This window comes from Achromobacter sp. 46006 (assembly GCF_059761975.1).
The window spans coordinates 1-57440 of record NZ_JCBANN010000010.1; the positions used below are offsets into that span (position 1 = coordinate 1).

Annotated in this window: 45 protein-coding genes and 2 riboswitches (1 of these 47 running past the window's edge); of the genes, 29 read left to right on the forward strand and 16 right to left on the reverse strand. The window is 67.7% G+C overall.

Annotated elements, in window-relative coordinates:
* Together AC6LKG_RS07860 and AC6LKG_RS07865 are read right to left on the reverse strand one after the other, a co-directional pair.
* A partial coding sequence (locus AC6LKG_RS07860) for an AMP-binding protein (RefSeq protein ID WP_498163794.1) occupies positions 1-425 on the reverse strand: 425 nt, incomplete at its 3' end.
* 4 nt (positions 426-429) lie between these two features.
* Complete coding sequence (locus AC6LKG_RS07865; protein ID WP_498163795.1) at positions 430-1611, reverse strand: acetyl-CoA acetyltransferase; 1182 nt, start codon at positions 1609-1611, stop codon at positions 430-432.
* Positions 1612-2089: 478 nt separating this feature from the next.
* Here AC6LKG_RS07865 and AC6LKG_RS07870 point away from each other — a divergent pair, with 478 nt between their 5' ends.
* From AC6LKG_RS07870 to AC6LKG_RS07895, 6 genes are all read left to right on the forward strand, one after another.
* A complete protein-coding gene (locus AC6LKG_RS07870) occupies positions 2090-14221 on the forward strand; it encodes an amino acid adenylation domain-containing protein (protein ID WP_498163796.1) in 12132 nt (4043 codons plus the stop codon).
* A 94-nt stretch (positions 14222-14315) separates the two neighbouring features.
* Positions 14316-15647 (forward strand): hypothetical protein, encoded by a 1332-nt coding sequence (locus AC6LKG_RS07875; RefSeq protein WP_498163797.1) that lies wholly within the window; start codon positions 14316-14318, stop codon positions 15645-15647.
* Positions 15648-15649: 2 nt separating this feature from the next.
* Entirely contained in the window at positions 15650-16456 is an 807-nt protein-coding gene (locus tag AC6LKG_RS07880) for an alpha/beta fold hydrolase (protein WP_498163798.1), read from the forward strand.
* A 74-nt stretch (positions 16457-16530) separates the two neighbouring features.
* Positions 16531-17676: an aromatic ring-hydroxylating oxygenase subunit alpha gene (locus AC6LKG_RS07885; protein WP_498163799.1), complete on the forward strand. Its 1146-nt coding sequence runs from the start codon at positions 16531-16533 to the stop codon at positions 17674-17676.
* Positions 17677-17689: 13 nt separating this feature from the next.
* On the forward strand, positions 17690-18301 hold the full coding sequence (locus AC6LKG_RS07890; protein ID WP_498163800.1) for a LysE family translocator: 612 nt from the start codon (positions 17690-17692) through the stop codon (positions 18299-18301).
* 8 nt (positions 18302-18309) lie between these two features.
* Positions 18310-19206 (forward strand): alpha/beta hydrolase, encoded by an 897-nt coding sequence (locus AC6LKG_RS07895; protein WP_498163801.1) that lies wholly within the window; start codon positions 18310-18312, stop codon positions 19204-19206.
* A gap of 66 nt (positions 19207-19272) precedes the next feature.
* Here AC6LKG_RS07895 and AC6LKG_RS07900 read toward each other — a convergent pair whose 3' ends face one another.
* Complete coding sequence (locus tag AC6LKG_RS07900; protein ID WP_498163802.1) at positions 19273-20088, reverse strand: sulfite exporter TauE/SafE family protein; 816 nt, start codon at positions 20086-20088, stop codon at positions 19273-19275.
* Positions 20089-20189: 101 nt separating this feature from the next.
* Here AC6LKG_RS07900 and AC6LKG_RS07905 point away from each other — a divergent pair, with 101 nt between their 5' ends.
* Positions 20190-20960 carry an AraC family transcriptional regulator gene (locus tag AC6LKG_RS07905; protein ID WP_498163803.1) on the forward strand — a complete coding sequence of 257 codons (771 nt, stop codon included), beginning with the start codon at positions 20190-20192 and terminating at the stop codon, positions 20958-20960.
* 24 nt (positions 20961-20984) lie between these two features.
* Here the strand turns inward: AC6LKG_RS07905 and trhA are convergent, their stop codons facing one another.
* Positions 20985-21638 carry a PAQR family membrane homeostasis protein TrhA gene (gene trhA, locus AC6LKG_RS07910; protein WP_498163804.1) on the reverse strand — a complete coding sequence of 218 codons (654 nt, stop codon included), beginning with the start codon at positions 21636-21638 and terminating at the stop codon, positions 20985-20987.
* A 271-nt stretch (positions 21639-21909) separates the two neighbouring features.
* On the opposite strand from trhA, the gene AC6LKG_RS07915 reads away from it, so the two are divergent.
* The 3 genes from AC6LKG_RS07915 to AC6LKG_RS07925 all read left to right on the forward strand — a co-directional run bounded on the left by AC6LKG_RS07915 (position 21910) and on the right by AC6LKG_RS07925 (position 23957).
* Positions 21910-22092, forward strand: coding sequence for a hypothetical protein (locus AC6LKG_RS07915; RefSeq protein ID WP_498163805.1), 183 nt, complete (start codon positions 21910-21912; stop codon positions 22090-22092).
* Positions 22093-22210: 118 nt separating this feature from the next.
* A complete protein-coding gene (locus AC6LKG_RS07920; protein ID WP_498163806.1) occupies positions 22211-23287 on the forward strand; it encodes an extracellular catalytic domain type 1 short-chain-length polyhydroxyalkanoate depolymerase in 1077 nt (358 codons plus the stop codon).
* Positions 23288-23444: 157 nt separating this feature from the next.
* Entirely contained in the window at positions 23445-23957 is a 513-nt protein-coding gene (locus tag AC6LKG_RS07925) for a DUF1993 domain-containing protein (protein ID WP_498163807.1), read from the forward strand.
* 42 nt (positions 23958-23999) lie between these two features.
* On the opposite strand, the gene AC6LKG_RS07930 is transcribed toward AC6LKG_RS07925, so the two are convergent.
* A complete protein-coding gene (locus AC6LKG_RS07930) occupies positions 24000-24503 on the reverse strand; it encodes a VOC family protein (protein WP_498163808.1) in 504 nt (167 codons plus the stop codon).
* A 127-nt stretch (positions 24504-24630) separates the two neighbouring features.
* Entirely contained in the window at positions 24631-25002 is a 372-nt protein-coding gene (locus AC6LKG_RS07935) for a DUF1428 domain-containing protein (RefSeq protein WP_498163809.1), read from the reverse strand.
* A 169-nt stretch (positions 25003-25171) separates the two neighbouring features.
* On the opposite strand from AC6LKG_RS07935, the gene AC6LKG_RS07940 reads away from it, so the two are divergent.
* Positions 25172-26146, forward strand: a complete 975-nt coding sequence (locus AC6LKG_RS07940) for a GlxA family transcriptional regulator (protein WP_498163810.1) — start codon at positions 25172-25174, stop codon at positions 26144-26146.
* A gap of 75 nt (positions 26147-26221) precedes the next feature.
* Here the strand turns inward: AC6LKG_RS07940 and AC6LKG_RS07945 are convergent, their stop codons facing one another.
* Positions 26222-27601 (reverse strand): MFS transporter, encoded by a 1380-nt coding sequence (locus AC6LKG_RS07945; RefSeq protein ID WP_498163811.1) that lies wholly within the window; start codon positions 27599-27601, stop codon positions 26222-26224.
* A gap of 183 nt (positions 27602-27784) precedes the next feature.
* Between AC6LKG_RS07945 and AC6LKG_RS07950 the strand changes: the two genes are divergently transcribed.
* The 3 genes from AC6LKG_RS07950 to AC6LKG_RS07960 all read left to right on the forward strand — a co-directional run bounded on the left by AC6LKG_RS07950 (position 27785) and on the right by AC6LKG_RS07960 (position 30468).
* Positions 27785-28687, forward strand: coding sequence for a LysR family transcriptional regulator (locus AC6LKG_RS07950; protein ID WP_498163812.1), 903 nt, complete (start codon positions 27785-27787; stop codon positions 28685-28687).
* Between the two features lie 183 nt (positions 28688-28870).
* Positions 28871-29683 (forward strand): AAA family ATPase, encoded by an 813-nt coding sequence (locus AC6LKG_RS07955; protein ID WP_498163813.1) that lies wholly within the window; start codon positions 28871-28873, stop codon positions 29681-29683.
* On the forward strand, positions 29680-30468 hold the full coding sequence (locus AC6LKG_RS07960; protein ID WP_498163814.1) for an SIR2 family NAD-dependent protein deacylase: 789 nt from the start codon (positions 29680-29682) through the stop codon (positions 30466-30468). Before AC6LKG_RS07955 ends, AC6LKG_RS07960 begins: the two co-directional genes overlap by 4 nt.
* 15 nt (positions 30469-30483) lie before the next feature.
* Here the strand turns inward: AC6LKG_RS07960 and AC6LKG_RS07965 are convergent, their stop codons facing one another.
* Complete coding sequence (locus AC6LKG_RS07965; RefSeq protein WP_006384266.1) at positions 30484-31530, reverse strand: helix-turn-helix transcriptional regulator; 1047 nt, start codon at positions 31528-31530, stop codon at positions 30484-30486.
* Positions 31531-31900: 370 nt separating this feature from the next.
* Between AC6LKG_RS07965 and AC6LKG_RS07970 the strand changes: the two genes are divergently transcribed.
* The 9 genes from AC6LKG_RS07970 to AC6LKG_RS08010 all read left to right on the forward strand — a co-directional run bounded on the left by AC6LKG_RS07970 (position 31901) and on the right by AC6LKG_RS08010 (position 42795).
* The gene (locus AC6LKG_RS07970) at positions 31901-32542 is read left to right on the forward strand and encodes a hypothetical protein (protein WP_498163815.1); all 642 of its coding nucleotides are present in this window, start codon (positions 31901-31903) and stop codon (positions 32540-32542) included.
* A 146-nt stretch (positions 32543-32688) separates the two neighbouring features.
* Positions 32689-33612, forward strand: coding sequence for a dynamin family protein (locus AC6LKG_RS07975; protein ID WP_070783398.1), 924 nt, complete (start codon positions 32689-32691; stop codon positions 33610-33612).
* Positions 33609-35864, forward strand: a complete 2256-nt coding sequence (locus tag AC6LKG_RS07980; RefSeq protein WP_498163816.1) for a dynamin family protein — start codon at positions 33609-33611, stop codon at positions 35862-35864. Before AC6LKG_RS07975 ends, AC6LKG_RS07980 begins: the two co-directional genes overlap by 4 nt.
* A 16-nt stretch (positions 35865-35880) precedes the next feature.
* Complete coding sequence (locus AC6LKG_RS07985; RefSeq protein ID WP_127481483.1) at positions 35881-36378, forward strand: hypothetical protein; 498 nt, start codon at positions 35881-35883, stop codon at positions 36376-36378.
* 3 nt (positions 36379-36381) lie between these two features.
* A complete protein-coding gene (locus AC6LKG_RS07990; protein WP_498163817.1) occupies positions 36382-39660 on the forward strand; it encodes an ATP-binding protein in 3279 nt (1092 codons plus the stop codon).
* Positions 39657-40259 carry an HNH/ENDO VII family nuclease gene (locus AC6LKG_RS07995; protein WP_498163818.1) on the forward strand — a complete coding sequence of 201 codons (603 nt, stop codon included), beginning with the start codon at positions 39657-39659 and terminating at the stop codon, positions 40257-40259. Before AC6LKG_RS07990 ends, AC6LKG_RS07995 begins: the two co-directional genes overlap by 4 nt.
* Positions 40256-40663 (forward strand): SMI1/KNR4 family protein, encoded by a 408-nt coding sequence (locus tag AC6LKG_RS08000; RefSeq protein WP_006384258.1) that lies wholly within the window; start codon positions 40256-40258, stop codon positions 40661-40663. The genes AC6LKG_RS07995 and AC6LKG_RS08000 overlap by 4 nt, the downstream gene beginning before the upstream one ends.
* A 266-nt stretch (positions 40664-40929) precedes the next feature.
* The gene (locus tag AC6LKG_RS08005; protein WP_498163819.1) at positions 40930-41739 is read left to right on the forward strand and encodes a DinB family protein; all 810 of its coding nucleotides are present in this window, start codon (positions 40930-40932) and stop codon (positions 41737-41739) included.
* A gap of 108 nt (positions 41740-41847) precedes the next feature.
* A complete protein-coding gene (locus AC6LKG_RS08010; RefSeq protein WP_498163820.1) occupies positions 41848-42795 on the forward strand; it encodes a Dyp-type peroxidase in 948 nt (315 codons plus the stop codon).
* 6 nt (positions 42796-42801) lie between these two features.
* Here the strand turns inward: AC6LKG_RS08010 and AC6LKG_RS08015 are convergent, their stop codons facing one another.
* Both AC6LKG_RS08015 and AC6LKG_RS08020 read right to left on the reverse strand, forming a co-directional pair.
* Entirely contained in the window at positions 42802-43248 is a 447-nt protein-coding gene (locus AC6LKG_RS08015) for an SRPBCC family protein (RefSeq protein WP_498163821.1), read from the reverse strand.
* A gap of 97 nt (positions 43249-43345) precedes the next feature.
* Positions 43346-45061, reverse strand: coding sequence for an NAD(P)H dependent flavin oxidoreductase family protein (locus tag AC6LKG_RS08020; RefSeq protein WP_498163822.1), 1716 nt, complete (start codon positions 45059-45061; stop codon positions 43346-43348).
* Between the two features lie 80 nt (positions 45062-45141).
* Between AC6LKG_RS08020 and pdxR the strand changes: the two genes are divergently transcribed.
* From pdxR to AC6LKG_RS08035, 3 genes are all read left to right on the forward strand, one after another.
* Positions 45142-46644: a MocR-like pyridoxine biosynthesis transcription factor PdxR gene (pdxR, locus tag AC6LKG_RS08025; protein WP_498163823.1), complete on the forward strand. Its 1503-nt coding sequence runs from the start codon at positions 45142-45144 to the stop codon at positions 46642-46644.
* A gap of 54 nt (positions 46645-46698) precedes the next feature.
* A complete protein-coding gene (locus AC6LKG_RS08030) occupies positions 46699-47487 on the forward strand; it encodes a PhzF family phenazine biosynthesis protein (protein WP_498163824.1) in 789 nt (262 codons plus the stop codon).
* A gap of 144 nt (positions 47488-47631) precedes the next feature.
* Entirely contained in the window at positions 47632-48375 is a 744-nt protein-coding gene (locus tag AC6LKG_RS08035; protein ID WP_498163825.1) for a sulfite exporter TauE/SafE family protein, read from the forward strand.
* 51 nt (positions 48376-48426) lie between these two features.
* On the opposite strand, the gene AC6LKG_RS08040 is transcribed toward AC6LKG_RS08035, so the two are convergent.
* A complete protein-coding gene (locus tag AC6LKG_RS08040) occupies positions 48427-49656 on the reverse strand; it encodes a D-amino acid dehydrogenase (protein ID WP_498163826.1) in 1230 nt (409 codons plus the stop codon).
* 44 nt (positions 49657-49700) lie between these two features.
* Positions 49701-49787, reverse strand: a riboswitch (glycine riboswitch).
* A gap of 1 nt (position 49788) precedes the next feature.
* Positions 49789-49879: riboswitch (glycine riboswitch) on the reverse strand.
* 186 nt (positions 49880-50065) lie between these two features.
* Here AC6LKG_RS08040 and ampC point away from each other — a divergent pair.
* Entirely contained in the window at positions 50066-51211 is a 1146-nt protein-coding gene (gene ampC / locus AC6LKG_RS08045; protein ID WP_498163877.1) for a class C beta-lactamase, read from the forward strand.
* Positions 51212-51262: 51 nt separating this feature from the next.
* Here the strand turns inward: ampC and AC6LKG_RS08050 are convergent, their stop codons facing one another.
* The 3 genes from AC6LKG_RS08050 to AC6LKG_RS08060 all read right to left on the reverse strand — a co-directional run bounded on the left by AC6LKG_RS08050 (position 51263) and on the right by AC6LKG_RS08060 (position 54540).
* Positions 51263-52279, reverse strand: a complete 1017-nt coding sequence (locus AC6LKG_RS08050) for a 3-hydroxybutyryl-CoA dehydrogenase (protein WP_498163827.1) — start codon at positions 52277-52279, stop codon at positions 51263-51265.
* Positions 52280-52281: 2 nt separating this feature from the next.
* Complete coding sequence (locus tag AC6LKG_RS08055) at positions 52282-53379, reverse strand: NAD/NADP octopine/nopaline dehydrogenase family protein (RefSeq protein ID WP_498163828.1); 1098 nt, start codon at positions 53377-53379, stop codon at positions 52282-52284.
* A 168-nt stretch (positions 53380-53547) separates the two neighbouring features.
* Entirely contained in the window at positions 53548-54540 is a 993-nt protein-coding gene (locus tag AC6LKG_RS08060) for an AraC-like ligand-binding domain-containing protein (RefSeq protein ID WP_498163829.1), read from the reverse strand.
* A 162-nt stretch (positions 54541-54702) separates the two neighbouring features.
* Between AC6LKG_RS08060 and AC6LKG_RS08065 the strand changes: the two genes are divergently transcribed.
* The gene (locus AC6LKG_RS08065) at positions 54703-56109 is read left to right on the forward strand and encodes a spinster family MFS transporter (protein WP_498163830.1); all 1407 of its coding nucleotides are present in this window, start codon (positions 54703-54705) and stop codon (positions 56107-56109) included.
* Between the two features lie 111 nt (positions 56110-56220).
* Complete coding sequence (locus AC6LKG_RS08070; RefSeq protein ID WP_498163831.1) at positions 56221-56646, forward strand: CopD family protein; 426 nt, start codon at positions 56221-56223, stop codon at positions 56644-56646.
* A gap of 29 nt (positions 56647-56675) precedes the next feature.
* Here the strand turns inward: AC6LKG_RS08070 and AC6LKG_RS08075 are convergent, their stop codons facing one another.
* Complete coding sequence (locus tag AC6LKG_RS08075; protein WP_498163832.1) at positions 56676-57179, reverse strand: hypothetical protein; 504 nt, start codon at positions 57177-57179, stop codon at positions 56676-56678.
* Positions 57155-57440 carry the 3' portion of a hypothetical protein gene (locus AC6LKG_RS08080; RefSeq protein WP_498163833.1) on the reverse strand. It continues 227 nt past the right edge of the window, so only the last 286 of its 513 coding nucleotides appear in the window; the start codon falls outside the window, past its right edge — the gene reads right to left on this strand; it ends in the stop codon at positions 57155-57157. The genes AC6LKG_RS08075 and AC6LKG_RS08080 overlap by 25 nt, the downstream gene beginning before the upstream one ends.

Consider the following 57440-nt stretch of genomic DNA (forward strand, 5'->3'; position numbering starts at 1 on the left):
GCCCACGGGCCGCACGCCTCGCAGGCGCTGGCGTAGTCGGCGCCGTCGATCTCCAGGTGGCGGCAACCGGCCGGCAGGCAATCTGCCGGCAGGTCGTCGCGCCGATCGGTGAAGAGCACGCTGGCGTCGGCATTCGCGGCGATCCAGGCGACCTCTTTGGGATGCAGCTTGGGGTTGATGGGCACGGCTACCGCGCCCAGCCACCAGGCCGCGTACAGCAATTCCAGATACTCGACGCGGTTGCGCGCGAACAGGGCTACGCGGTCGCCGGCGGCCAGGCCATGGTCGCGCCGCAACCAGTCGGCCAGCGCCGCGGCGCGGCGGCCGAAGTCGTGATAGGTGGCGTGCAGCCGCGAGCCGCGATAGAGGGCCGGCCGCGCGCCGTGTTCCAGCGCGGCCGCCTGCAACCAGTTGGCGATGTTCATGCCATCAAGCCCGCACGGCTTCGAGCACCGAGGCGTAGTTCGCCACGGCCATGCCACCCATGTTGAAGACCAGCCCGAGTTCGGCGCCGGGACGCTGCATGTCGCCGGCGCGGCCGGTCAGTTGGCGGTAGGCCAGCGCGTGCATCGAGACGCCGGTGGCGCCCACCGGGTGGCCCTTGGCCTTGAGCCCGCCCGACAGATTGACGGGCAGGTCGCCATCGCGCCGCACCGTGCCCTCGGCCAGCACGCGATGGCCTTCGCCCGGCGCGGCCAGGCCCATGGCTTCGTAGATCAGCAGTTCGGCGATGGTGAAGCAGTCGTGCACCTCGGCGAAATCCAGGTCCTGCAACTGCACGCCGGCATCCGAATAGGCCCGCTGCATGGCGCGGTGCGGCCCTTCGAACGCCAGGAGGTCGCGGCCTTCGAGCGGCAGCAGGTCGTTGACCTGGGTGGCGGCGCGAAAGCGCACCTGGCGCGCATAGCGCGGCGCGCGCCGCTCGCAGGTCAGGACGATGGCGGCGGCGCCGTCGCTGATGGGCGAGCAGTCGGTCATGCGCAGCGGCGCCGCGATCATGGGGTTGCGTTCCGAGATCGTGTTGCAGAAGTCGGCGTCCAGTTCGCGCCGCAGTTGCGCCAGCGGATTGCGCAGCGCGTTGGCGTGATTCTTGGCGGCGATGGCGGCCATGACCGGCAGCGGGTCGTCGTAGCGCTCGGCGTACTTCTCGGCCAGGCGCGCGAACTGCTGCGGAAAGCTCATGCCGCTTTCGCGCGGGTCGTTCTTGTAGCCGGCGCAGGCCAAGGCCTCGGTCACGTCGGGGGTGCTGCGCGAGGTCATCTTCTCGACGCCGATCACCAGCACGGTGCCGGCGGCGCCCGACTGGATCGCGCGCAGGCCGGCATGGATCGCGGCCGAACCCGAGGCACAGGCGTTCTCGCAACGGGTGGCGGGCTTGAAGCGCAAGGCCGGATGGGCCTGGTGCACCAGCGAAGCGGGGAAGGCATCGGGCACCAGCCCCGCGTTGAAATGTCCCAGGTAGATCGCGTCGATCTCGGCGGGGTCGACCCCGGCGTCTTCGATAGCCTCATTGGCCGCCATCACGATGAGCTGCTCGAGATTCAACGCGTCCAGCTTGCCGAACGGCGTATGGCCGCTGCCCACGATCGAAACGCCCGATTGATCGAACATGTCCCTCTCCCCATGCACGGTGATGTGCGGCGGTGGTGTGCTTATGCGAATCAAGTGTAGGACTGCGCCAATACGTATCTCTATACGTGCAGCCACGTATGCGAATACGTAGCGGCGGATGGCGACCATGGGCCCGTACGTACCGCGGCGCCCTCCCATCGCGGCGCGGTACCGGGCCGCGCCGGGACCGCCATATGACGCTTGAAATACGACGTAGAAGGGCGGATTCAGGCGCTTTCGAGCATGTTCACGTGTTTTTGAAATGACGTTTCAAGGAAGATTTCCGGAAAGCGCAGATGCGTGCTTTTGCTCGAAAAAATGGGGGTGTACGTACGTGTGCGACGGCAGTGACGCGTCTGGAATTTTCAAATCATCTGTATAAGAATTCGTCGACGCGAGCATGCGGGCGACAAGCAACGCACCAGAAAAAAAATGCTGTCGCCATGGTCGGAATTGCCTTTCATAGGAAGAACAGATCATGACGAGTTTCGTATCGCTTTTGGTTGGAGACGGCAGTGTTCTGGTTCGTTGCGGCGAACTGCTGATGGCGAAGGGACACCGCGTACAGGCAGTGATTTCCACCGATTTGACCGTGCGCGCGTGGGCCGCCAAGGCCGGCATCCCGCAGTACGCCCTGGAAGATGCGGTCAAGCCTGATTGCCGGTTGTCGGCCGACATCCTTTTCAGCATCGGCAATTACTCAGTGATCCCGGACGCGCTGCTCGAGCGCGTGCGGCGCATGAGCATCAACTATCACTATGGCCCGCTGCCGGAATACTCGGGCCTGCACGTGCCGGCCTGGGCGGTGTACGACCGCGCCACCGACTATGCCATCACCTGGCATCGCATTGGCGAGATCATCGACGGCGGCGGCATCCTCAAGCGCGTCGCCGTGCCGATCGAGTCGGCCGACACGGCCCTGTCGTTGGGCCTGAAGTGCGACGAGACCGCGATCCAGAGCTTTGGCGCGCTGGTCGACGATCTGGCCGCCGGCCGCGAAAGCGAGACGCCGCAGGACCTGTCACGGCGCCGCTACTTTTCGCGCCATTCGCAATTCTCGGCCGAAGGCCTGATCGACTGGAACCAGGACGCCGAGCAGATCGCCGCCATGGTGCGCGCCACCGACCACGGCCCCTTCAGCAGCCCGCTGGTGTGGCCCAAGGCGCTGATCGACGGCCGCGTGCTGGCCGTGCGCAAGGCCAGCATCGAGGCGCGCGCCAACGGCGCCGCTCCCGGCGAGGTGGTGGCGGCCGATGCATTCGGCGCCAGCATCGCCACCGGCAACCGCGTGCTGCGGCTGGAGTCGCTGTGCACGCTGGAAGGCGAGGATGTCGCCATCGCCGATCTGGTCAGCGCCGGCAGCCTGCAGGCGGGCGCGCGCCTGGCCTCGGCCAGCGAGCAGGCCCGCGCCCAGGTCACGACCGCCGGCGCGGCCGCTTCGGGCGCGACGGCCTATTGGCGGGGCCAATGGGCCGCGTGGCAACCCTACCGCCTGCCGTACGCGCGGCCAGCGGCGCCCGAGACCAACACAGCGCCGATTGTGGGCAAGCTGCCCGCCGCGCCGCAGGGCGCGGGCCGTGAGCAGGCCTTCCTGGAACAGGCGGTGGCCGGTCTGTGCGCGTTCCTGGCGCGCGCTTCGGGCGTGGCCGACATCCACCTGGCCGTGGCGGTGCCGCGCGCCGATCTGGCGCCGGATTGCCGCGATGTGTTCTGCGCCTGGGCGCCTGTGCTGGCGCGCCTGGACGCGGCGGCGCCGCTGTCGCGCAATCTGGCGGAGGTCGCCGGCGCCTTGGCGCGGGCGCGCGAACATGGCCTGATCCGGCGCGATCTTATCGGCCGCGACGCCACGCTTGCCGGGCGTCATGCCCGCGGCGAATTGACACCGGACGTGCTGGTGTCCAGCCAGGTGCCGGCCGCCTTTGCGGTGGACGAGGACCGGCCGGCGCTGGAATTCGTGCTGCTGGCGGGCAGCGAAGCCTTTGAATTGCATTTCAACCCGCGCAAGATCGCGCGCCGCACCGCGGCTCAGTTGGCCGCGCAGGTGGCTGACTGGTGCCGTCGCCTGCCTGCCAGCGCGGACCGCGCGCTGGGCGAGGTCGAGGCGCTGTCGGCTGGCGAACGGCAATCGCTGGTGGAGCAGTTCAACGCCACCGGCGACGCCGCCACGTTGGGCGCGGTGGTGCACGAACTGTTCGAGCATGCCGCCGCCCAGCACGAGGGCAGGGTGGCGCTGCGCTGCGCCGACCAGGCCATGTCGTACGGCGAACTGAACGCCGCCGCCAACCGCGTGGCCGGCGTGCTGAGCGGCAAGGGCATTGGCCGCGGCCAGTTGGTGGGCGTATGCCTGGACCGTTCCATCGACATGGTGGTGGCGCTGCTGGCGGTGCTCAAGACTGGCGCCGCGTACGTGCCGGTCGACATGGCGTTCCCGGCCGAACGCATCCGCCAGATGCTGGAGGCCGCCCAGCCGGCGCTGCTGATCGCGCCGCCGGCGGCGCGCGATGGCAGCCTGAGCGCCTGGGCCGAACGCTGCCTGGATCTGGGCGCGGCGCTGGCCCAGGCCGGCGACGACAGCGCCAACGTGCCGGGCGCGGCGCAGGCCGACGATCTGGCCTACGTCATCTTCACCTCTGGTTCCACCGGCAAGCCCAAGGGCGTCGAAGTGACCCACGGCGCGCTCGGCAACTTCCTGCTGTCGATGCGCGCCACGCCGGGCTGCGAGGCCGGCGACAGCCTGCTGGCCGTGACCACGATTTCCTTCGACATCGCGGCGCTGGAACTGTTCCTGCCGCTGATCAGCGGCGCCAGCGTGGTGATCGCGCGCCAGCAGGAAAGCCTGGATGGCCAGACGCTGCTGGACCTGATGCGCCGCCATGCCGTTACCATGATGCAGGCCACGCCCACCACCTGGCAGTTGTTGCTGCAATCGGGCTGGCCGCGCGCCGTGTCGCTCAAGCGCCTGCTGTGCGGCGGCGAAGCGCTGCCGCGCGCTTTGGCCGATGAGCTGCTGGCGCGCGCCGAGTCGGTGTGGAACATGTATGGCCCGACCGAGACCACCGTCTGGTCCAGCGTCTGGCAGGTGCGGCCGGGCGAGGACATCGTCATCGGCCAGCCCATCGCCAACACCCAGTTGTACGTGCTGGACGCCAACCTGGCGCCGGTGCCGGCCGGCTTTGCCGGCGAGCTGTGCATCGGCGGCGCCGGCGTGGCGCGCGGCTATCACAAGGACCCGGCGCAGACGGCGGCGCAGTTCGGCGCCAATCCGTTCGCGCCCGGCGCCCTGTACCGCACTGGCGATCTGGCCTGCTTCAAGGAGCCGGGCAAGCTGGTGGTGCTGGGCCGCAACGACGGCCAGATCAAGCTGCGCGGCTTCCGCATTGAACTGGGCGAGGTCGAGGCCGCCGTGGCCAGCCACGAAGACATCGGCCGCGCCGTGGTGGTGGGCCGCAACGACCAACTGGTGGCCTACTGCCTGCGCAACGGCGCGCCGGCCAGCGCCGCGCAGGATCGCCGCGCCGAGACCACCGCCGTGACCGAATGGCGCGATGTGTGGGACCGGGCCTATGAGCCCGGCGCGGCCGATCCCACCTTCAACACCGCCGGCTGGCACAACAGCTACGACGGCCTGCCGTTCGCCGCCGACGAGATGCGCGACTGGCAGCAACGCACCGTCGACCGCATCCTGGCCACCGGCCCCGAGCGCGTCTTCGAAATCGGCTCGGGCACCGGCCTGGTACTGTTCGGCGTCGCGCCCAAGGTCGCGCAGTACCGCGCCATCGATGCCTCCAGCCAGGCGGTCGAGCAGATCAACCGCCATCTGGGCGGCCTGCCGCAGGCCTCGTGCGAACACCGCCTGGCCAACGATCTGCCGGAGGTGGAGCCGGGCAGCTTCGACACCGTGGTCATCAACTCGGTGGCGCAATACTTCCCCAGCGCCGGCTACCTGCTGTCGGTGCTGGATTGGGCCACCGAGGCCGTGACCGAAGGCCGCATCTTCGTCGGCGACGTGCGCGACCTGGCGCTGCTGGAGGCGTTCCACGCCGACGTGGCGAACTTCCAGGGCCTGTGCAGCCTGGCGGCCGACGAGCTGCGCCGGCGCACGCAACGCGGCCTGCGCGCGGAACGCGAGCTGGTGCTGGCGCCCGAATTCTTCGCCAACCTGCCGGCGCTGTATCCGCGGATCTCGCGCGTCGAGATCCTGTTGCGCGACGGGGCCTATGTCAACGAGATGTCGCGCTTTCGCTTCGACGTCATCCTGCACGTCGGGGCGCCGGCCGCTGGCCGCGCCAGGCCGCAACGCCTGGCCGCGCTCGACTGGCGCGGCGACGGGCTCGACCTGGCGGCGCTGGCCAGCAGCCTGAAGGCGGGCGGCAAGCCGCTGGCCATCGCCAACATTCCCAATGGCCGGCTGGCCGACGTGCACCAGCGCGTCGGCCACGTGCTGGAGGCCAAGGCCACGGCCGAGCCGGGCCAGTGGGTCGACCCGCGCGACCTGGCGCAGGCCGCCGAGGCGGCGGGCTACCGCATGTCCATGCTGCCGAGCCGCTCGCGCGACATCTGGGCCTTCGACGCGGTGTTCTGGCCGGGCGGCGAGCAGCCCGACCTGACCTGGCAGGCGCCGCAGGCCGTCGACCGCGCGGCGCTGTCGCGCTTGGCCAACCTGCCGGCCGCCGGCGCGCCGCCGCGTCCCGCGCTGCAACGCGTGCTGCGGCCGTGGCTGGAGGCGCGCCTGCCGGGCTACATGATTCCGGACTTCTTCGTCGAACTGGATGAATTCCCGCTGACGCCGAACGGCAAGATCGACCGCAAGGCGCTGCCCGAACCCACCGAGGTGATGCTGGAGCCGGCGGTGCAGCCCACCAACGAGCTGGAACAGCAATTGCAGGCGGTGTGGGCCGAGGTGCTGGGCCACGACCGCATCGGCATCCACGACAGCTTCTTCAAGATCGGCGGCAATTCGCTGCGGGTGGTGCGGGTGCAGGCCGAGCTGCAGAAGCTGCTGGGCCGCAACGTGTCCACTTCCACGCTGTACGAGCACTTCACCATCAAGGACCTGGCCGCCCACCTGGCCGGCAACAAGAAGGCGGTGCTGAACACGCCCAAGCGCCGCAATGCACTGGCCGACGAGCCCATCGCCATCGTCTCGATGGCCTGCCGCCTGCCGGGCAACGTCAACAGCCCCGAAGACCTGTGGAACCTGCTGGAGCGAGGCGGCGACGGCATCGTCGAAGTGCCCAGGGAACGCTGGGACGCGGCGGCCATCTATGACGCCGACCCGGACGCGCGCGGCAAGTCGTACTGCATGCGCGGCGGCTTCGTGACGCCGATCGACCTGTTCGATGCGCCGTTCTTCGGCATCTCGCCGCGCGAGGCGCGCGCGCTCGATCCGGCGCAGCGCATGATGCTGGAAGTCACCTCCGAGGCTATCGAGCAGGCCGGCTATTCGATGGACCAGCTTCGCGGCAGCCAGACCGGCGTGTTCGTCGGCATCGGCAAGGGCTACCACGAGTACGGCCTGGCGCTGGCCGGCGGGCTGGCCGACCTGGACGGCTACGTCGGCACCGGTTCGGCCGGCAGCACCATGTCCGGCCGGGTCTCGTACGTGCTGGGCCTGGAGGGACCGAGCATGACGGTGGACACCGCCTGCTCGTCGTCGCTGGTGACCACGCACCTGGCCTGCAATGCCTTGCGCCAGGGCGAGTGCGACCTGGCGGTGGCGGCTGGCGTGACGCTGATGCTGTCGCCCGACCTGCATGTGGAATTCAGCCGCCTGCGCGGCATGTCGCCGGACGGCCGCTGCAAGTCGTTCTCGTCCAGCACCGACGGCACCGGCTGGAGCGAAGGCGCCGCCGTGGTGGTGCTCAAGCGCCTGTCGGACGCTCAGCGCGACGGCGATCCGATCCTGGCCGTCCTGCGCGGCACCGCGGTCAACCACGCCGGCCACAGCGCCAGCCTGACCACGCCCAGCGGCCCGGCGCAGCAGCGCGTGATCCGCCAGGCGCTGGCCATGTCGGGGCTGCAACCGTCGGACATCGATTACCTGGAGGCCCACGGCACCGGCACCAAGCTCGGCGACCCGATCGAGGGCAACGGCCTGGCGGCGGTGTTCGGCGGCAGCCATACGCCCGAGCGGCCGTTGTGGGTCGGCTCGGTCAAGTCCAACCTGGGCCACACCCAGGCCGCGGCCGGCCTGGCGGGCGTCATGAAGGCCGTGCTGGCCATGCACCACGACAAGCTGCCCATCACGCTGCACGTGGTCGAGCCGACCCCGGCGGTGGACTGGGCCGCGGCGCAGATGGCGCTGGTGCAGCAGGAGCAGCCGTGGCCGGCGGGCGAGCGCCCGCGCCGCGCCGGCGTCAGCTCATTCGGCATCGGCGGCACCAATGCCCATGTCATCGTGGAGGAACCGCCCAAGCCGGCCGCGCCGGCCCGCGCCGCCAAGCCGGCGGCCGCGCCGGAGTCGTTGCCGTTCGTGCTGTCGGCCTTCACCGTGCCGGCGTTGCGGGCGCAGGCCGACAAGCTGCACCTGCACATGGGCATGAACATCCAGGACCGCTTCCTGGACGTGGCGTATTCGCTGGCCACCACCCGCACCCACTTCCGCAAGCGGCTGGTGGTGTTCGCCAAGGGCAAGTCCGACCTGCTTGACGCGCTGGCCTCGTACGCCCGCACCGGCGAGGTGCCGGTGGGCGCGGTCAGCATGGTCGATGACCGAGAGCGCGAATGCCGCCTGGCCCTGCTGTTCACCGGCCAGGGCAGCCAGTTGCCACGCATGGGCCACGGCCTGTACCAGTCCAACCCGGTGTTCCGGCAGGCGCTGGACGACATCGCGCAGCGCTTCACCACGCTGGAAAAGCCGCTGCTGGAGGTGATGTTCGCCGAGGCCGGCAGCGCCGAGGCCGCCTTGCTCAACCGCACCGATTTCACCCAGCCGGCCCTGTTCGCGCTGGAAGTGGCGTTGTGGCGGGTGTGGGAAAGCTGGGGCGTGCAGCCCGAGCTGCTGCTGGGCCACAGCATTGGCGAGATCGCCGCGGCCCATGCCGCCGGCGTGTTCGACCTGGACGACGCCTGCCGCCTGGTGGCCGCGCGCGGCCGCCTGATGCAGGCCTTGCCGGCCGGCGGCGGCATGGCGTCGCTGGAGGCCAGCGCCGCCGAGGTCGAAGCCGCCCTGGCTTCGCTCGGCCTGGCCGCGCAGGTGTCGCTGGCGGGCCTGAACGCGCCGCAGCAGACGGTGGTGTCCGGCGACCTGGCCAGCATCGAGCAGGTGGTGGCCCATTTCAAGCAGCAACAGCGCAAGGCCAAGCGGCTGGAGGTCTCGCACGCGTTCCACTCGCATCTGCTGGAGCCGATGCTGGGCGCCTTCCGCCAGGTGGCGCAGTCGCTCGACTACGCCGCGCCGAAGCTGGCCCTGGTCAGCAGCCTGACCGGTGAACTGGCCAAGCGCGGCGAGATGACCCAGCCGGAATACTGGGTGCAGCAGGCGCGCCAGGCGGTGCGCTTCAACGCCGGCATGCGCACGCTCTACCAGCAGGGCATCAATACCTTCCTGGAACTGGGCCCGCAGCCGGTGCTGTCCGGCATGGGCGCGGCCTGCCTGGCCGATGACGGCCCGGTGACCTGGGTGGCCTCGCTCAATCCGGCCAAGGACGAGACCCAGGCCATGCAGAAAGGCCTGGCCGAGCTGCACGTGCTGGGCGCGGCGGTGGACTGGCGCGGCTTCTTCGCCCCGTATGGCGGCGAACGGGTCAAGCTGCCCACCTACGCCTTCCAGCGCGAGCGCTACTGGCTCGAACCCATGCCCACCCGCACGGTCGGCGCCGGCCTGAACGACGCCAATCACCAGTTGCTCGGCGGCGGCGTGCAGATCGCCGGCACCGACATGACGATGTTCACCACGGTGGTGGCGGCCGACGAGCCGGCCTGGGTGCAGGAGCACCAGGTGATGGACGCGGTGCTGATGCCCGGCACGGCCTTCTTCGAGGCCATGCGCGCCGCCGGCCGCCAGGTCAACGGCCAGTGGGACCTGGCCGACGTGATCATCCTGGCGCCGATGGTGCTGGCGCCCGGGGTGTCGCTGCGCATGCAGATCACCGTGGGCGCGGAATCGGGCGGCGCCCGCACGGTGCACGTCTACAGCGCGCCTGAGTCGGACGAGAACGGCGAATGGCAGTTGCATGCCGAAGGCAAGCTGGCGCCGGCCCAGGCCGCGCGCCAGGAGTCGGTCGAGCTGCCGCCGCCCGACGGCGATCCGATCGACGTGACCGCGCTCTACCAGGACCTGCATGAACTGGGCTACGGCTACGGCCCGACGTTCCAGGGCATCAATGCCGCCTGGCACGTGGACGGCGACGTCTGGGCGCGGGTGGCCTTGCCGGAAGCGGCCGCGTCGTCGGCGATCCGCTACGGCCTGCACCCCGCGCTGCTGGACGCCTCGATGCACTCGCTGCTGCTGACCCAGCGCCTGAAGGCGCAGGTGGGCGACGACGTGTTCGTGCCGTTCGAGGCCGAACGCCTGTCGGTCTGGAAGGACGGGCTGGCCGAGGTCTGGGTCAAGGTGGCGGATTTCGAACTGGGCGAGGGCGAGTTCTGGGCCTCGCTGGACCTGTACGACTCGAACGGCGAGCACGTGGGCCGGCTGCAGCGCCTGCATGCGCGCCGCATCGACCGCGCGGCGCTGCGGCGCCTGGCGGCGGCCGGCATCGACCGCTTCCTGTTCCGCACCGAATGGCTGCCGGTCGAGGCGCCCGAAGCCGTGTTCGGCGGCACCTGGGGCCTGCTGGGAGGCAACGGCACGCCGTGGGCCGACGAGGTGCGCAAGCGCCTGGCGCAGGCCGGCGCGCAGGTGGTCGACATCGCCCAGTTGAACGAAGCCGAGGCTTGCGATGGCGTGATCCAGCTCTGGGCCGGCGATGGCCAGGTGGTCGAGCCGTCGCACCGCCAGGCCGCCAGCGCGCTGGTGCAGGTGCAGGAACTGGCGCTGGCCGGCTTCGCCAAGCCCGTCATCTGGGTGACGCGCGGCGCGGTCGGCACCAGCAGCGACGATCCGGTGTCCGACCTGGGCGCCAGCCCGTTGTGGGGCCTGCTGCGCACGGCGCGCAACGAGCATCCGGAACTGGCCCTGCGCATCGTCGACCTGGGCGAAACCGTGGCCGACCTCGACCTGCTGGCCCCGGCCCTGGCGCTGGAGGGCGAGCCCGAGTGCGCGCTGCGCGCCGGCAAGCTGCTGGCGCCGCGCCTGAAGAAGGCGCCGGTGAACGCCGGGCTGGCGCTGCCGGCCGAAGGCAACTGGCGCCTGGAGATCGCCACCAAGGGACGGCTGGACCAGCCGTTGTCGGTCAAGACGCTGGTGGACGAACCGCTGGCGGCCGGCGAGATCCGCGCCGCCGTCAAGGCCACCGGGGTGAACTTCCTGGATGTGCTGAATGCGCTGGGGATGGTCGAAATCCCGGCCCTCGGCCTGGAGTTCGCAGGCGTGGTCACCGAGGTCGGCAGCGCCGTCAAGCACCTCAAGCCGGGCGACCCGGTACTGGGGCTGGCGCGCGGCGCCTTCGGTTCCTCCATCGTGGTGGACGCGCGGCAAGTGGTGGCCAAGCCGGACAACCTCAGCTTCGAGGAGGCCGCCACCATTCCCATGACCTTCCTGACGGCGTGGTACGGCCTGCACGTGCTGGGCAACATGCAGCCCGGCGAGCGCGTGCTGGTGCATGCCGCGGCCGGCGGCGTGGGCATGGCGGCGGTGCAACTGGCGCTGCTGCATGGCGCCGAGGTCTACGGCACCGCCAGCGAGCCGAAGTGGCCGGCGCTGCGCAAGCTGGGCCTGGCCGATGACCACATCGGCACCTCGCGCAGCCTGGACTTCGCGCAGACCTTCGCCGAAACGGCGCCGGGCCGCGGCTTCGACATCGTGCTCAATTCGCTGGCGCGCGAGTTCATCGACGCCAGCTTCGCCATGCTCAAGCCGGGCGGACGCTTCCTGGAGATGGGCAAGATCGATCTGCGCGACCAGGCCTGGGTCGAGGCCAACCATCCGGGCGTGACCTACCGCGTCTACAACCTGCCCGAGGCCGGCGTCGAACGCATCCAGGAAATGCTGACTGCCATCGCCGCGCTGTTCGCCGAAGGCAAGCTCAAGCCGCTGCCGCTGCGCACCTTCCCGCTGGACAACGCTTCCGACGCGCTGCGCTTCATCGCGCAGGCCCGCCACGTGGGCAAGGTGGTGCTGGTGCCGACGCAGCGCCGCGGCATGGTCGATCCGGACGGCGCGGTGCTGGTCACCGGCGGTTTGGGCGGGCTGGGCCGCTACGTGTCGAAGTGGCTGGTGCAGAACCACCAGGTGCGCGATCTGGTGCTGACTTCGCGCAGCGGCATGCGCTCGCCGGACGCCGAGGCCTTTGTCGCCGAACTGGCCGAGCTGGGCGCGCGCGCCACGGTGATGGCCTGCGACGCGGCCGACGCCGAAGGCCTGCAACGGGTCATGGGCGAATTCGGCGAAGGCCGGCCGCTGCGTGGCGTGGTGCACGCGGCCGGGGTGCTGGACGATGGCATGCTGGCCGGCCAGACGCCGGAACGCTTCGACAACGTGTTCGCGCCCAAGGTCGACGGCGCCTGGCACCTGCATCGCCTGACGCAGGACCTGCCGCTGGACTTCTTCGTGCTGTTCTCGTCGATCTCCGGCGTGACCGGCGCGCCGGGCCAGGGCAACTACGCCGCCGCCAACACCTTCCTGGACGCGCTGGCGCACCACCGCCGCGCCAAGGGCCTGGCGGCGACCTCGGTGGCCTGGGGCGCGTGGGACGGGCAGGGCATGGCCGCGCGCCTGAGCGATGCCGACAAGACGCGCTTCAGCCGCCAGGGCATGGAAGCGTTGGGCCCGACCGAGGCGCTCGACCTGTTCGAGGCCGCCGTGATGAGCGATGCGCCGATGGCCGTGGCCGCCGCGCTCGACCTGGGCCGCCTGCAGCGCACGCTGGAGGACAACAACGGCGGCAGCGCCCCGGCGCTGTACCGCGAGCTGTTCAGCCGGGCGGCGGGCGCGCGCGGCGCGGGCGGCGGCGCGGGCGGCGGCGCCGGCCTGCGCAAGCTGCTGGTGGAAACCGCGGTCGAGCAGCGCGAGGCCGCGGTGCTGGACGCGGTGCGCGCCGAGGTGGCCAAGGCGCTGGAGTTTGCCTCGCCCGAGGATGTGGACGTCAGCCTGCCGCTGCAGGATATCGGTATCGACTCGCTCACCGCCGTGCTGCTGCGCAACCAGCTTTCGGACATGACCGGCCTGGCGCTGCCCGCCAAGATCGCCTTCGACCATCCCAACCTGCGGGCGCTGAGCCAGTTCCTGCTGGAGAAGCTGACCGAGGCGGGGCTGGACAGCCAGGAAGCCCCGGCCGAGGCCGGCGCGGCGGCGAAGGAGGCGGCCGGCGGCCGCCGCCTGGACGACCGCGTGGCGCGTCGCGGCTACCTGGAGCCGGAACTGCAGTTCGACAACGTGCTGACGATGGAGGCGGAGCCCGAGGCGGTGTTCGTCACCGGCTCCACCGGCTTTGTCGGCGCCTTCCTGCTGCACGAGCTGTTGCGCGCCAATGTCATCGTCTACTGCCTGGTGCGCGCCGACGACGCCGAGAAGGCCATGGCGCGGCAGGTGGAGATCCTGCAGCAATACGATCTCTGGAAGCCGGAGTACGCGGCCCTGCTGAATCCGGTGGTGGGCGACCTGACCCAGCCGCTGTTCGGCCTGTCCGAGCACGAGTTCGACCAGTTGGCGGACCAGGTGGATGCCATCTGCCATTCGGGCGCGCTGGTCGACTGGATGCTGCCGCTGGACAACTACCTGGCGCCCAACGTGGTCGGCACGCACGAGGTGCTGCGACTGGCCTCGCGCGGCCGCGGCAAGGCGGTGCACTTCGTCTCGACCGCCGCCACGCTGCCGCGCTACCTGGGCTACGAGGTGTCCAAGGACGAGCGCGAGTACGGCTACCTCAGCTCCAAGTACATGGCCGAGCAGATGGTGGCGGCGGCGCGCTGGCGCGGGGCCAAGGCCTCGATCTACCGCCTGCCGTTCGTTGGCGCCAGTTCCACCAGCGGCCATTTCCGGCTCGATCGCGGCGACTTCCTGCACAACCTGATCTCGGGCTGCATCGCCATGGGCAGCTTCCCGCTGCTGGGGTCGGACATCGGCGGCGTGCTGCCGGTGGACTACCTCGCGGGAGTCATCGCCCAGGTGATGACCCGCGACCAGGACCGCATCGGCCAGGACTACGACTTCGCCAACCCGCAGGCGCCCGGCTTCAACAGCCTGGTGCAGCACATCCGCGGCGCGGGCGCGCAGGTCGGCAGCGTGCCGTTCGAGCAGTGGCGGGAAGACGCCCTGGCGTATGCGCAGGCCAACCCCAAGAGCGCCATCGCGCGCATCGCGGCGGTGCTGGACGGCCTGGCGGTGCAGAGCGACCTGGAGCAGATGTTCGACTGCTTCCCGGTGGGCCGGCAGGTGTTCGGCGGCGAGGTCTATCCCTGCCCGCCGGTCGATGCCAGGCATGTCCAGCCCTATGTGGACCGGATCGTGGCCGCCATGCCGGCGGCGCGGCAAGCGCAGGCGTTGTCGCCGGTCTCCCAGCCGGCTTGAGCAAGTTCGACCCGCCGCCGGGGCAGCGCCATGCATGGCGCTGCTCGCCGGGCGGCATCCTCAGACCGATTTCCACGACCCGTGGAGGATGTGAATGACTACCCTCGAATTGCAAGAAAAGCCGCAGGCCGCCACTGCCGAGTCGCAGGGCACCGGCATCTGGCAGAAGACCGGCACGTTCCTGAACGAAGCGGCCGGCGTGCATGCCCGCCACCTGGTGCGCGTGCTGGACCGCTACACCGTCGATCCGGCCGCCGTGGCCTCGCGCCTGCCGCCGAACCGCGCGCTGAACACCTGCTGCTTCTATCCCGAGCACCAGCCCACCCAGGTCATCCAGATGAACGTGGACGCCGACCTGGCCGGCAAGCTGCGGCGCGAGCTGCGCCTGCAGGCCAAGGTGGCGGGCACGTTCTCGGACACCTCGGTGGGCACCTATTTCCCGCTGTCCACCATGTTCGAGAACAGCGCCCTGTTCATCCCGTCGGCCAAACGCTTCTATGACGACAACCAGGACAAGGTCATGGAGCACTTCCCGCAGGCCGCCACCACCGTGGTCAACGCCTTCGTGGTGCCGGCGGGCAAGAAGCCCTATGGCACGCACTCGGCCAGCGGCATCGCCCTGCAGATCCCGTCGCTGGTCAAGAAAGGGCTGGGCTTTCCCAAGCACTACAAGAGCTTCCACACCGCCCTGACGCCCACCCCGATCACGCGCCAGCCGTTCGTCATCTTCGAGGACGCCGAGGTCGAGGCGCCCAACCTGAACTTCGTCTACATGAAGATGCTGGACATGGATCTGGAGCCCGAGGAAAGGGCCGCCATCGATAAGGCCCTGTACCTGTACACCGAAGGGCTGCTGTCCGAAATCGACCTGCCCACGGTGCGCGACTTCCTGATGGCCAAGTACTGGGAAAAGAAGTACGCCGACAAGCCCTCGTCCGGCTGGTTCTGCGATTCCAAGGTGGGCCAGGCGCTGTTCTTCGACAACTACCGCGCGCACGCCGACAGCACCTTGCCGCAGGCCACCGAGGACCGCGTCACCATCGATTTCCGCTGCTTCTCCAAGGTGGAGTATCCGGCCGGCATGAGCAGCGGCCTGGACTTCATTGTCGACCCCAAGGAGCGCGCCTACCAGACCAAGCGCAAGCGCGCCGGCATCGAGTTCCTGCTGACCGCCCTGGGCTATCACGACATCGACGAATTCCTGAAAATGATCTTCGGCTCGCCCTATGGCCACATCAATCCGTTCGAACTGCTGACCGACCTGCAGTTCGGCGTCTACAACAAGACCAGGCACCATCTTCTCGACCAGAACCTGGACGCGCACTACGAGCGGGTCGAACGCCTGTACGAGCGGATCGAGCGCGATGGCGAATACGTGCTGCCGGAGCGCGCGCGCCAATGCCTGGCGGCGATGGCGGGGAGTTGACGATGGCGGACACCGCGCAAGACCCGGCCTTCGCCGCCATCCTCGATAAATACTTCGCCATCACTCGGGTGCCATATGACGCCTTCACCCGCGCGTTCCTGGGGCGCTGCCAGTCGTTCTCGGTCAAGTCCAACGGCGCCGTCTACAAGTACTACCGGCGCGGCGCCGGCCCCACCGTGGTGCTGGCCCATGGCATCCACAGCCACCTGGGCAGCATGGTGCCGATTGCCGAGCAACTGCTGGAGCTGGGCTACGAGGTGGTGCTGTTCGACATGCCGGCGCATGGCGAGGCGGCCGGCAGCGGCACCGACCCGGTGCAGGTGCGCGACTTCATCCGCAAGGTCTGCGCCCGGCTGGGCGAGGTCCACGCGGTGGTGAGCCATTCGCTGGGCGGGCTGTGGGCGCTCTCGGCCATGCACCAGGGGTTTCGCGCCGATGCCTTCGTCTCGATCGCCACGCCGTCCACCACGCGCTTCCTGGTCGAGAAGTTCGTCCAGCTCAACCAACTGGACGCCGAGGTCGAGACCCGCCTCTGCGCCGAGCTGGAGCGCCGCTACGGCGCCACGTTGTGGACCGACTACGCGCCCCGGCACATCGCCGGCGCGCTGGACGTGCCCGGCCTGGTGATCCACGGCGCCAACGACGACTTCGTGCCGCCGGCGCATGCGCAGGAACTGTATGACGCGTGGCCCGGTGCCACGCTGGAGATCGTCGATGGCGCGGGCCACTTCGAGATCCTGGGCCTGAGCGCCGTCGGCAAGCGCGTCGGGGCCTATCTGCGGGAGGTGCCGGTGGCCGCCGCGGCATGACCGGCGCGCCCCGGGCCAGCGGGGCCGGGGCGTCTTTTTCCATAAAACGCTTTTGACAGGACTCGGGATCTCAGATGAAACACGCGACGCAAGTAGAAACCCTGCGGAAAATGTTCAAGCTGCGCGAAGTGGACCGCGACGAGGACATGCTGGGCCGGGTGGTGCAGGTGCCGGCCAGCGTCTATATGGACAATGACGTGCTGGAGCGCGAACTGGACACGGCCTTTCGCGACTACCCTCTGGTGGTGGGCGCCTCGACCCAGGTGCGCGAGCCGGGTTCGTACCTGCTCAGCCCCTGGGACCGGCTGCCGTTCGTGGTGGTGCGCGACAAGGGCGGCGAACTGCGCGCGTTCCTGAACGTGTGCCGCCATCGCGGCGCGCGCCTGGTGTCGGGCAACGAACAGGAACTGAAGTTCTTCACCTGTCCGTTCCATGGCTGGGTCTACGGCCTGGATGGCGAATTGAAGGGCGTGACCAAGCCCCATAACTTCCCCGACCTGGATTGCGCCAAGCACAAGCTGGTGGAACTGGCGGTGACCGAGCGCTCGGGGTTGGTCTGGCTGCATCCCACGCCGGGCGCGGCCATCGATCTGGACGCCAGCCTGGGCGCCGACATGAGCGACGAGATCGCCGGCTTCAAGCTCGACGAACTTTCCCTGCACAGCCGCAAGGTCAGCACCCTGAACGCCAACTGGAAGCTGCTGCTCAAGACCTACCTGGAGCGCTACCACGTGCCCATCCTGCACAAGCACACCATCGGCCCGGTGTTCGAGAAAGGGGTGATCGCGCACTTCGAGCATGGCCTGCACATCCGCATCGCCGCGGCCAAGACCAACCTGATGGAGGCGGCCGCCAGCGATCCGCAGTCCTGGCGCATCCTGGACTACGCATCGGTGTTCTACACGCTGTTCCCCAATACCTTTCTCATCAATCACGCCAACATCGTGTCGCTCAACTCCTTCTACCCCATCGCGCCCGACAAGACCATCTGGACCCACGACATGCTGTACCGCGAGGCCGACTATGCCGGCGAGGAAGGGCAGGCGACGCTGGCGCAGCGCTTCGGCAACATCGATGCGGTGTTCCACCGCGAGGACTTCGGCATCGTCGAAGGCGTGCAGGCGGGCCTGCGCTGCGGCGCCAACCCGCAGCACACGCTGGGGCTCGAAGAGGGCCTGCTGGGCATGTTCCAGCACAACATCGACCGCGTGACCGGCTGACGGAGCGCCCGCCATGACCGGCATCGACGGGGTCTTCGTGGCGGGCATCGCCGCAATCCTGCTGACCCCCGGACCCACCAACACCTTGCTGGCCGCGGCCGGGCTGGCGCGCGGCTGGCGCAGGGCGGCGCCGCTGGTGGGGGCGGAACTGGCGGGCTATCTGGCCGGCATCAGCGCCTGGGGCCTGTTCCTGGCTTCGGTCCAGCCGGCCCATCCGTGGGTCGGCATCCTGGTGCGGGTGGCCAGCAGCGCCTACCTGGCGTATGTGGCGGTGAAGGTCTGGTGCGCGGCGGGCGTGGATCTGGCCGGGCGCCGGCAACCGATCGGCCCGGGCGCCCTGTTCATCGCCACCCTGCTCAATCCCAAGGGGCTGGTGCTGGCCTCCGCCTGGTTTCCGGCGCGTGCCTTCGAGCGCCTGCCGGACTATCTGGCAGCGATGGCGCAGTTCACCTGCCTGCTGGTGCCGATCGCATTCCTCTGGATCCGGTTCGGCGCGGCGCTGGCGGGGCGCCGCGCTGGCCTGCTCAACCCAGAACGGCTGCAGCGCGCCGCCGCCTTGGTAATCGGGGTATTCTCGATCTCGATTGTCGGGTCCGCCGTTCGCTTGTCTCTGCTACCAGGGTGAAACAACGTATGACGACTGAAAACAAGCTCTCCGCCGTTGCCGCCGCCGATACCGCCGCCGCGCGCAAGCCTCGCAAGAAACCCTTCGCCGCCAGGGCCATTGACGCCGTGTTCGGCTTGGCCGGCACCGTGGCGCCGGGCGCCACCGCCAAGGTGGTGCAGAAGCTGCTGTTCACGCCTGCGCGGCTCAAGCCGTCCGAGCCCGGACGCAGCGTGCTGGCCCAGGCGCGCGCCGAGCCGCACGAGATCGACGGCCAGACCGTCTATTACTACGTGTGGGGCGACAGCGGCCCGCGCGTGCTGCTGGTGCATGGCTGGGGCGGCGATGCCGCGCAGATGACGGCCTATGTCGAACTGCTGCGCCAGCGCGGCTTCCAGGTCGTGGCCGTCGATATGCCGGCGCATGGCCGCTCGACCGGCAAGCGGGCCTCGGTGCGCCACTTCGAACCCTGCGTGGCCCGTGCCGCGCAGGCCTTCGGGCCGTTCCACGGCGTGATCGCGCATTCGCTGGGCGCGGCCGCCGTCACCTTCGCCCTGTCGCGCGGCTTCACTGTCGAGCGCGCGGTGTTCCTGGGGCCGGTCAGCCGCTACGACAGCGTCTGGGAATATTCGCGGCGCATGATGAACCTGCCGCCCAAGGTCATGCCGTTGGTGCTCAAGCGCGCCCAGGACTGGCTTGGCATCACTTTTCCCGAGATGGAGCCGGCGCGGCTGGCGCCGTCCATGAAGACGCCGCTGCTGATCGTCCACGACCGTGCGGACCGCGAGAGCCCCTACGAGGATGCCGCCGTGCTGGCGCAGGCCTGGCCGGGCGCCGAACTGGTGGCCACCGAGAAGATGGGACACACCCGCGCGCTGCGCGATCCCGCGCTGGTGGCGCAGGTGGCGGCTTTCGCGGCGCAATAGCGCCGTCTTGGCGCTTGGCGGCACGCCGGGGCGCGCGGCTGGGCGCGTCCGTTGCGGGGCGGCCGTTCAGGCCAGCACCATGCTCAACAGCACCAGCGCCAGCAGCGCCACATAGACGCGCGCGTGCAGCCGGTCGGGGATGCGCGGGATCAGCGGCGCGGCCAGGCGGATCCCCGCCAGCGAACCCAGCGCCAGCGCCGCGAACGCCAGCAGGTCGACATAACCGATGATCCACGGCGCCAGAGGCGCGGGCAACGCGCGCGCCGCCGCCATGTACGCCAGCGTGCCGACAATCGCCACCGGCAGCGTCAGCGGATTGGCCATGGCCGCGGCCTTGGCCATCGGCAGGCCGCGCCGCCGCAGCAACGGCACCGTCATCACGCTGCCGCCCACGCCCAGGAAGGTGGCGATCACGCCGATCACCACGCCGCCGCCGACCGTCACGCCCTGGCCCAGCGGCCGCGCCGCCTGCGCCTCGTGGCGCCCCATGAAGCCCTGGCGCAGCAGGCAATCGACAATGGTCACGGCCAGGTAGGCGATGAAGGCGTAGCGCACCGCGTCGCCGCTGGCGCGGGTGGCGGCCCAGGCGCCCAGCAGCGCGCCCGCGCCGATGAAGGCGGCCAGGGGCCAGACATAGGCGCGCACGATGTTGCCTGCGCGTTGGTGGCGGCGGGTCGCGGCCACCGAATTGACGACCATCACGCAGGTCGAGGTCGCCACCGCGATGTGCATGGCCGCCTGGCCGATGGCGTCGTGCGCGCCGTGGCTGGCGGTCAGCACGCCATAGAGCACCGGCACCACCACGAAACCGCCGCCAAAGCCGAACAGCACCGTGGTCACGCCGCTCAGGGCGCCGAACAGCGCCAGGGTCACATACAACATCTCGAAACCGTCCTTTTGGGCAAAACGCCACGATAGGACGGCTGGCGGTGGCTCGCTTTCGAGGATTGGTCAATAATGTTCGCATTCCAGCCAACCCCGCCATGCGCAATACCCACATCGACCTGCACGACCGCCTGGACCGCGCGCTGGTTGCCATCGGCAACGACTATCCGCCCGGCCACCTGCTGCCCGCGCACACGCACCGCCGCGCCCAGTTGCTGTACGGCGCCACGGGCGTCATGCACGTGGCCACGCGCGACGGCAACTGGGTGGTGCCGCCGCAGCGCGCCGTCTGGATTCCGGCGGGGCTGGCGCACCAGGTGCGGATGCAGGACGTCAGCACCCGCAGCGCCTACATCGAGCCGGGCGCCGCTCGACCCGCCAGCAGCGCCTGCGAAGTGGTCGAAGTCTCGCCGCTGCTGCGCCAGTTGCTGCTGGCCGCGGTCGACATGCCGGCGCGCTATGACACAGCCGGCCGCGATGGCGCCCTGGCGGCGCTGCTGCTGCACGAGGTGACGCGCGCGCCGGTGCTGCCGCTGCACATCCCCCTGCCGCGCGACAAGCGCCTGGCGGCGCTGTGCCGCGCCTTCATCACCGCGCCCGACGCGCGCCAGTCGCCCGAGGCCTGGGCCGCGCGCCTGCACATGAGCCCGCGCACTTTCAGCCGCCACTTCCGCCAGCAGACCGGCATGGCGTTCTCGGCCTGGCGCCAGCGCGCCTGCGTGGTGCTGGCGCTGGCGCGGCTGGCGGCCGGCGCGCCGGTCACGGCCATCGCGCTAGACTTCGGCTACCAGAGTCCGGCGGCCTTCTCGACCATGTTCCGGCGCGTGCTGGGGTGCCCGCCCACGGGCTACCTGCAGGCACCGCTATAAGGCCGGTCGCGGCGCGGCGGGCCTTCAGGCGGCGCCGGCGCCGTACCACAGCACCGCGAAGAAATGGCAGGCCGTGCCGCCGAGCACGAACAGGTGCCAGACGAAGTGGCTGTAGCGCCAGCGGTTGTCGCACACGAAAAACACCACGCCGCCGGTATAGGCCAGGCCGCCTGCCACCAGCCACCACAGGCCGCCTTCGGGCACCGCTTGCAGCAATGGCTTGACCGCGATCACCACCAGCCAGCCCATGGCCAGGTAGAGGCCGGTGGAAATGGCCGGACGGTTCAGGCGCCTGCTGGTCTTCAGGCCTACGCCCAGCAGGGCCAGCCCCCACACCAGCCCGAACAGTGTCCAGCCCCAGGGGCCACGCAGGGCGCCGAGCGCGAACGGCGTGTAGGTGCCGGCGATCAGCAGGTAGATGGCCGAATGGTCGAGCAGGTTGAACAGGCGCTTGGCGCGGTTGTGCGGCAGCGCGTGGTAGAGCGCCGAGGCCAGGTACAGCAGGCACATGCTGGCCGCGAACACGGCGGTGCCGGCAATGAAGGCGGCGTCGCCCTGGCGGGTGGCGGCGACGATCAGGATTGGCGCCGCGGCCAGCGCGCCGGCCGCGCCCAGGCCATGGCTGATGGTATTGGCGATTTCTTCGCCCCGGGTCTGGCGGCGGTCGTTGGGGAACATGGTTTGCGGCTGCGGGAAACGAGAATGAAATCCAGGATTTCCACCATAAGGGTTTTGGGCGACCGCCTCAAGCCGTTCCGCGATGCCGGGCCGGATCGCTTGATCTGTGGCAAACCGGGCCGTCGCCCGGATGCAGGAAAAGCTGCGGGAGATGGTTACTGTGTGATACATTTCACACGCTCAATCAGCCGCCCGCAGAGGCGGCGCGACGCGTTATCGAAGGGCAACGCATCCGGCGGGCCCGCACAGACTCTCCAGGGGAGGCGCTTCTATGATTCCGGCAATCGGCCTGATGGTTGGGGCATACATCGTCACGCGCATGACCGCGACACTGACGCGGCCAGGCACCAGCAAGGTCGTCAAAGTCCTTTCCATCATCACGATCGCGGTGGCGCTGGTGTCCTGCCTGGACCTGCTGACCAGCAGCGCGGCGATTTCCTCCGGCCGTTTCTGAGCCGGGCGGCTCCAGAGGTCCGCCCGCGAGCGGGCGCGGATGCCGGCGGGCCGCGCGCCGCGGCCAGGCGCCAGCCACCTGCCGCCATGGAGCCCCACAGCGTTTACAGGCCCGAACCATGGCGCGCAGTCGCAGTTTCACCCATCTGTTTTTCAATGCCGTGAAAAAGCTGGGCAGGATCCAGCGCGCGGCATTGCGCATGGCCGCGCCCAAGCGAGCGCGCCAGCGCGCCGCGTCGGCGCGCCAGGCCGCCGCCCGGCGCGGCGCGGTTCATCCCGCCGGCGCTGGCGCGCCCAGCCTGGGGGGCGGCCGCTGGGAGGCCACGCGGCAATTTTCCGACGCCCATGGCCGGCGCCTGGGCTTTGCCCGCTATACCCCGCCGGCGGCGCCGCGCCAGGGCATGCCGCTGGTGGTGATGCTGCACGGCTGCCGCCAGGGCGCGCTGGCCTTCGCGCGCGGCTCGCGCATGAATCAATGGGCCGATGCCGGGGGGTTCATGGTGCTGTATCCGCAGCAGTCCATGACGCGCCAGGTACAGCGCTGCTGGCGCTGGTTCCAGCCCGATGCGCAGCACGGCGGCGGCGAGGCCGATTTGATCGCCGCGCTGATTCGCGCCGAGGTCGCGCGGCACGGGCTCGACCCGCAGCGGGTCTACATCGCCGGCCTGTCGGCGGGCGCTGGCATGGCGGCCCTGGTGGCGCTGCGCCATCCCGCCCTGGTCGCGGCGCTGGCCATGCATTCGGGACCGGTTGTGGGCGACGCGCGCAACGCCGCGGCGGGCCTGCACACCATGCGGCGCGGTTCGCTCAAGCCCTTGCTGCCGCTGCTGCGGGACGTGGCCGATCCAGCGGTGTTCCGGCTGGGCATGCCCACCATGATCCTGCATGGGCAAATGGATCCGGCGGTGGCGCCGCGCAACGCCCGCCAGTTGTTCGAGCAGTTCCGCGGCGTCAATAGCCTGGCCGAGGACGAACCGACGGTCGAGCGGGTGTTGGGCCTGGGCACCGAGAAAGCCTACCGGCGCGTCGACCTGCTGCGCAATCGCAAGCCGGTATTACGCCTGTGCGAGATCAGCCGCATCGAACACGCCTGGAGCGGCGGCGATGCCGCGGTGCGCTATCACGCGCGCGGCGGCCCCGATGCGTCGGCACTGATCTGGCGCTTTTTCCAGGGGCAGCGGCGCCTGCCGGGATAGGCGCCGGCAAAGGCGCGGATTGTTCGGAAAATGCATATGCACATGTCGCCGCGGCCGCCCGCCGCGCCTGTCGCGGCGGCGCTAAGATCGCGGCATGTCCGGCGATCCGGCGCCATGTCGGGCGCCGGCCGGCAGCGCTTTTTCGGAACCTCTCATCATGTCCCTGTCCCTGTACCAGGCCTCGGTGCCTGTCTTCATCCGCGGCCTGAGCGTGCTGGCCGCGCTGTTGGAAAAAGGCGCGGCCCACGCGGCCGCCAACGGCATCGATCCGTCCGACCTGATCAACGCCCGCCTGGCCCCCGACATGTATCCGCTGTCGGGCCAGGTGCAACGCGCCAGCGACGCCTCCAAGTTCGCCACGCAGCGCCTGTCGCAGGTCGAATCGCCCAAGTTTCCCGACGAGGAAACCACGTTCGAGCAATTGCAGAAACGCATCGCCGACACCATCGCCTACCTGCGTTCGGTGCCGGCCGAGGCCCTGGACGGCGCCGAGGACCGCAAGGTCACGCTCAGCTTCGGCGAGTTCAAGCCCGAATTCCAGGGCGACGCCTATCTGCTGACGTTCGCGCTGCCGAACTTCTACTTTCATGTCACCACCGCCTACGGCATCCTGCGCCACGTCGGCGTGCCGATCGGCAAGCTCGATTTCCTGGGGCCATATCCCGGCTGATCGCGGCGGCGGGGCGCCGCCGCGGCAGGCGGACGCCGGCGTTCAGCCCGGCTTGCGGGCCGGATCGCCGCAGCCTTCCATCGGCTCCATCCTGGCCATGTTCGCCTGGATTTCCTCGGGCGTCAGGTCTTCCTTGTGGGTGGCGATGGACCAGCGGTGGCCGAACGGATCCACCACCTGGCCATAGCGGTCGCCCCAGAACATGTCGGCCGCCGGCATGGTGACCTGGGCGCCCGCCGCCACCGCCTGCCGCATGGCGGCGTCGACGTCCTCGACGTACAGGTGCAGGGTCACCGGCGTGCCCTTGAGCGCCTTGGGCCCCAGGCTGCCCCACTCGGGAAAATCGTCCATCAGCATCATCACCGAATCGCCGATGCGGATGGCCGCGTGCATCACCTTGCCACCGGGGCCGGGCAGGCGCGCCAGTTCCTGCGCGTCGAAGGCCTTGCGATAGAACGCGATGGCATCGGCGGCGCCTTCGCACACAATGTGCGGGGTCAGGGTGTGCATGCCGTCGGGAATCGCCTGCTTTGCGGGGGTTGCCATGATGTGTCTCCGAAATTCCAGGGTGAAGGGGGGTACTTGGGGGAAGGGGGGCGCGCCAGCGCGCGCCTGTCCCTCCTTCCCTACGACGAATGCAGGCCGCCGGGATCGACAGGCCAGCCGGTTTTTTTTACTGGGCGCGGGCGGTCTTGCCGACCAGCGTGGCGAAGCCGCCCCAGCACATGCGCTTGAAGTCGAACACGCCTTCGCACGACATGCTGTTCAGGCGCGGATCGGCCATGACCCTGGCGTTGATGCGGTCGCGCTCCGCCTTGCTGGCGAACGCGATCCACGAGAACACCACGGTCTCGCCCGCGCGCGCGCCGGCCGCGGCGCTGAACGAAGCGGAGCCCTCGCCGTCGATGTCGTCCGCCACGCATTCGCGGAACTCCAGCGCCCCGTATTCCAGCCAGATCGAGCCGGCCAGGTCGGCCATCCTGCGATAGGCCTCGATATTGGCCTGGGGCACGCTCAACAGGTAACCGTCTATGTACTGTTCCATCCGATGCTCCTTGGCTGTGTGTTGTCGTGTCGACCGGCGTGGAACCCGCATTCCCGCGCCAGCCGCGCCGGCATCGGCGCCGGCAGATGTCACTTTATCGGGATCGGCGCTGCTTTCAGATAGGCGTTTGCGACATTCTTGAGGGTGGATTGCGACAGACCGCGGGCGTATGCTTGGCGGCATGAAAAACATCGCCTTCCTGCTGCCCAACCGCGCCAACATCGCTTCGCTGGAAACCGCCCGGCACGGCTTCCTGGTGGCCAATGAATACCTGGCCGCGCGGGGCCGGCCGCCGCGCTTCGCCGTGCGCACGCTGGCGGCAACACGCCAGGTCAGCCTGGACGACGGCCGCATCAAAGTGCAGGCCGACCTGGTGCTGGACGAGGCGCTCGGCATCGACATCTGCATCGCGCCGCCGTTGCTGGGCGCGGTGTCCGACGCGGTGTTGTGCAATCGCGAACTGATCGAATGGCTGGCGCGCCATTACCGCGGCGGCGGCGAAGTCGCCAGCCTGTGCCTGGGCGCGGCGCTGCTGGCCGCCGGAGGACTGCTGGATGGCCAGCAGGCGGTGGTGCACTGGGCGGCGCGCAACCTGTACGCCAGCCTGTTCCCGGCGGTGGACTGGAGTTGCGATCGCGTGGTCCAGTCCGGCAACGGCATCTACACCAGCGGCGGGGCGTTCTCGGCCGCGCACCTGGTGTTGCACCTGATCGAGAAATACACCGACCGCGACACCGCCATCTGGTGCGCCAAGTACTTCCAGCTCGACTGGAGCCGCCAGAGCCAGTTGCCGTTCGCGGTGTTCATGGGCCACAAGTCGCACGCCGACCAGGTGGTGCGCGCGGTGCAGGACGACATCGAAAGCCGCTACACCGAGAAGCTCACGGTCGAGCACCTGGCCGACCGCCACGCCCTGGGCCGCCGCACCCTGGAACGGCGCTTTCGCCAGGCCACCGGCAACAGCATCGTCGAATACCTGCAGCGGGTGCGGGTCGAGGCCGCCAAGCAACGCCTGGAGAGCTCGCGCAAAAGCGTGGCCGAGGTGATGTACGAGGTCGGCTACAACGACACCAAGGCCTTTCGCGACATCTTCAGCAAATACTGTGGCATGTCGCCGGTGGGCTACCGCGAACGCTATCAATGACGGCGGGCGGCGTTGCCGCAAGCCGGAGGCCGCGCGGTTCGCCGGAACGCGCGAAGCCCGGCCTGGGCCTGGCCGCTACGAGGCCGCCAGGGCCTGGCGGGTCCGCCGCGCCAGGCGTTCGAGCAGGGCGCTACTCAGGCAACCGGCCAGCGCGAACGCCACCGCCACCCACAAGGCCCAGGTGGCGCCGCCGCGGGCATTGAAGGCAAAGCATGCCGCCACGAACGCCGCGCCCATGGTCTGGCCCAGCAGCCGCGCCAGGCCGGACAGGCCGCTGGCCACGCTGGCGCGGTGCGCGGGCACGCTGAACATGATGAAGCGCTGGTTGGGCGACAGGAACAGCCCGAACCCCGTGCCGCACAACGCCATGGGCAGCATCACCGCCCACATCGGCGCGCCGGCCGGCAGCCCGCTCACGGTCAGCAGGCCGGCGGCCAGCAGCGCCAGGCCGACCGCGCCCAGCAGGCTGGCGGACATGCGGTCCGACCACCTACCCGAGAACGGCGCCAGGCAGGCCCCCATCACCGGCCAGGGCGCGATCAGCATCCCGACTTCGGCGATGCCGCGGCCGAGCGTCTGGTTCAGCAGGAACGGCAGCGCCACCATGGCGGCGCCCTGCGCCGCGAAGGCCAGCACGCACACCAGCACGGCCATCGAGAAGGGCGCCAGGCGCAGCAGGTCCAGCGGCACGATCGCGTGCGCGCTCAGGCGTTCGCGGCGCAGCAGCAGCGCCCAGCTCAGCGCGCAGCATGCCCAGATCAGGGCCGTGCCCCAGTCCGGTTGCGCCGCGCGTTCCAGGCCCTGCACGGCCAGCCCGAACGCCAGCGCGCACAGCACGGCCGCGCCGGCGTCGAGCGCCTTGCCATCGCCGGGCAAGCGTGGCAGGTGCCGGCCGGCCAGCATCAACGCCACCAGGCAGAAGGGCACGTTCACATAGAACAGCCAGTGCCAGCTCAGCATCGTCAGCATCGCCGACGCCAGCACCGGCCCGCCGGCCAGCGACGCCGCCGCGATCATCGCGTTCAGGCCCATGCCGCGGCCCAGTTCCTCCTTGCGGTAGATGGCGCTCACCAGCGCCATGTTGCAGCCCATCAGCGCCGCGGCGGCCAGGCCCTGCGCCGCCCGCGCCGCTTCCAGCGACCACAGCGACTGCGCCGCGCCGCACCAGACCGAGGCGGCCAGGAATAGCCACAGCGCCGGCAGGAACACCCGCCGGTGCCCGATCTTGCCCGCCAGCGCGGCAAGCGGCAGCATCGTCGCCACCATGACCAGCTGATAGACGGTGACCACGCCGATCACGTCGGCCGCGCTGACGCCCAACTGCGACGCCATCGACGGCAACGCCGTGTTGGTCATGGAGGTATCGAGCGTCGCCATCGAGATCGACAGGGACACGGCCAGCATCGCGTAGCGGCGCGCGGCGGGAGTCAGGGGAGCGGGGGGGGAAGCTGGCATCGCGGACTGAATGGGCAGACAGAAAACGGAAGGTGGAAAAGACGGTGGCAGATGGAGCAAACGGTCCCAGTATGAAAGCCGCGCTTCTTGCGGTGAATAGCAAAATCCGGAAAGCAGCCTTGCTGATATGAAATACTGGGATCGTTTAGGATCGCCGCGGAACGCGTCGAAAGCGAGGGCAGGGTGAACCGATCGGAAGGCATGGCGCTGCTGGTGGCGGCCGTGGACCAGGGCAGTCTCAGCGGCGCTTCGCGCGTCAGCGGGATTTCATTGGCGTCCGTCAGCCGGCGCATCAGCGCGCTGGAGGAACGCGTGGGCACCCGCTTGCTGGTGCGCTCGACCCGCGCCCTGCGCCTGACCGAGGCGGGGCAGCGCTATTACGCCGAGGCCAAGCGCCTGCTGGCCGAGATGGACGAACTGGAAAGCAGCATGCGGATCGACGCCGCCGAGCCCTCGGGCCGGCTGCGCGTCACGGCGCCGACGCTGTATGGGCGGGTGCATCTGCAGCCCTTGCTGGCGAAGTTCCTGATGCAGCACCCCAAGGTCGCGCTCGACCTGCATTTGCTGGACCGCCCCGTCAACCTGCTGGAAGAGGGCATCGACCTGGCCGTGCTGGTCGGCGAACAGCCCAGCTCCAGTCTCGTCGCCCGGCGCCTGGGGTCCATCCGCTGGGTGCTGAGCGCCTCGCCCGATTACCTGGCGCAGCGCGGCATCCCTCACAGCCTGCAGGACCTGGCGCAACACGATGGTCTGGTGTACAGCCACCTGGCGACGGAGGATGCGTGGACGCTGATGGACAAGGGCAAGCCCACCATCGTGCGGGTGTCGACCCGCATGCGCTCGAACACGGTAGATGGTGTCGTCACGGCCGCCGCCGCAGGCGCCGGCATCGTCTATGCGCCCGCCTGGGCCATCGCCGACCACGTTGCGGCGGGCCGCCTGCGACCCTTGATGGTGGCTTCGGAAACCCCGCCCCGTCCGGTGTTCGCCTTGATGACGCACCAGCGGCTGATGGCCGGCAAGGTGCGGTCGCTGGTGGAGTTCCTGGTGGAAAAACTGCGGGAAAAGTCCCTCAACGAACTGTGACCTGGCACCCGCGAGTGGCGTTTGCCCCCGCAGGTCGGCGTTCAGAGGCCGTCCAGCAGCGCCTCGCCGGTCTCGCTCGCCGACTTGCCCTGGTTGACGGCATCGGTCAGCGTCGTCACGAACCCCGTCAGCACCAGCTTGGTGTCGGGATCGGACAGGCGGATTGAGCCATGTTTTGTCCGAATGACGTCACAGAATGCGCTCCTGTTGAAATCCTCGGAGCAATTTGTGAACTCGCCAGAATTCTTGCCGCCGGAAGCGGTATGCCAGGACGCGGTGCTGGAACCGCATCAGATCGACCAGATCAATACCAGTATTCCTTCTTCGGAAATCAGTCATGCCCTGGTCCGGCTGAACTGCAAGCGGATCGCCTTGCATGGCCCACCGGGTACGGGAAAGACAACGTTGGCGCGCTGGTTGGCGGCTCAGCTCGGACGGCCTTTGTTGATCGTGCGCACAGCGGATCTCCTGCCGACCGCCGGCGTCCAACGGATCGCTGCCATGACGTCCCAAGCGTGCCATCAAGGCGCCGTCCTGCTATTGGAGGACGCGGATTTTCTGCTGCACCGGGGGCGTCCTGGCAGAGAGATATGGGAAGTGGCGCTTGCGCACGAGGTCGAGTCCGCGCTGGGCAAATATCAAGGTGTCGCCATTGCATCGAGCAGCCTTTGCGAAGTGCCGGATCCGGGCTCGTTGCGGCAGTTCGAGATGAATATCCGCGTCGATTATCTGAGGGAGGAGGATGCCTGGACGCTGTTCATGGAAGCCGCCGCCAGCTTGAACATTGAAGATCTGCTGACGGTGGCGCCGCGCGAGCTTGCCCGGCTTTATCTGCTTGCGCCCGCGGATTTCGCTAGCGTTGTGCGGCAGGCGAGGTTTCGACCTGTGAAAAGCCTGCGCGAACTTTACGTCCGCTTGTATGCGGAGTTCAGCCTGAAACTGCGGCCTTGGGAGCGACTTGGGGCTTTGCGCTCGCAGGCGCGGGGCATGGCATGAAACATCGCAAGCTTCGTCTGTCGTGTGAATTGCTGAATATGCTGCGTGCACCCCGAGAGGTCGTTGTCATCACGGGTTCGGGATTGGGGGTCGCCAGCGGCCTGCCTGCCAGCCGCGACGGCCTTGATGGCCTTTGGAGCCGGCATGACCCGCAAGATCTGGCCACGGCCGAAGGATTCAGGCGTGATCCCGCGTCGGTATGGGCGTGGAATTCGGACCGTCGGGTGCGTGCCAGTAGGGCGATGCCAAATGCGGCGCATCGGGCGATAGCGGAATTGGCGAAAGTCGTCCCGTTGATGACGGTCATTACCCAGAACGGCGACAATTTGCACGAGCGCGCGGGAACACGGCGTACGATCTATCTACATGGCCGATTGGATGAAGCCTGGTGTCCTGCCTGTGGGGTTCCCCACGTTTCTCAACCCTACGGCAACAACTCTGCCAATCGATCGCTCAGACACGCCCATTCGGCGCCTCCTGCATGCCGGCTCTGCGGGGCATTTGTGCGTCCCGGCCGTCTCTGGCATGGAGAAAGGCCGCAGGCAGCATTGTGGAGGGCTTGCCACATCGTGGCCACGTCCGCGCATCTTGTGCTGACCGTCGGTACGTCCTGCCAATCCCCTGCCGCGGCCGAGCTCTGTTATGCGGCGCTGGCGGCGGGTGCGAAACTGGTGCAGATCAATCCAAATCCGACCCCAATGGATCGATTGGCCTCGCATAATTTGCGCGGCAAGGCCGAAATTCTCCTGCCCTTGCTTCTTACATACGGGTGGCCCGGCACCTGACTGTGTTTCCACGGGTCAGGTATAGCGTTCGACCAGTCGTCGGGCATTGTCGGCAAAGCTGGTCCGGACCGACTCGGGTTGCAGGACCTCGATGGAGCAGCCGTAACCATGTAGCAGTTGCCATAACATGGTCGAAGGCTTCACTGTCGCCCGCAATACAAATCCGCCGTCGCATTCCTGCATGCGCTGATCCTGCGCCAGCCAGAATTCGCGCAGCGGATGACGACGGGGGCGGCCATCCTCCATCAGGGGCTCATCGACCTTGAGTACGATTTCAATGTTCTCACTGCTGTGAAAATTGAGGGCGTCCTCCCGCCGTACGTAGTCCTCCAGGTCGAAAGAAGGATCCTCATCAGCGGCCTCGTCAAGTACTTGTACGTGGGATAAGCGGTCCATCCGGAAGAGAAATCGCCGCCCGGGACGTTGCGTTCCCCAGGCCACCATATACAGGACGCCGGCCCGGTCGACCATGGCCAGCGGCGTCATGACGTAGATCCGTTCGGCGGGCGCTTTCTCGCCGAATTGGGTGTTGCGAAACGACAGCTTTCGTCCGTAATACAGGGCTTCCGTGACGGGGCGGTACACGTCCGCGCTGAAACGGGGGAGTACGACCGGATGTGTGCCGTCGATGCGCAAGGTCTTGCGCGCCCAGCTGTGCGCACGGCCAGCGCCCGGATGTCCTTGGTGGGCGGCAAGAAAGCGCGTGGCATCCGCGAAGGTGTCGGCCAGATCCTCCAGTACGACCGTTGGCAGATGGCGGTCTGCCACTTGCTTTAGCGCACACATGGCCATCGCCATGTTGACATTCATGTTCTGGATATTGAATTCGCTGCGTCGAATCGTACGATACCAACGGGTTGCCCGGGTTGCGCCGCGGAAACCCACGCTGTCGAGCTTGAGCAGGGTCCGGCGGATCTGGCGTGAATCCGGGACCGGCTGATGCATGCTGGCAAGTCGTTCGCGAATTTCCGACATCGATATGCCACCGTCTTCGGATTCTTCGTCTTCGATATAGGGAAGAATTCTCAACAGGCTGGCCAGCAGAAGTTGTTGTCTATCCATTTAAACCAGTCACAAATCGGAATGCTGCGCGATTCTATCCCCGGTGCGGCCGAAATATGCGTGGGTCGCGCGTTCGAAAGAACCCTCAGGGCGGCGAATTATTTTCGCTGCGACACGATCTGTCGCAGCGGTTTTCCTTGAGGAAGGGTGGGTTGCCACGGTTGATCACGCTTTCTCTTGATTTGAAGTCAAGGGCATGACCCAGAATGAGCGCAGGAGTGTTTTCGTGGGGGGGCGTCATTAATAATGCGGGTATTATTATCTGACGCATTCAGTTACCACCAGAAAACGCTATGCCTGAGTTACAGATTGGCTTCGTGGCACAACTTCCCTGTTCTGTCGGACTTGCGGCGACCCCGTATTCCGTCCGATGACCACGCGCCCCCAAAATCTGGCCACGTTGCGCATGGCCCTGGATTTGATTCAGCGCATCCCCCATCACCGAAAAATTACCGCGGTCGAGTTGCATCGGCAATTGCTGGCCGCGGGCCATATTCGTGATCTACGCACGGTTCAACGGCAGCTGGAAATGTTGAGCGTGCATTTCGATGTCGAACGGGACGATCGAAACAAGCCGTTTGGATATCGCCGCAGATCCCGATATTCGAATGCCGTGGAGGCGGACAGCGAGTCGACGCCGCCATTGGCGTACACGGCGACAAACCCTCGCAGAAAAAACGTGTTGCATGCGGTCAGCGATGCCCTTGGTGCCGGGCGCTGGCTGGAATTGAGCTACGGCAAGGACGGCGCGCCCTCTTTGCCTGACAAGGTGGGGCCATTGGGGCTGACGCAGCACGGCGATGACGTTTTGCTGGTGTACAGCGTGCTGGCTCCAGTGCGCGTGGGCTGTGTGGCGCTGGACCGCATTGTCGCGGCACGCGTCACGAACATTCCCTTTGAACGCCCGGAGGGATTCCGGCTGCAACGCTTGGATGCAGAGGCGGTTGCGGATGTGGACTGTATGGAAACGATTGACGAGTGGGCTCAACCGGGTGTCTGTCATCAATGCTGAGTCGCAGGGGAGTACGAAGCGGTGCCCGCGCCGCGACGAGAGCAACAAAGGCGGCCGGCGGTCCGGGAACAAGGAAAAAAAAGACGGCGCTTCAAGTCGCTCCGTCGACGGCGAAGAAAGCGGCACCGCTTTTTAATGTGCTGGTGATGGCGACGGTCAGCGCTGGCAAGAGCTCGCTGATCAATGCCCTGATCGGCCGCGAATTACTGCATTCGGCGAATGAGGCGACCACGGCGTGCGTGGCTTCCATTGAGCATCGCCCTGGCCAAAGCGGGTTTCATGGACGCTGCCTGTCGAGTACGGGGCGCGAACTGGTTCGTCACGACGATGTTTCCGCTGATCAGATCCGGAGCTGGAATGGCGACGCTCACGTACGCCGGATAGATCTGAGCGGCCCTTTTCGCAGTTCCAGGGGCCTGGCCAACCGGTTGGTATTGCTCGATACGCCGGGCCCAAACAACAGTATGGACGCCGACCACGAAAAACGCGTGTTCGACGCCTGGCGCAAGATCCCGGTCCAGTTCGTGCTCTACGTGTTGGATATCGGCCAGCTCACGACTGCGGACAACAAGGCGTTGTTGCTCAAGCTGCGTCGGCGGATCAAGGCCCGGCCCGGCCTGCGCATCGCGTTCGTTCTCAACAAGGTTGACTTGCTTGACCGAGAGCGTGGCGAAGACCTGCAAGCCTATGTGGCGCAGGCTCGCGCTTTTCTGGAAGAAGCCGGCTTTGCTGAGCCGATGGTCATTCCCACCATGGCGGCCGCTGCCCTCTACGCCACCATGGCCCGGCATGACGAGCCGCTGACCCGGGGGCAGCGCGCCAGGCTGCGGCAGGCCTTGCAGGCTATGGAAGACCACGAACAAGGACTGGTGTCAGCCGCGATCGTCCCGGGAGCGGTGCGGCGGCGCGTGCTCAAGGATCTGTCCGAACTCGAGCCGATCCGCCCGGCCCTGTCTGGCGGCGGCCAGGCGCTTGCCACCGAAGACTGGCAGCGCTTGGTTTGCATGAGCGGCATCAGAACCATCGAACACCTGATCAAACATCAACGCAATGCCTACGAAAAATCATGAACTGCATCGACATCACCCATAACCCATTTATCGTTGAGACGACCTTCCTGATCAACGGCGAAGTGCCGGCCGAAGGCTGCAAATTATCGAGTTATCGCGAAAGCCGCCTTCAGACCTGGATAGAGCGGCTGTTTGACGAGTTGAGCCAACTCTTCAATGGCGATGACCGGTTCAAGGTCAGCTTCAAGGGCGTGGAATCGGATTATCTGGATGTCGCGGAGGCCGCGCAGGCAGCTAGGAGCCGGGGCATGCAGGTGGAGCTTGACTGGGTTCGCACCGAGCATACTGAAGTACGGTTGGAAAAGATCCGCGAACTCGTGGACGAAGCGCTATCGCACCCGAAGCTGCAGGCCTACTTCAGCGAAAACGCCGATGCGAAAGCCGCATTGGACGAGGCGCTCGGCAACGACTTCGATGTCTGCGTCGTCGCCACCATGTCTGCGGGTAAATCGACGTTGATCAACGCGATGCTGGGCCGCGATTTGCTGCCCGCCGCGAATGAGGCGACAACGGCCACGATCGCCCGGATCGTTCATAACGGCGACCTCGGGGAACGCTTCAGCGCCGCCCGCATTACCCGTGATGGAGAGCGGGCGGAAGCTTCCGAGCAGGCCGGGCTTGAGTTGATTCAGCGGTGGAACCGGATGGAGGATACGGCCACGATCGAGCTCGAGGGGGCGATTCCGGCCGTCCGGGACCGCGACAATGTACGTCTGGTGCTGACCGATACCCCTGGGCCGAACAACAGCCAGGATGAAAATCACGAGCGCGTCACCATGGGTTTCATCCAGGATTCGCGGCGCAATCCGCTGATCCTGTATGTCCTGAACGCCAGCCAGCTGAGTATTGACGATGACCGCAATCTGCTCGAATTGGTCGGCCAGGCAATGCGCAAGGGCGGTAAACAAAGCAAGGATCGTTTCATCTTCGTGGTCAACAAGATGGACGTGTTTGATCCCGAAAAGGGCGAGGATCCGAAAGAAATTCTGGAACGGGTGAAGCAGTACCTGGTGAGCAACGGCATCCAGAATCCCTTGGTCTATCCGGTATCCGCGAATCTGACGCGCCTGATTCGCAAGCCTGGCGATCTGCATTCACGCAAGGAACGAGGCGATTACAGCACCATGGCGGAGCTGTTTGACCTGGAGCCTTGCATGAATATGCTCCAGTACATGCCATTGACGTCCCGGGTCAGCATGGCGTTGGCCGACAAGCAGTATTCGCCTCTGTTGCTCAGCAGCGGCCTGCCGGCAGTGGAGACAATGATCGACGAATACATCGACAAATACAGCTTGCCTCATCGAGCCAAGCGCGCCAGCGAGGCGCTGAGCCGGGTCATTGAAATGGGCCTGAACGAGGCGGACCTGGCCGACCAGCTGAATACGGACGAGCGCGCGCTGAAAAAACTCAATGATGAGCTGGAAGGCTTGCAGCAGCGGCGCGCGCGGGGATCCGATGTGGACGCATATGTCGAGGAATTGCGCTCGAGCGAGAGGAGCATGCCTTCACGGACGATCGAAACCCTTGTCGAACTGGAAACCGAGATGATTGCGTCGATTCGCAAGGTGTCGGATGGCTTCTCCGGAAAGAGCGAATTGTCCAAGGCGAAAGCCAGGGTGGAGCAGGCCTCGTCCCAGCTTCGTTTCGAGTACAACAGGCTCGCCAATCTGTACCAGGGCGCATTCGAGGCCAGCCAGAAATACGTGGCCGAAGACCTGCAGAAAACGTACCAGGAATACGTTCTCGAGATCTTCCAAGACTATGAGGAGCTTGAGTTTCCGGCCATGGAGAGCCTTCGGAGAAGCGTTGCCGATATCTCCTTGAATCTGGACATACGCAAGGCCGAGGTCGAGCGGGAGCAAGTGGTGGTCGGGTACCGGAAAGTCAGCACGAGCCGGTGGTACAACCCGTTTTCATGGGGCGACGAGAAGTCCGTGCCTGTCTTCGGTGACGAAGAATTCGTCGATCTCGCGAAGGTGTGGAAGAGCAGGCAAACCCAGGTGCAGGCGGAGTTCACCAACCTGAGCCTGGCCGAGGTCGCGCGGATAAAAGCGGGCAGGGATCAGTTGGTCGACCAGTTCCTGGCATTCATGGCCGACGAGTTCGACCAACGTTTCAACGAATTGGTGGAATCCGTGAGGGACAAGGCGCGTGACCGCGATGCCCGCGAGCGGGCCGTGGAAGAAGGCAGGGCGTTGCGCGCATGGATTGCCACATTCAAAAACAGGCTCGAAGCCACGCTGGCGGTCTGAAACGGAGCATATGAGCATGACGACGAATTTCATTCCATCCGACAATCTCAAGCACTACGTCGAAGCGGGCGAGTTAAGTACGGCGCGCGCGGCGCTGTTCATGGAACTCGATGACTCCGAGCTTGAGGCAGCCGACCTGCGCGCCGCGCAAGCCTGGGCGGCCAGCCGCGTGGCCGGCCTGTACGAGGCATACGCCGAATCCGCCTTCGCACGCGCGATTGACCGTGAAGAAGACCATTGGAAGGTCGAATATTTCGATACGCAGATGGTGTATTTGAAGATGAACTTCTGCGAGGCGCGTTTTTTGCATCTGATTTCCGTTCGCCAGAAGTTACGGGATGCCAGCGTGGGACGGTTTCAGGCCAAGGCCGCGCCCGAGGATGTTTCGCGCGGCAACCATCGCCCTGCGGCGTCGCCTTCGAAATCGGCACTGCCTCCGGCGGTGCGCGCGCTCTTGATCGTCGGCGGCGCTGCCGCTGCGCTGGCGTTGTTCCTGACTATGTGGGGGAAATAGGCCGTGAACGCAGTCATTCCAAACGCCGCCGCATTGCAACACGTCCGTGAGAACGCGGCCCAGACGCTGGATGCCGCGCGCGTGCTGATCAACCGCAGCTATTTGTCCGAACTGCAGCATTACGCCGTTCGGCCGTATTCAAGCGCGACGCCTGCGTTCAAGTCCGCCGCCGACCTGCGGATATTCCGCATCGATCGCATCGTCCAGAATAACAAGCAGTCCGTCCTGGAAAGCACCACCGCCGCCTATACCGCGTTGGGCGCGGCGGGCCATGCCGTGTTCCTGCTGCTGCGGTCGGACGGTGTCGAGACGGAGGTCTATATCGGTAGCCGGGGTAAATCCGGCAAGATGCTGGGGCACAACGCCGGCGAGCTGCTGCGCGAAACGTTCCGGGGGCATTTCAGCGGCAGTGCGCTGCAGGCGCTGAACCAGCAGGCGGTGGACAGCCTGCTCGACGGGGTTGCGTCGAGCAAGGACGACCCTTCTTCCAGCGTTACCGCGGTCACCGGGGTTCCCGCCTTGTCCAGCGCGGATCGGGAGCAGTTTGCCCAGGGGTTGGAGCGGTTTATCGACGCCGCCGAGCAACGGGTGTATCAAGCGATCATTCTGGCCGAACCCATTGCCTTGCAGGATCTGGACCTGATCCGGACCGGCTACGAGCAGGTCGCCACGCAGCTGTCGCCATTGCTTGCGCAACAACTCGCTTTTGGTGTCCAGGAAAGCGACAGTATCGGCTTCAGCATCAGCCAGGGGTTGAGCGAATCGCTCGGTCATAGTCTTGGCTTGACCTGCACGACAGGCCAATCGCGGACGCGCGGTACATCGACCACGGAGACCACGGGCAGTTCCAGGAATTCCAGTTCACAAACCGCAGCGTCGAAGACCGGCAGCATCATTGGTGCCTCGGCAGGCGTGCTGGCAGGTTCATTCTTCGGTCCCCTGGGGGTGGTGATTGGCAGTCAGGTGGGAGCGGCGATCGGTACTGTCCTCAGCGAACAGGAGTCGACAGGTACGAATCACTCCCAGGCGGAAGGCCGCAGCGAGAGCCACAGCGATTCCTGGGGGGAGTCGAGGGCGAAGACGGAATCCGTCACCCACTCGACCAGCCGTACGGACTCGCGTTCGGCGAACCGCACGACCGGTGCCAATCGTCAGGTTTCGATCGACTTGACCGACAAGAGCATCGAGCAGTTGCTGGGGCGGATAGACCATCATTTGATGCGTATCGACGAGGCCAAGACGTACGGCGGTTGGAACTCGGCCGCCTATTTCATCGGCGATAGCACCGCCTCTTCCGAGGCCTTGGCCAGCCTGTTCCTGGGGCTGATCCGCGGCAGTAAATCCAGCCACGAGGACTTTGCCCTGACCACCTGGAACTCGGCGCGAAAGTCGGCGGCACTGGATTGGTTGGCCGCGGTCAGCCATCCGCAGCTCGATCATCATTTCTCGAAGCGTATTCCGATCCCGTACGTTACTCCGGCGACCCTGGTGTCGGGACGGGAATTGGCGATTCAACTGAGCCTGCCACGCCGATCCACGTCTACCGTGGCGGTGGTGGAAACACAGACTTTCGGCCGCAAGGTCCAGTATGTGGATGGCCGGCGAGCCGTTCCTGCCGGCAAGGGCACGCGCACGTTGAAGCTGGGACAGATGCGCCACCTCTGGGAGAACCTTCCGCAAAGCATCACTCTTGCGCTGGACCAGTTGACGAGCCACGTCTTTGTCAGCGGATCGACGGGCGCAGGCAAGAGCAACACGATGTACCAGATTCTCAGCCAGATCGAGGCCAACGAAATCCCGTTCCTGGTCATCGAACCGGCCAAGGGCGAGTACAAGCACGTATTCGGCCACAATCCCCGCGTCAGGGTGTATGGCACGAATCCGGCGCACTCCGAACTGTTGCGCATCAATCCATTCCGCTTTCCTGAAGCCATTCATGTGCTCGAGCACGTGGATCGCCTGATCGAGATTTTCAGTGTCTGCTGGCCCATGTACGCGGCAATGCCGGCGGTATTGAAAGAGGCCCTGCTGCTTGCCTACGAGCAGTGTGGCTGGGATCTGGAACTGTCCGTCAATCCTGGCTACGCGGATCTATATCCGAGTTTCGGCGATCTGCTTGCCACGTTGCACAGCGTGATCGATGCGTCGGTCTATTCACAGGAAGTGAAAGGCAACTATATCGGCTCGTTGACGACCCGGGTCCAATCCCTGACCAATGGCCTGAATGGCCGGATCTTCGCCGCCGACGAGATTGATGCCGACGATCTGTTCGAACGTTCCGCCATTGTCGATCTGAGCCGTGTCGGTTCCGCGGAGACCAAGGCTTTGATCATGGGCGTCCTGGTCATGCGCTTGAATGAACACCGGATGGCGAAAGGAGGCATGAACCAACCCCTGCGCCACGTCACGGTGCTTGAGGAGGCGCATCATCTTCTGAAGCGCGACCCCGTCGGCACGGGCGCCGAAGGCGCGGGCGTGGCAGGGAAGTCGGTCGAAATGCTGACCAACGCCATCGCCGAAATGCGCACCTATGGGGAAGGGTTCATCATTGTCGATCAGTCTCCCAACGCGGTCGATGTCGCGGCGATCCGTAATACGAACACCAAGATCATCATGCGCCTGCCCGACGAGGCGGACCGGCGTCTGATCGGCAAATCGGCCGGGCTGCGTGATGAACAGCTGGAAGAGATTGCGCGCTTGCCCAAGGGCGTGGCCGTCGTGCACCAGAACGACTGGCTGGAGCCCGTGCTTTGCCAGGTGACGAAGTTCGAGGGCGAGACACGTCCCTATGCCTATGAGGTGCCGCGGCAAGAGGCAAGTTTCGCGCGCGAGACGTTCAATCACCAGGCGCTGCGCTTGTTATTGGCAAAACGGGTTCATGCGCCCTATCCGGTGGATCCGGGTGTTGTGGAGCGCGGCTTGCGTGAGCTGCCCCTGCGGGCGCCGGACAAGATTGCGGTGCATGACGTACTACGCATGTTCCGTCAGGGGGAAGCCATTGTCCTATGGCAGCCGCAAGCATTTGAAAGCCTGGCCCGCCTGGTCGTCAATGTGCTTGGATGCCGACCCGAGATACGCAAACTGATCGAAACAGCAGCGGATTATGAACAGCTGCAGGCGGGCCTGGACGCCATCGTCAGGGCGCTGGTCCGGCATGTGGAGGATGACCTTTGCTTGGCGATACAGCAGTGCGTGATGAAAGACTATAGTCTGCAACGCGACAGCCACCTGGAGATCTACGCCGCTTGGCGCACCAACATCGAAAACAGGAAATCAGCATGAATTTCGAACACCTGCGGGCCGTTGGCGGCGATGCCCCGTGCCGTCTGGCGCAGTTGGCCTGGGATATGCCAGGAAAATGCGTACTGATCGCGGAACTGGACCGGCCGATGGTGGTGACGCAAGACATGCGCCAGGATCTACCGCCGATGAGCGATGAGCGACGGGACCGGCTTGAGAGCCTCGGCTACCCGGACACGATTCTGGACGCCATCGGTAGCGACGCCGAAGCGAATATTTATGAAAATGCGGATTTGAAACCAGAGACGGTCAATGGAAAGGACGTGTTGATCCGCGGTGATATCGATTATGACCGGGAGGATGCGTTCGGCAAGACCAATCTGGAAAGAATGCGGGATGGCCGTGCGCCGCTCGACGACGGCGGGAAACCCATAGAGCTTCACCATATAGGCCAGTCGCAGGATTCTCCCCTTGCCGAACTAACGGGTTCGGAGCATCGGGGCAACGGCAATGACAATATCCTGCACAATAAATTGAAGGAATCGGAGATCGATCGGGGAAATTTTGGCGACGAGCGTGGCGACCATTGGAAGGCGCGTGCCACGCAGATTGATAATCAACGTGATCGGGAAACGTCATGAACGAACTTACCGCGCTGGTCGAGCGCAACCATGCCACCATTCGTCCCGCCCGGGGCGAGGATATTCAGCAGCTGGGAGAGAGCCTGGGCTTCGCTTTGGCCGATGAATACGTCGATTATCTGTCCACGTTCGGCGTCATTGTGTTTGGCGCCACTGAAACCTACGGGTTGGGAGTTCCGCCGGACTATTACTTGAATGTGCGGAACATGTACGCCGATCTGAGCCGCGACGCGACTTATCCCAGGCTCGCGGTGCCGCTGGTCGATGCGGGTGACGGGCGCTACTACCTGTATGACAATGGCAGTCGACGAATCCTGTTGTGGGCGACACCCAATGGGGGCATCGTCCAGACCCTGAACGAAGGACTTGAAGCGTTTTTGGTCAAGCAGATCTTTCGTCCTTGACATGACCCGTGCCGTGGCACGGCAGCACAAATTGGCAGATTGGCCGCGGTGCAACGCCGTCGCGGCAATTGCGCCGGCCGCAGGCCCATCTGCAGGGGAACAGGCCGGCCAACACTGAACGCAACGCACGGGAGCGCCATCATGTCCGCCACGGTCCGGCGCGCCGCCATCACTGTCGGTCCGGCCGGCGCTCCGGCATCCTTCCGGTCTTGACGGTGGTCGGCCAGCAACGTATCGTTTTGAGCAGTTACCGGCCACCCCGCCCCATGCATTCCCGTTTCGACCGATTCCGCGCCACCCCTCTCGGGCAGCAGCTCGAGGCCCTGATTGACGAGCCGGGCCGCTACCTCGAGTACGCGGCGCTGTCGCGGGTCGGCGTGGCCGCCGTCGCCGCCATCAGCGACGACGTCGAAACGATGTTTCCCGAAGTCGCGGCGGACACTACCGCGCGGCAGTTCTGCGGCGCGCTCGTGGCCGACCTGATGCGGCGCCATGGTCATGAGGTGGTGCAGGCGCGCGGCCGCGTGGCGGGCGCGATCTTCAGCTATGGCGCGGTGTTCAGCCCACGGCCCGTGGCGCTGCCGTTCGCCGGGGTCATCGACGGGCTGGCGCGCATGCCGGACGCCGTGGCCAGCCTGATGGCGCGCGTGCCGGCGCCGTGGCGTACCCGCCGGCCCGAGGGAACCGGGTTTTCGGCCACCGAACACGTCTGCCTCCTGCGCGGCCTGGATACCGTGTTCGTCCAGCGCATCGAGGCCATTCTCGCCGCGGCGCTGCCGCGCATCGATTCCGTCGACGGCAGCGCCCTGGCGGCCGAGCGCGATTACCAGGAGCAGGACCCGGACGCCGCGCTGGCCTCGTTCCGCCGCGGCCGGGCGCAGTTGTGCGCCTCGCTGCGCAAGCTGGACGCGACGGCGCTGGCGCGGTGCGGCCTGCGCGACGGCCTGCACCGCATGACGCTCGAACAGATCGTGCGCGAGCTGTTCGAGCACGACCGCACCCATTGCCAGGAACTGGAAGAACTGCTCGCCGAACTGGCCCCGCCGACCGCTCGTGGCGAACGCGGCGCCGCATGAGCCGCGGCGCCCGCCGCCACGCCCGTGCCGCGGGTCTGCGACCGCATCGGCTATATTGCCAGCGCCCCTTTTCTTTCTCGCGGGCCGCCGCCGGCCCCATCGAATCCCATGCCTGAAAAACCCGTGGAACCGCAAGCCGTCCTCAGCCCCAACGCCCGCTACGCGATCTTCATCGTCGCCACGCTGAACCCCGGCGCCGACAACGCCGCCGCCGTGCGCGCCTGGTGTGAAGACGTCGGCAACCTGGCGCGCACCGTCGGCACGCGCGCGGTGGCCGCCGACCTGTCCTGTGTCTGTGGCTTCGGCTCGGCCGCTTGGGACGCGCTGTTCGGCGCGCCGCGGCCCGCCGGCCTGCATCCGTTCCGCGAGATCGGCACGGGCGAGCGCGTCGCCGTGTCGACGCCGGGCGACATCCTGCTGCACATCCGCGCCGAAGCCATGGACGCCTGTTTCGAGCTGGCCACCTTGCTGGTGGCCGCGCTGGGCTCGGCGGCCACGGTGGTCGATGAAGTGCACGGCTTCCGCTACTTCGACCGGCGCGCCATCATCGGCTTCGTCGACGGCACCGAGAACCCGCAGGGGTTCGAACTGCCCGGCTACACCCTGATCGGCGACGAGGACGAAGCCTTCGCCGGCGGCAGCTACGTGCTGGTGCAGAAGTATCTGCACGACATGAGCGCCTGGGAAAAGCTGTCCACCGAACAGCAGGAACTCATCATCGGCCGCCGCAAGCTCACCAACGTCGAGCTGCCCGACGACGTCAAGCCGTCCTACTCGCACAGCGCCCTGACCACGCTGGAAGAAGATGGCCAGGAGATCAAGATCCTGCGCGACAACATGCCGTTCGGCCGCGCCGGCGCCGGCGAATTCGGCACCTATTTCATCGGCTACGCGCGTTCGCCCAAGCCGATCGAACAGATGCTCGAGAACATGTTCGTGGGCCGTCCTGCCGGCAACTACGACCGCCTGCTCGACTACAGCCGCGCCGTCACCGGCAGCCTGTTCTTCGTGCCGTCGGCAGAGCTGCTGGACGAGCTGGCCGAACGCGCAGGCTGATCGGCCTCAGTCGGGAATCTGCGGCTCGACCAGCCGCATAAGCTGGGCCAGTGATTCCTGCCAGCCCAGGCAGCACATCTCTGGCGGAATCACTGCCGGGATGTTCTCCTGCACCACGGTCATCTCCGTGCCGCAGGACACCTTGCGCAAGGTGATCGTGGTCTGCATCCGGCCCGGCAGGTTCGGGTCGTCGAACTCGTCGGTGTAGCGGATCTTCTCGCCCGGCACCAGTTCCAGGTATTCGCCGCCGAAGCCGTGGGCGTGGCCGGTGCCGAAATTGCGGAATGCCATGCGGTGCCTGCCGCCGACCTTGGCATCGAGCTCGAAGACCTCGCAGGTAAAGCCGTACGGGGGCAGCCAGCGCACGACCGCGTCCGGCTCAAGGAAGGCGCGGTAAACGGTGTCGGGTGATGCGCGCAGGACGCGATGCAGGGTAACAGTGCCAGTCGTCATGATGAATCCGCCTTTGAAGGAAGTGGTGCGTATCGGGACGACGTATGAGCTTGGGGCGGATCGACAGGCCGGGCATTGGGACAAACCCTGAGTCCGGTCAAGCTGCCGCGTCCGCCATCTCCCGCAACAGCACGTCCTCGTAGAACGCGCCGATCGGCAGCGTCCGGTCGCGCACCTGGATCTCCAGCACCCAGATGCCGTCGGCCGGCACGAATTCGGCCTGCGCCAGCCGGTGCCGGCCGTACAGCGCGTGCGGAAAATCCGCCACCCGGTGGCCCGGCACCTCGCGCACCAGCTCGCAGCCATAGTCGCGCGCGTAGGCCTCGGCGCGGTCGTACAGGGCCGCGCCGGTCAGCCCGCGCAGCCAGTCCTCGCGGGTGCGCCGGAACACCTGGCGCGCGGCTTCGGCGCAGCGCCGGCGGTCGGCATCCGCGCCCAGCACGAAGGTATCGCCATAGTCGCCCTCGTAACCGTCCCAGACCGGGCCGATGTCCACCACGAACACGTCATCGTCGCGCAGCCGGCGCTGGAAGTCGGTGGGCTGCACCGCCGGCGACTGCGAGTCGGGGCCGAAGCGCACGTAGGTCGGGTGCCAGTTGTGCGAGGCGCCCATGCGTCGCAGGTGGGCATCGGCCGCCGTGACCGCCTCGCGCGTGGTCATGCCGGGCCGCAGCAGCGCGGCAATCTCGCGCACCGCCTCGCGCGAGCGGCGGCGGGCGTCGAGGATACCGTCCAGGCTGAAGCGCGGGCCCACCTGCTCCCACGGGTGGGCGGGGGCCGGCGCGACGCGCGTGGCGGGCCGGTCCCGCGCCGGCACGAAGGCCTCGGACACGAAGCGGTCCGGCGGCAGGCCGGCCGCGCACAACCGATCCCGCGCCGCGCGCACCATGGCCGGGTTGCCGCAGGCGTAGGCCACCGTGCGCGGCCAGTCGTGGTCCGCGGCCAGGGCGGCGTCCTGCACGTGCCAGGCGGGCGTGGCGGATGCTCGCGACAGCACCGCCTGCCATTGGAACCCGCTGTGCTTGCCTTGCAGCGCGTTGAGCAGCGGGCCCGCGTAGCAGTCGTCCTCGTCGCGGCCGCCCCAGTAGAGCGTGACGCGCCTGATGCGCGGGTCCTGCAATGCCGCCATCATGATCGCGTGGACGCCGGCATAGCCGGTGCCGGTGGCTAGCAGCACCAGCTCCTGGACCGCCTCGGCCCAGCCCCGCGCCGGCCAGACGCAGGCGCCGTGCGGGCCCGCCAGGGTGAGCGTATCGCCGGGCATCAGGTGCGGCAGCACCCGTTCGGTGAAACCGCCGTCGGGCATGCGCCGGATGTGGAATTCGAGCCGGGCGGGGCCGGCCGTGGCCGGCACGCTGGCGATGGAGAACGGGCGCTCGCCGCCATCTTCCATCAGGATGCGCACGTGCTGTCCGGCCTGCCAGGTGAAGGTCCCGGCGGCGTCGCGGGGCGCCACGATCAGCTGGGTCACGTCGGCCGTCAGCGGCACCCGCGACAGCACCGTTGCCGGATAGTGGCGCGCCGGTTGCGGCGGCGCCTGCCAGTGCGGGAAGCGCAGCGTCAGGTCGCCGGCCGCGCGGCATTGGCACATCAGGAGTTCGTCGGCGGCGGTGACATAGGTGCGCTCGGTGGGCGGCGCGATGCGGGCGTAGGCGCCGCCGGCCACCTGGGCCCGGCATGAACCGCACTCGCCGCGCTGACAGGAAAACGGCACGGCCACGCCCTGGGCCAGCGCGGCTTCCAGGATCGAGGTGCTGCCATCGTTGGTGAAGCGGCCGTGCTCGAGGATGATGGTGTGGGCGGGCGTGGACATGGCGCGATTCCGGTGGCGTGCCCCGGGGGGCGATGGGGCAATGTAGCGATAGAATGGCTCGATGAAATAGGGCCATTTTCATGAACCAGACCAAGCCACTTTCGCGCGATACTCGCCAGGAGGCCAGCCTGGACCTGCCGGTCGATCCGCCGCGCCCGGACGAATCCAAGCAGTCCTGGGTGTACCGCCAGATCCGCGAGCGCATCCTGCGCGGCGTCCTGCCCTCGGGCGGGCGGCTGCCGTCCACCCGCAGTCTGGCGGCGCGCTGGCATGTTGCCCGTTCCACCGTCGAGGCCGCCTACGATCAGTTGCGCGGCGAAGGCTATACCGCCGGCGCGGTCGGGTCCGGCACCTATGTGGCGGCGGTCATCCCGGACAATTTCTTTCGCCACGGACTGTCGGGCGATACGGCCATTGCGCCCGCTGCCGCCACGCGCGGCGCGCCGCGCTCGGCCCCGCGGGATGCCGACCGTTCGGTTCCTCCCTTGCGGCACGAACCGCCTTTCACCGCGCGCGGCGCCGACGCCTCGCTGTTTCCCATGACGGCCTGGCGCCAGGGCCTGCTGGCCAGCGCCCGGCGGCTGACGGCGGCGCAACTGGCGCGCGAGGATCCGCAGGGCTGGTATCCCCTGCGCGAACAGATCGCGCGCTATCTAGGCGCGGCGCGCAGCATTGCCTGCGATGCCGACCAAGTGGTGGTGCTGACCGGCATCCGCGACGGCCTCGATCTCAGCGGGCGCCTTCTGCTCACGCCGCGCGACAAGGTGCTGGTGGAAGACCCCGGCTACCTCAACGCCATGCCGCTGTTCAGCCAGTACACGCGGCGCGTGGTGCCGGTGGTCATCGACCAGCACGGCTTTTCGGTGGCGCGCGCCCGCCGCCATCGCGGCGTCAGGCTGGTGCATGTGACGCCGGCGCACCAGTCGCCCACCGGCGTCACCATGCCGGTGTCGCGCCGCCTGGAGCTGCTGGACTGGGCCGAGCAAGCCGGTTGCTGGATCCTGGACGACGACTACGACAGCGAATTCAACTACGACGGCGCGCCGCTGGCTGCCCTGAAAAGCCTGGACCGCGCCGACCGCGTGATCCACTGCGGCAGCTTCAACAAGACCCTGTTCAACGCCCTGCGCATCGGCTACGCGGTGCTGCCCCGGCCGCTGGTGGCGGACTTTGCCCGCGCCCGCTACCTGACGGGCCGCTCCGGCAGCATCGTCGAGCAGATGACGCTGGCGGCGTTCCTGGAGAACGGCAGCTTCGCGCGCCACGTGCGACGAGCGCGGCCGGTCTATGCGCAGCGGCGCGATCGGGTGCTGCGCATGTTGCGCCAGGCGGTGGGCGTGGCGGCGCTGCGCGTCAGCGGTGAGCATGCGGGCTTTCACCTGGTGTGGTGGCCGCCGCCCGGCTTCGACGTGGCGGCGTTGCTGGCGCGGGCGCACACGCAGGGCCTGGGCCTGCAGCCGGTCGCGCAATTCTGCCGGCGCGTGTCCTGGCCGGCGGGCGTGGTAATTGGCTACAGCGCGCGCCAGGACGCGGACCTGGACCGGCTGGAGGCGCTGCTGCGGGAAGTCGCGGGCGTTTCGTAGCAAAATGCGGCTTGGCGGCGCCGTCCCGTCTCCACCGTTTTTCCAGGATTCTCCATGCCGCAACTCGATCTCTACCAGGTAGACGCCTTTTCCGCCGCGCCGTTCGGCGGCAATCCCGCCGCCGTGGTGCCGCTGCAGGCGTGGCTGCCGGACGCCACGCTGCAACGCATCGCCGCGGAGAACAACCTGTCCGAGACCGCCTACGTCGTGCGCCGCGGCGACGTCCACGAGCTGCGCTGGTTCACGCCGGCGGTCGAGGTCGACCTGTGCGGCCACGCGACCCTGGTGACCGCCTGGGTGTTGTTCGAGCAATTGGGCGCCGGCGAAGAAGTGCTGCGCTTTGCCACGCGCAGCGGCGAACTGCAGGTGCGGCGCGCCGGCGACGGGCTGGCGATGGACTTCCCCGCCAAGCGGCCGGTGGCCGAAGCCATCCCCGACGGCCTGCTGCGGGCGCTCGGCCTGCCGGCGGCGCGCGCGCTGTACCGCACCGACGATTACCTGGTTGTGATCGACGACGAAAGCCTGATCGACGGCCTCGCGCCCGACTTCGCCGCGCTGGCGGCATTCGACGTGCGCGGCGTGGCGGTGACGGCGCCGTCCACCCGCCATGACTTCGTGTCGCGCTGGTTCGGCCCGCGCGTCGGCGTCAATGAAGACCCGGTGACCGGCTCGGCGCACACGTCGCTGGCGCCCTATTGGGGCCAACGGCTGGGCAAAACCGTGCTGAGCGCCGAGCAGGGCGGGGCGCGCAAGGGTCAACTGCGATGCGAGCTGCGCGACAACGGCCGCGTCGTCATCAGCGGCCAGGCCGCGCTGTACCTGCGCGGCACGATCTTCCTGTGATGCCGGCCGCCATCACCGAAAACCTATCGCTTCATCAACACTTCAAATAGAGCCGCCGCGATGCGCGCCTAGAATCTGCCGTCACGAGATCCGGGCGCGCCATGGGGCCCGCCAGCGGACGCGGCAACAAGGAGACGCAGGGCAATGGATGCGGTGTGGATAGTCGCCATCGGCGCAGCCGTGGCGGGGTTCGTGCAGGGCCTGTCGGGCTTTGCCTTCGGCATGGTGTCCATGTCGTTCTGGGCCTGGGTGCTGGACCCGCGGCTGGCGGCGGCGCTGGCGGTATTCGGCGCGCTCACCGGGCAGTTGCTGGCGGTGTTCTCGGTGCGGCGCGGCTTCGACTGGGCGCTGCTGTGGCCGTTCCTGCTGGGCGGGCTGGCGGGCATTCCGCTGGGCGTCCTGGTCCTGCCGCACCTGGACATGGATTGGTTCAAGGCGGTGCTGGGCGCGCTGCTGGCGCTGTGGTGCCCCGTGATGCTGATGGCGCAGCGGCTGCCGCGCGTCGGCGGCAACCGCTGGGGCGATGGCGCGGTGGGGCTGGTGGGCGGCGTGCTGGGCGGCATCGGCGGCTTTGCCGGCAGCGTGCCGACGCTGTGGTGCACCCTGCGCGGCTTCAACAAGGACACGCAGCGCGCCGTGATCCAGAACTTCAACCTGTCGATGCTGGCCGTGACCATGGCCACCTATCTGGCCACCGGCATCGTCACGCGCGACATGGCGCCCATGTTCGCGGTGGTGGCGCCGGCCATGCTGATCCCCACGCTGCTGGGCACGCGCCTGTACATCGGCATTTCGGAGGTCACCTTCCGGCGCCTGGTGCTGGGGCTGCTGACCTGCTCGGGGCTGACGCTGCTGGCTTCGTCGCTGCCGCGGCTGCTGGGGCATTGAGGACCGGTCCGCGTCCGGCCCGGCCCAGGCCTGTGGTCTGCCGCAATGGCTTTACGACAGTCCCATCCCCTCCCGCACGCTTACCGCCAGCATTTGCGCCGTTGCCGCCGACAGCGTCCATCCCAGGTGTCCATGGCCGGTGTTGTAGAACACGCCCGGCCGCTTGCCCGGCCCCACGCGCGGCATCATGTCGGGCATCATCGGCCGCAGACCGCACCACGGCACCACGCGCGCCGTGCGCACGCCGGGAAAGTGGCGGCGGGTCCAGTCCACCAGCGGCTGGATGCGCTCGGCGCGGATGTCCAGGTTGAAGCCATTGAACTCGGCCGTGCCGGCCACGCGGAAACGGTCGCCCAGGCGGCTGGTGACGATCTTGGCGGCCTCGTCCAGCAGGCTCACGCTGGGCGCGGCGGCCTGGCTGGCGGCGTCGTCCAGGTGCACGCTGATCGAATAGCCCTTGACCGGATAGATGTTCAGCCTGTCGCCCAATTGCCGCGCGAACCGGCGGCTGGCGGCGCCGGCGCAGACCACGATGGCGTCGGCCTCGTGCTGTTCGCGCCGCGCGCCCTCTTCACGCGCGATATCCAGCACGTAGGGCAGGCCGTCGCGGCTGATGGCGCGGATGTCCGCGTCCTGTTCGAAGCGCACGCCGCGGCGCGCGCAGGCTTGCGCCAGGCCGCTGGTGAACTTGTGGATGTCGCCGGTGGCATCGGACGGCGTATAGAAGCCGCCGTGGCAGGGCGTTTGCAGCGTCGGCTCGATGCCGCGGATTTCCTCCGGCGTGACGGCGTGCCGCTCCAGCCCGCCCTCGCGCAGCAGCGCGTTGGCGCGGCGCGCGGTCTCGAAGCTGGCGGCATCGTGGTAGATGTGCAGGATGCCGCGGCGCTCCAGGTCGAAGTCGATGCCTTCCGCCTCGGCCATGGCGTACAGGTGCTGGCGCGCCTCGATCGCCAGGCGGGTGGTGGCGATGGTGTTCTGGCGGTAGTTGCGGATCTGCCCCATGAACTGGGCCAGCCACGAATACTTGTGCCAGCTCGGGCGCGGATTGAGCAGCAGCGGCGCGTCGTGGCGGCCCAGCCAGCGCAGGCCTTTCATGATGGTGGCGGCGCTGTTCCACACTTCGGCATTGCTGGCGGATAACTGGCCGCCGTTGGCAAAGGACGTCTCCATGGCGGGATAGCGCTGGCGGTCGTAGACGGTGACGTCGTAGCCCAGTTTGCTCAAGGCGTAGGCGGACGTGACGCCGGTGATACCGGCGCCGATGATGGCGATGCGGGGCATGATGGCTCCAGATGGCGTGGCCACGACCTAATGATCGCGGCACCCCATCTGTCTCTGTACCTGAGAGCTTCACCCGGGCGCGGCGGCGCGGGTTCCCCTTCGGTGGGCGCCAGGCGCCTCTCTCCAGATTGTCTAGACCGCGCAGTCCTGTTGCCTGAGAGTTTCCGGGGCGGTTGCTCCGTCGGCGCCCGCCACGGGGGCGGGACTCTTCTGCGGGGTTTTGAATCGACGCACCGAGAATAGCCAAATTCGTCGCGGGCGGGACTCAGGGTTAATACCAGGGCGGAAAGGAATTGGCTCTACACTGGGCGCCTCATCCGCCGGCCCGCGCCGGCTTCCAGCGATAGGACGATCCCGCATGCGCGCTCCGGCAACGCCCCGCAGTTCCCTGTTGTTTGCCGCCCTGGCGATGGCCCTGGCCGCGGCCGCCACGGCCTCTCCGGCTGCCGCCACGCCCCCGGCCGGAACGCCTGCCAGGGCCGATCGCGCCACCATCGCCGTCGACGCGGCCGTGGCCGAGGTCATGCGCCAGTACGGCATCGCCGGTATGGCCATCGGCGTCAGCCGCAACGGCCAACAGCGCTTCTTCAATTACGGCGATGCCTCGCGCGAGCCGCGTCGCCCGGTCTCCAGCGACACCCTGTTCGAACTCGGATCGATCAGCAAGACCTTCACCGTCACGCTGGCCGCCTACGCGCAGGCGACCGGCCGCCTGTCATTGGACGACAGTCCGTCCAAGTGGCTGCCCGAGCTGCGAGGCAGTGCATTCGCCAAGCAGACGCTGGTGAATCTGGCCACGCACACCAGCGGCGGTTTCCCCCTGCAGGTGCCGGATACGGTGCAAGACATGGCGCAGATGATGGATTACCTGAAAGCCTGGACGCCGCGGTACGCGCCCGGCGCCAAGCGTACCTACGCCAATCCCGGCATCGGCATGCTGGGCGTGGTGGCGGCCCGCGCGCTGGGGCAGCCTTACGTGGCGGCGCTGGAGCAGGGGCTGTTGCCCAAGCTGGGCCTGCGCAACACCTACCTGGAGGTGCCGCCGCAGAAAATGGCCGATTACGCGCAAGGCTACGACAAGCGCGATGCGCCCATACGCCTGCGTCCGGGCGTGCTGGCCGACGAGGCCTACGGCGTCAAGTCCAGCGCCCGCGACATGCTGCGCTTCGTCGAGATCAACCTGGGCACCGCGCCGGTCGATGCCACGCTCCGGCACGCCATCGCCGCCACCCACGCCGGCTACTACCAGCTTGGCGCGATGACGCAGGACCTGGTGTGGGAGCAGTACCACTATCCCGTGTCGGTGCAAGACGTGGTGCACGGCAATTCCGCCCAGGTCGCCTTCGAGACCCTGCCGGTCAAGGCCCTGCAACCACCGCTGGCGCCGCAGCAGGCGGTATGGATCAACAAGACCGGCGCCACCAATGGCTTCGGCGCCTACGTGGCGTTCGTGCCGTCGCGCCAGCTCGGCATCGTGATCCTGGCCAACCGCAACTATCCCAATGAGGCGCGGGTGCGGCTGGCGCTGCGGGTGCTCGGGGCGCTGGCGCCCTGAGCATTCAGCTAGCGGCGGACCGCTGGCACGGCGCCGCGCGGCGCCGGTGCATCAGGCCGCGTCCGGGTTGCCGCAGGCCGCGCCCTGCCTGCGGGCGCCATCGAACTTCGGCAGCAAACCCATGATTTCCAGCCGCGCGCACAGCTCGCCCAGCCGCCGCAGCTTGTACGCCTCCACGTCCATGCCGGCATAGTCGTAGAAGCCTTGCCCTTCGCGCAGGCCATTGCGGCCCTGTTCCATGTTGCGTTCGATGATGGCCGGCGCCGCGAAGCGCGCATCGAGCGCGCCGGACAGGTAGCGCGAGGCATAGTAGAGGATGTCGCCGCCGCCCCAGTCGATGAACTCCAGCAGGCCCAGCACCGAGAAGCGCAGGCCGAAGCCCAGCCGCACGGCGGTGTCGATGTCCTCGGCGCTGGCCACCCCTTCCTCGACCATGCGGGCCGCCTCGTTCATGGCCAGCGCCTGGATGCGCGGCACGATGTAGCCGGCCGCGGGCGCGCACTGCACCGGCGTCTTGCCGGCCAGGCGCAACACCGCCAGCAGGTCCTGCAAGGCCGCCTCGGTGGTCCGCGGGCCGCGGCTCACCTCCACCAGCGGGATCAGGTACGCGGGATTGAGCCAGTGCGCATTCAGGAAGCGTCCCGGCTCGCGCATCATGTCGGCCAGTTCGGTGACGAGAAAGGTCGAGGTGGTGGAGGCGATCACGCTGTCGGCGGCGCAGGCGCGGCCGAGCCAGCCGAAGGCTTCGCGCTTGGCGTCCAGTTGTTCAGGCACGGCCTCGAACACCACACGGGCGCGGGCCAGGTCGCCGGCCGCCTCGTCACGCGCCGCCAGGCGCACCCGGCCCAGCGCGGTGTCGACCTGCGCTGCCTCCAGCAGTCCCAGACGCGCCAGCGTGCCGAGTTCGCGCCGCAGCGCGCCGAGCACGCCGGCGAAGTACTGGGCCCGGGCGCTGGCCGCGCGCGGCTTGGTGTCGATCAGCGTGACATCCAGCCCGGCATGGATGTACGACAGCGCGATGCCGATGCCCATGCGGCCGGCGCCGGCCACGCACAAGGTCTTGTCCATGCTCAAACTCCCCGCGCCAGCAGCGTGGCCATGGCTTCGCGCGTGAGCTGAGCCAGTTCCAGCGCTTCCAGCGTGCGGCCCTCGGCGTACAGGTCGCGGCCGGCCACGGCCGAGGCCACGCTCAGCAGGCCTTGCGCCACTGGCGTGGACACGCCCGCCCAGCGCCCCGTCGATACCAGGAACGACAGGCCCAGGCGCGTGTCTTCCAGCATGTAGCGGTGCGTGCCCAGGTCGATGGTTTCGCGCCAGTCGCCGCTGTCGGTCAGCTTGCCGTGGGCGCCGCGGCCATACATCCATTCATCGCCCTCGCTGGCGTAGTGGTCGGCCAGCGGAAAGTGCGGCGCGGCATAGCCCAGCGCCGTGCGGATGGCGATGCGTTCGGCGTCCAGGGCGTCGGTCACGCGCCGGATCGAGGGCTGGGTGCCTTCGTTGTGGATGTCCCAGCGCTCGAAGTGTTCCAGCGGCCCGGCGTTCATCAGGATCAGCGGCGGATGGATCACCGGGCCGGCGTTCATCAGCGCCCCGGACAGGGCGTCCTCGATCGGCTCGATGCTCGGATAGGCCTGCGCCAGCGTTGCCAGCGCGGACCCGGCCAGGCGGCTCGGGAACACGCCGGTGGGCAGGCGGGTGGCGTAGGCGCTGATGACGATGCGGTCGCCGTGCTTGCGCGCCAGGTAGGGCAGGGTGCCGGTCTCGGCAAAGGCGACCTCGGCGGGGTTGCCGGCGTCCTTCAGGGCGCGGGCAAACAGGTAACTGCCGAAGGTGCCGGGCGGCAGGAACACCACCTGGCCGTCGCGCAGGTGCGGCGCCAGCTCGGGCGCCAGCGCCGCGTGCGTGGTGGACGGCAGCGGAATCACCAGCAGCGGCGCGTCCGCCGAGGCATCCGCCAGCGTGGCCGCCAGTTCGATCTGGCCGGGGCCGTCGCCCAGCGCGATGCGGCGGGTGCCGCGATAGTCGGTGACCTCCAGCGCGCCGACGCGGCGCAGGCCGTCGAAGGCCGCCCCGTCGCGGCGCCACAGTCGCACTTGATGCCCTTTTTCCGCCAGGTCGGCGGCCGCCGCGTAGCAGCCGTGGCCGCCTCCAATAACGCCGATGCGCATGATCGAACTCCTTCGTAAGAGCTTCGATCCTAGCGAGGGCTGGCGCGGCGGACTGCGCCGCAGGCGCAAGCGGAATACGGAATCGGCAAGGGAATGCGCGGCGGGGCGCGGCCCGTTACCGCAATCGGCCTTGCGCCCCACGCTTGAACAAGCCTCGTGCTCCGCCCTTCAACCGGCGCGGGCGCGGCCCTGCCGCAGCGTGTCGGACGGCAGGCAGCCGTAGCGCTTGCGGTAGTGCGTGGCGAAATGGCCGAAGCTGGTCACGCCGCAGCGCAGCAGGATGTCGGTCACGCTGTCGCCGTCGCCGGCGCTGCCCAGCGCCGCGTGCGCCAGCGCCAGGCGGCGGTTGCGCAGGTAATCGCTGGGACTTTGCCGCAGGAACTGCGTGAAGCCATTTTGCAGCGTGCGGATCGACACGCCGCAATGCGCGGCCAGTTCGGGCAGGGCGATGGGCGCGTCGATGTGCTCTTCGATGTAGTCGCGCGCGCGCCGCACGTGCAGCGGCAGCGGCTGGCGCCGGTCGGCGCGCAGCGCCTCGGAATAGTTGTGCGGCAATTGCATCAGCAGCAGCGAGATCAGGTAGTCGGAAAAGCCCGCCGCCAGCGTCTGCGTCACGCCTTCGATGGCGGGATGCTGGTACAGGCGGCACAGGTAGTCCAGCGTCTCCTGCACCGCCGCCAGGCCGGCCGAGCCGGGCGCCGCCTCCAGGTCGAACACCAGCGCCTGCCTGAGGGGGCGATCCAGCATCTGTTGCAATTGGCGCTCCAGGGCCTCGCGTTCGACCCGCAGGATCATGCTGCGGCAATCGGGGCCGATGCGCAGGACGCTGCGCTCGGACGGCGACGAGATGGTCAGGCCGCCTTCGCGCAGGGCCGCGCTGCGCTTGCCCAGCGTGACCTGTCCGGCGCCTTGCAGCGTGACCCGCACCAGGTAATAGCGGGCGATGTCGCCGGCATCGATCTCGACCTCGGCGCCGTAGTGCAGGTCGAACAGCGCGGCGCTGCCGAAGAACACGCCATACAGGCGCGATTGCAGCGGGTCGCCGCGTGCCACGCACATGCGGTGCGACCACAGGTGCTGGCTGACCTGGTCGGTGATTTCGGAGAGGTTGCCCGAATCCAGCAGGCAATGGCGTTGCAGCGGATAGGTATCGTGGAACATGCTTTCCTGCGCCCCGGGAATAGCCGTTGCGCGCCCGGTATAGAGCCGGCCGGCGCAAAGGCATACAACAGATGCAGCCATCGGAATGGCGAACCAGACAGCGGGACGTCGCCCGAGCCTCGATGCGGCCGGCGCGATCCCATTGCGATACAAGGGAAGAACATGACGGGCGATACCGGAAACGACGCGGCGCAGAAACTCTATGCCTACGAATGGTATGTCGTCCTGATCTGCATGCTAGCGTACATATTTTCGTTCGTCGACAGGCAGATCCTGGCGCTGATGATCGAGCCCATCAAGCGCGACCTGCAGCTTTCGGACACCCAGTTCAGCCTGCTGCACGGGCTGGCTTTTTCGCTGTTCTACGCCTTCATGGGCATTCCCATCGCGCTGCTCGCCGACCGCTGGTCGCGGCCCCGCATCATTGCCATCGGCGTGGCCTTCTGGAGCCTGGCGACCGCTGCCTGCGGCCTGTCGAAGAACTTCGGCCAGATGTTCCTGGCGCGCATCGGCGTCGGCGTGGGCGAGGCCGCGTTGTCGCCGGCCACGTATTCCATGCTCAGCGACATGTTCCCGCGCCACAAGCTGGGCCGCGCGGTAGGCATCTATTCGATCGGCTCGTTCATCGGCGGCGGCCTGGCGTTCCTGATAGGCGGCTACGTCATTGACCTGCTCAAGAGCGTCGACAGCGTGCCCGTGCCCGGGTTGGGCACGCTGCGGCCGTGGCAGGTGACGTTCTTCATCGTCGGCCTGCCCGGCGTGCTGGTGGCGCTACTGATCCTGCTGACCGTGCGCGATCCGCAGCGCAAGGGCCTGCGCCGCGATGCCAGCGGCCAGGTGCAGAAGCCCACCGCGGGCGACGTGTTCCGCTTCCTGGGCCGGCATCGCGGCACCTTCTGCTGTCATTACCTGGGGTTCTCGTTCTACGCCATGATCCTGTTCTGCCTGCTGGGCTGGACACCGGCCTTCTACATGCGCAAGTTCGGCCTGTCGCCGGTGCAGGCGGGCTACATGCTGGGCACGGTGGTGCTGGTGGCCAACACCGCCGGCGTGTTCTGCGGCGGCTGGCTGATGGACTGGCTGGCGCGGCGCGGCTACAGCGACGCGCCGCTGCGCGCCGGTGTCATCGGCGCGCTCGGCATGGCGCTGCCGGCGGTGGCTTTCACCCAGGTGGACGGGTTGTGGCTGTCGGTGGGGCTGCTGCTGCCGGCAATGTTCTTCGCCTCGTTTCCCATGCCGACCTCGACCGCGGCCATGCAGATCCTGCCGCCGAATCAGTTACGGGCACAGGTCTCGGCGTTGTTCCTGCTGATCTCCAACCTGATCGGGCTGGGCCTGGGCACGACGGCGGTGGCGCTGCTGACCGACCGGGTGTTCCACGATCCGGCCGCGGTGGGGCATTCGATGTCCTGGCTGATCGGCCTGGCCACGCTGGCCTGTGTCGGCCTGTTGGCGGCGGGCTGCGGCAGGTACCGGCGCAGCCTGGCGCGGGAAGAAGGCGAGCGTGCCGCGCAGGCGGCTGCGGCCCCGGCCGGCCCGGCCAGCGCGCCAGCCGTGCAGACGCCGTGACGGGCTGATGCCGATGGCGGCCGGCGTCGGCCGCCGTCGGTCTTTGCCGTAGCGCAAACACATGCGGCCCGGAGCCACCCGCCGCCCGCCAGTGCGGCGATAATCGCGCGCATGACTTACCAACTTCTCAAAATGCTGCATGTCGCCGCCGTGGTCGCCTGGCTGGGCGGTTCCCTGTTCGTGTCGCTGTTCCTGCTGTCGTCGCAACCGCCCGACAGCGACGAGGCGCCCAGGGAGCGCAAGATGCTGGGCGCGTTGCGCCGCTGGACCCTGTGCGTGACCACACCGGCGATGGTGCTGGCCTGGCTGGTCGGGCTGCACCTGGCGCTGACCTTTGGCTGGTTCGCCATGACCTGGATCTGGATCAAGGTCGCGCTGGCGCTGTCGCTGTCGGCCTTGCTCGGGTTGCAGAGCGCGGCGCTGCGGCGTCAGGCGCAAGGCAGCGCCCGCCGCGCGCCGCTGGTGGACCTGTATGCGCCGTTCACCGTGATCGCGGCGGCGGTCATCGTGACGCTGGTGGTCGTCAAGCCGTTCTGAACGGCCCTCCCGGGCGGCGGCGGCCCGGCTCAGCGCAGCGCCGAGATCAGGCTGTCGAATTGCTGCGTTTCCAGCCGCGCGCGCGCTTCGGTCAATTGGCGCACGGTCAATTGGTGGGTGCGGAAGCGGTCGAGCAGGCTGGCGTGATCGAACACGATCTCGTTCTGCGCCACGCGCCACGCGCTGCGGTTGTCGTCGAGCAGATTGATCATTTGTTCGAATTCGGCCAGTGTCTGGCGTTCCAGTTCCCAGTTGCGGGCCAGGGAGGCCTGCTGCCGGGGCCGCGCCTTGATCGCGCCCTCGACCATCTGGCTCTTCTGCTCCTCGCTCAGGTCGAGCGACCGCAGGATGGCGGGCACGTCCGCCAGTAGCCGCTGGTTCTGCAGGCTGTATTTCCGCACCACGCGTTGCGATTGCTCCAGGATCAACCGGCTTTCCACCAGGCCGCGGTCGCGCGCGAGCCGGTTGGCGATGAACAGTTCGGACAGCCGCGCCTCGTCCAGTTCCTTCATGTAGGCGCGATACTGCGCCACGCGCTGCTGCAGGATGTCTTCATGCCGCGTTCGATTTCGCCATACATGCCACGCGCCCTGGGCGTGGTGTCGATGTCCGGCACGTCGCCGGGCGCACGGTCGGGCGCGTCGAGCGCCGCGCGCACCCATTCGCCGGTGCGGCGCAGTTCGGCCATGGCGATGGCCCTTTGCGTGTCGCGATAGGCGCCCAGGCCGACCAGGGCGGCGCCCGCCGCCAGCAACAGCAGGCCGCAGGCGAACGCGATGCGCATGCGGTGCAGC

Excerpts from the sequence above, each read along its gene's own strand:
- AC6LKG_RS07970 (WP_498163815.1), top strand. The coding sequence starts at position 31,901 with ATGACCACGCGCCCCCAAAATCTGGCCACGTTGCGCATGGCCCTGGAT.
- AC6LKG_RS07870 (WP_498163796.1), top strand. The coding sequence starts at position 2,090 with ATGACGAGTTTCGTATCGCTTTTGGTTGGAGACGGCAGTGTTCTGGTT.
- AC6LKG_RS07885 (WP_498163799.1), top strand. The coding sequence starts at position 16,531 with ATGAAACACGCGACGCAAGTAGAAACCCTGCGGAAAATGTTCAAGCTG.
- AC6LKG_RS08010 (WP_498163820.1), top strand. The coding sequence starts at position 41,848 with ATGCCTGAAAAACCCGTGGAACCGCAAGCCGTCCTCAGCCCCAACGCC.
- AC6LKG_RS08050 (WP_498163827.1), bottom strand. The coding sequence starts at position 52,279 with ATGGACAAGACCTTGTGCGTGGCCGGCGCCGGCCGCATGGGCATCGGC.
- trhA (WP_498163804.1), bottom strand. The coding sequence starts at position 21,638 with ATGTTCCCCAACGACCGCCGCCAGACCCGGGGCGAAGAAATCGCCAAT.
- AC6LKG_RS08055 (WP_498163828.1), bottom strand. The coding sequence starts at position 53,379 with ATGCGCATCGGCGTTATTGGAGGCGGCCACGGCTGCTACGCGGCGGCC.
- AC6LKG_RS07865 (WP_498163795.1), bottom strand. The coding sequence starts at position 1,611 with ATGTTCGATCAATCGGGCGTTTCGATCGTGGGCAGCGGCCATACGCCG.
- ampC (WP_498163877.1), top strand. The coding sequence starts at position 50,066 with ATGGCCCTGGCCGCGGCCGCCACGGCCTCTCCGGCTGCCGCCACGCCC.
- AC6LKG_RS07925 (WP_498163807.1), top strand. The coding sequence starts at position 23,445 with ATGTCCCTGTCCCTGTACCAGGCCTCGGTGCCTGTCTTCATCCGCGGC.
- AC6LKG_RS08060 (WP_498163829.1), bottom strand. The coding sequence starts at position 54,540 with ATGTTCCACGATACCTATCCGCTGCAACGCCATTGCCTGCTGGATTCG.
- AC6LKG_RS07960 (WP_498163814.1), top strand. The coding sequence starts at position 29,680 with ATGAAACATCGCAAGCTTCGTCTGTCGTGTGAATTGCTGAATATGCTG.
- AC6LKG_RS07955 (WP_498163813.1), top strand. The coding sequence starts at position 28,871 with ATGACGTCACAGAATGCGCTCCTGTTGAAATCCTCGGAGCAATTTGTG.
- AC6LKG_RS08070 (WP_498163831.1), top strand. The coding sequence starts at position 56,221 with ATGACTTACCAACTTCTCAAAATGCTGCATGTCGCCGCCGTGGTCGCC.
- AC6LKG_RS07995 (WP_498163818.1), top strand. The coding sequence starts at position 39,657 with ATGAATTTCGAACACCTGCGGGCCGTTGGCGGCGATGCCCCGTGCCGT.
- AC6LKG_RS08040 (WP_498163826.1), bottom strand. The coding sequence starts at position 49,656 with ATGCCCCGCATCGCCATCATCGGCGCCGGTATCACCGGCGTCACGTCC.
- AC6LKG_RS07915 (WP_498163805.1), top strand. The coding sequence starts at position 21,910 with ATGATTCCGGCAATCGGCCTGATGGTTGGGGCATACATCGTCACGCGC.
- AC6LKG_RS08035 (WP_498163825.1), top strand. The coding sequence starts at position 47,632 with ATGGATGCGGTGTGGATAGTCGCCATCGGCGCAGCCGTGGCGGGGTTC.
- AC6LKG_RS08030 (WP_498163824.1), top strand. The coding sequence starts at position 46,699 with ATGCCGCAACTCGATCTCTACCAGGTAGACGCCTTTTCCGCCGCGCCG.
- AC6LKG_RS07900 (WP_498163802.1), bottom strand. The coding sequence starts at position 20,088 with ATGTTGTATGTGACCCTGGCGCTGTTCGGCGCCCTGAGCGGCGTGACC.
- AC6LKG_RS07975 (WP_070783398.1), top strand. The coding sequence starts at position 32,689 with ATGGCGACGGTCAGCGCTGGCAAGAGCTCGCTGATCAATGCCCTGATC.
- AC6LKG_RS07890 (WP_498163800.1), top strand. The coding sequence starts at position 17,690 with ATGACCGGCATCGACGGGGTCTTCGTGGCGGGCATCGCCGCAATCCTG.
- AC6LKG_RS08020 (WP_498163822.1), bottom strand. The coding sequence starts at position 45,061 with ATGTCCACGCCCGCCCACACCATCATCCTCGAGCACGGCCGCTTCACC.
- AC6LKG_RS07985 (WP_127481483.1), top strand. The coding sequence starts at position 35,881 with ATGACGACGAATTTCATTCCATCCGACAATCTCAAGCACTACGTCGAA.
- AC6LKG_RS07945 (WP_498163811.1), bottom strand. The coding sequence starts at position 27,601 with ATGCCAGCTTCCCCCCCCGCTCCCCTGACTCCCGCCGCGCGCCGCTAC.
- AC6LKG_RS07980 (WP_498163816.1), top strand. The coding sequence starts at position 33,609 with ATGAACTGCATCGACATCACCCATAACCCATTTATCGTTGAGACGACC.
- AC6LKG_RS07875 (WP_498163797.1), top strand. The coding sequence starts at position 14,316 with ATGACTACCCTCGAATTGCAAGAAAAGCCGCAGGCCGCCACTGCCGAG.
- AC6LKG_RS07880 (WP_498163798.1), top strand. The coding sequence starts at position 15,650 with ATGGCGGACACCGCGCAAGACCCGGCCTTCGCCGCCATCCTCGATAAA.
- AC6LKG_RS08015 (WP_498163821.1), bottom strand. The coding sequence starts at position 43,248 with ATGACGACTGGCACTGTTACCCTGCATCGCGTCCTGCGCGCATCACCC.
- AC6LKG_RS07930 (WP_498163808.1), bottom strand. The coding sequence starts at position 24,503 with ATGGCAACCCCCGCAAAGCAGGCGATTCCCGACGGCATGCACACCCTG.
- AC6LKG_RS08005 (WP_498163819.1), top strand. The coding sequence starts at position 40,930 with ATGCATTCCCGTTTCGACCGATTCCGCGCCACCCCTCTCGGGCAGCAG.
- AC6LKG_RS08065 (WP_498163830.1), top strand. The coding sequence starts at position 54,703 with ATGACGGGCGATACCGGAAACGACGCGGCGCAGAAACTCTATGCCTAC.
- AC6LKG_RS07920 (WP_498163806.1), top strand. The coding sequence starts at position 22,211 with ATGGCGCGCAGTCGCAGTTTCACCCATCTGTTTTTCAATGCCGTGAAA.
- AC6LKG_RS08000 (WP_006384258.1), top strand. The coding sequence starts at position 40,256 with ATGAACGAACTTACCGCGCTGGTCGAGCGCAACCATGCCACCATTCGT.
- AC6LKG_RS07965 (WP_006384266.1), bottom strand. The coding sequence starts at position 31,530 with ATGGATAGACAACAACTTCTGCTGGCCAGCCTGTTGAGAATTCTTCCC.
- pdxR (WP_498163823.1), top strand. The coding sequence starts at position 45,142 with ATGAACCAGACCAAGCCACTTTCGCGCGATACTCGCCAGGAGGCCAGC.
- AC6LKG_RS07895 (WP_498163801.1), top strand. The coding sequence starts at position 18,310 with ATGACGACTGAAAACAAGCTCTCCGCCGTTGCCGCCGCCGATACCGCC.
- AC6LKG_RS07905 (WP_498163803.1), top strand. The coding sequence starts at position 20,190 with ATGCGCAATACCCACATCGACCTGCACGACCGCCTGGACCGCGCGCTG.
- AC6LKG_RS07935 (WP_498163809.1), bottom strand. The coding sequence starts at position 25,002 with ATGGAACAGTACATAGACGGTTACCTGTTGAGCGTGCCCCAGGCCAAT.
- AC6LKG_RS07940 (WP_498163810.1), top strand. The coding sequence starts at position 25,172 with ATGCTTGGCGGCATGAAAAACATCGCCTTCCTGCTGCCCAACCGCGCC.